The organism is Pseudomonas sp. BAV 4579 (assembly GCF_009765395.1).
Lineage (GTDB): Bacteria > Pseudomonadota > Gammaproteobacteria > Pseudomonadales > Pseudomonadaceae > Chryseomonas > Chryseomonas aestiva.
Window position 1 is genome coordinate 1 of sequence record NZ_WHOV01000118.1, and the last position, 41840, is coordinate 41840.

General features: G+C 67.2%; 37 protein-coding genes and 1 pseudogene. 11 read left to right on the forward strand and 27 right to left on the reverse strand.

Features of this window, described 5'->3' with window-relative positions:
- Positions 1 to 48: 48 nt before the first annotated feature.
- Positions 49 to 462: pseudogene (locus tag GSQ95_RS20085) on the reverse strand (helix-turn-helix transcriptional regulator); the annotation flags it as partial.
- Positions 463 to 601: 139 nt separating this feature from the next.
- Between GSQ95_RS20085 and GSQ95_RS20090 the strand changes: the two are divergent.
- Positions 602 to 1417 (forward strand): carbon-nitrogen hydrolase family protein, encoded by an 816-nt coding sequence (locus tag GSQ95_RS20090; RefSeq protein ID WP_158895171.1) that lies wholly within the window; start codon positions 602 to 604, stop codon positions 1415 to 1417.
- Between the two features lie 107 nt (positions 1418 to 1524).
- Entirely contained in the window at positions 1525 to 2853 is a 1329-nt protein-coding gene (locus tag GSQ95_RS20095; RefSeq protein ID WP_158895170.1) for an APC family permease, read from the forward strand.
- Positions 2854 to 3144: 291 nt separating this feature from the next.
- Here the strand turns inward: GSQ95_RS20095 and GSQ95_RS20100 are convergent, their stop codons facing one another.
- The 10 genes from GSQ95_RS20100 to dapA all read right to left on the reverse strand — a co-directional run bounded on the left by GSQ95_RS20100 (position 3145) and on the right by dapA (position 13890).
- A complete protein-coding gene (locus GSQ95_RS20100) occupies positions 3145 to 3906 on the reverse strand; it encodes a DeoR/GlpR family DNA-binding transcription regulator (RefSeq protein ID WP_133859595.1) in 762 nt (253 codons plus the stop codon).
- A gap of 55 nt (positions 3907 to 3961) precedes the next feature.
- Positions 3962 to 4645 (reverse strand): SDR family NAD(P)-dependent oxidoreductase, encoded by a 684-nt coding sequence (locus tag GSQ95_RS20105; protein WP_158895168.1) that lies wholly within the window; start codon positions 4643 to 4645, stop codon positions 3962 to 3964.
- A gap of 11 nt (positions 4646 to 4656) precedes the next feature.
- Entirely contained in the window at positions 4657 to 5787 is a 1131-nt protein-coding gene (locus tag GSQ95_RS20110) for an exo-alpha-sialidase (RefSeq protein WP_158895166.1), read from the reverse strand.
- Positions 5774 to 7186 (reverse strand): sodium:solute symporter family protein, encoded by a 1413-nt coding sequence (locus tag GSQ95_RS20115; RefSeq protein ID WP_158895164.1) that lies wholly within the window; start codon positions 7184 to 7186, stop codon positions 5774 to 5776. The genes GSQ95_RS20110 and GSQ95_RS20115 overlap by 14 nt, the downstream gene beginning before the upstream one ends.
- Before the next feature lie 78 nt (positions 7187 to 7264).
- Positions 7265 to 8590, reverse strand: a complete 1326-nt coding sequence (locus GSQ95_RS20120; RefSeq protein ID WP_158895162.1) for an MFS transporter — start codon at positions 8588 to 8590, stop codon at positions 7265 to 7267.
- 27 nt (positions 8591 to 8617) lie between these two features.
- Positions 8618 to 9568: a phosphoglycerate dehydrogenase gene (locus GSQ95_RS20125; protein WP_158895160.1), complete on the reverse strand. Its 951-nt coding sequence runs from the start codon at positions 9566 to 9568 to the stop codon at positions 8618 to 8620.
- A gap of 11 nt (positions 9569 to 9579) precedes the next feature.
- The gene (gene pdxA, locus GSQ95_RS20130; RefSeq protein WP_158895158.1) at positions 9580 to 10593 is read right to left on the reverse strand and encodes a 4-hydroxythreonine-4-phosphate dehydrogenase PdxA; all 1014 of its coding nucleotides are present in this window, start codon (positions 10591 to 10593) and stop codon (positions 9580 to 9582) included.
- Positions 10586 to 11839: a four-carbon acid sugar kinase family protein gene (locus tag GSQ95_RS20135; RefSeq protein WP_158895156.1), complete on the reverse strand. Its 1254-nt coding sequence runs from the start codon at positions 11837 to 11839 to the stop codon at positions 10586 to 10588. The genes pdxA and GSQ95_RS20135 overlap by 8 nt, the downstream gene beginning before the upstream one ends.
- A complete protein-coding gene (locus tag GSQ95_RS20140) occupies positions 11836 to 13002 on the reverse strand; it encodes an iron-containing alcohol dehydrogenase (RefSeq protein ID WP_158895154.1) in 1167 nt (388 codons plus the stop codon). The genes GSQ95_RS20135 and GSQ95_RS20140 overlap by 4 nt, the downstream gene beginning before the upstream one ends.
- Positions 13003 to 13014: 12 nt before the next feature.
- Positions 13015 to 13890 (reverse strand): 4-hydroxy-tetrahydrodipicolinate synthase, encoded by an 876-nt coding sequence (gene dapA, locus GSQ95_RS20145; protein WP_158895177.1) that lies wholly within the window; start codon positions 13888 to 13890, stop codon positions 13015 to 13017.
- A 363-nt stretch (positions 13891 to 14253) separates the two neighbouring features.
- Here dapA and GSQ95_RS20150 point away from each other — a divergent pair, with 363 nt between their 5' ends.
- From GSQ95_RS20150 to GSQ95_RS20160, 3 genes are all read left to right on the forward strand, one after another.
- Positions 14254 to 14730 (forward strand): heme-binding protein, encoded by a 477-nt coding sequence (locus tag GSQ95_RS20150; RefSeq protein WP_158895152.1) that lies wholly within the window; start codon positions 14254 to 14256, stop codon positions 14728 to 14730.
- Positions 14731 to 14741: 11 nt separating this feature from the next.
- Positions 14742 to 15140, forward strand: coding sequence for a hydroxyisourate hydrolase (uraH, locus tag GSQ95_RS20155; RefSeq protein WP_158895150.1), 399 nt, complete (start codon positions 14742 to 14744; stop codon positions 15138 to 15140).
- 307 nt (positions 15141 to 15447) lie between these two features.
- Positions 15448 to 16230 (forward strand): lipopolysaccharide biosynthesis protein, encoded by a 783-nt coding sequence (locus GSQ95_RS20160; protein WP_158895148.1) that lies wholly within the window; start codon positions 15448 to 15450, stop codon positions 16228 to 16230.
- A gap of 20 nt (positions 16231 to 16250) precedes the next feature.
- Here the strand turns inward: GSQ95_RS20160 and GSQ95_RS20165 are convergent, their stop codons facing one another.
- The 3 genes from GSQ95_RS20165 to GSQ95_RS20175 all read right to left on the reverse strand — a co-directional run bounded on the left by GSQ95_RS20165 (position 16251) and on the right by GSQ95_RS20175 (position 18470).
- Positions 16251 to 16688, reverse strand: a complete 438-nt coding sequence (locus GSQ95_RS20165; protein WP_158895175.1) for a YqaA family protein — start codon at positions 16686 to 16688, stop codon at positions 16251 to 16253.
- A gap of 113 nt (positions 16689 to 16801) precedes the next feature.
- Positions 16802 to 17341 (reverse strand): thioredoxin domain-containing protein, encoded by a 540-nt coding sequence (locus tag GSQ95_RS20170; RefSeq protein WP_158895146.1) that lies wholly within the window; start codon positions 17339 to 17341, stop codon positions 16802 to 16804.
- Between the two features lie 85 nt (positions 17342 to 17426).
- Positions 17427 to 18470: an SDR family oxidoreductase gene (locus GSQ95_RS20175; protein WP_158895144.1), complete on the reverse strand. Its 1044-nt coding sequence runs from the start codon at positions 18468 to 18470 to the stop codon at positions 17427 to 17429.
- 162 nt (positions 18471 to 18632) lie between these two features.
- On the opposite strand from GSQ95_RS20175, the gene GSQ95_RS20180 reads away from it, so the two are divergent.
- Positions 18633 to 20030, forward strand: a complete 1398-nt coding sequence (locus tag GSQ95_RS20180; protein WP_158895142.1) for a CoA transferase — start codon at positions 18633 to 18635, stop codon at positions 20028 to 20030.
- Between the two features lie 5 nt (positions 20031 to 20035).
- Here the strand turns inward: GSQ95_RS20180 and GSQ95_RS20185 are convergent, their stop codons facing one another.
- The 9 genes from GSQ95_RS20185 to GSQ95_RS20225 form a co-directional block, all read right to left on the reverse strand.
- On the reverse strand, positions 20036 to 20707 hold the full coding sequence (locus GSQ95_RS20185; protein WP_158895140.1) for a response regulator: 672 nt from the start codon (positions 20705 to 20707) through the stop codon (positions 20036 to 20038).
- The gene (locus GSQ95_RS20190) at positions 20704 to 22113 is read right to left on the reverse strand and encodes an ATP-binding protein (protein WP_158895173.1); all 1410 of its coding nucleotides are present in this window, start codon (positions 22111 to 22113) and stop codon (positions 20704 to 20706) included. Before GSQ95_RS20190 ends, GSQ95_RS20185 begins: the two co-directional genes overlap by 4 nt.
- Positions 22114 to 22166: 53 nt before the next feature.
- Positions 22167 to 23609 (reverse strand): efflux transporter outer membrane subunit, encoded by a 1443-nt coding sequence (locus tag GSQ95_RS20195; RefSeq protein WP_158895138.1) that lies wholly within the window; start codon positions 23607 to 23609, stop codon positions 22167 to 22169.
- A gap of 11 nt (positions 23610 to 23620) precedes the next feature.
- The gene (locus GSQ95_RS20200) at positions 23621 to 26722 is read right to left on the reverse strand and encodes an efflux RND transporter permease subunit (protein WP_158895136.1); all 3102 of its coding nucleotides are present in this window, start codon (positions 26720 to 26722) and stop codon (positions 23621 to 23623) included.
- Entirely contained in the window at positions 26719 to 29877 is a 3159-nt protein-coding gene (locus GSQ95_RS20205; protein WP_158895134.1) for an efflux RND transporter permease subunit, read from the reverse strand. Before GSQ95_RS20205 ends, GSQ95_RS20200 begins: the two co-directional genes overlap by 4 nt.
- Positions 29874 to 31058 carry an MdtA/MuxA family multidrug efflux RND transporter periplasmic adaptor subunit gene (locus GSQ95_RS20210; protein WP_158895132.1) on the reverse strand — a complete coding sequence of 395 codons (1185 nt, stop codon included), beginning with the start codon at positions 31056 to 31058 and terminating at the stop codon, positions 29874 to 29876. Before GSQ95_RS20210 ends, GSQ95_RS20205 begins: the two co-directional genes overlap by 4 nt.
- Before the next feature lie 137 nt (positions 31059 to 31195).
- The gene (gene yghU, locus GSQ95_RS20215; protein ID WP_158895130.1) at positions 31196 to 32029 is read right to left on the reverse strand and encodes a glutathione-dependent disulfide-bond oxidoreductase; all 834 of its coding nucleotides are present in this window, start codon (positions 32027 to 32029) and stop codon (positions 31196 to 31198) included.
- Positions 32030 to 32141: 112 nt separating this feature from the next.
- Positions 32142 to 33044, reverse strand: a complete 903-nt coding sequence (locus GSQ95_RS20220) for an AraC family transcriptional regulator (RefSeq protein WP_158895128.1) — start codon at positions 33042 to 33044, stop codon at positions 32142 to 32144.
- Between the two features lie 64 nt (positions 33045 to 33108).
- Positions 33109 to 34203 carry a GNAT family N-acetyltransferase/peptidase C39 family protein gene (locus GSQ95_RS20225; RefSeq protein WP_158895126.1) on the reverse strand — a complete coding sequence of 365 codons (1095 nt, stop codon included), beginning with the start codon at positions 34201 to 34203 and terminating at the stop codon, positions 33109 to 33111.
- A gap of 139 nt (positions 34204 to 34342) precedes the next feature.
- Here GSQ95_RS20225 and GSQ95_RS20230 point away from each other — a divergent pair, with 139 nt between their 5' ends.
- A complete protein-coding gene (locus GSQ95_RS20230; RefSeq protein WP_133859570.1) occupies positions 34343 to 35836 on the forward strand; it encodes a RimK family protein in 1494 nt (497 codons plus the stop codon).
- A gap of 121 nt (positions 35837 to 35957) precedes the next feature.
- Here the strand turns inward: GSQ95_RS20230 and GSQ95_RS20235 are convergent, their stop codons facing one another.
- Together GSQ95_RS20235 and GSQ95_RS20240 are read right to left on the reverse strand one after the other, a co-directional pair.
- Positions 35958 to 36155, reverse strand: a complete 198-nt coding sequence (locus tag GSQ95_RS20235) for an SEC-C metal-binding domain-containing protein (RefSeq protein WP_007159125.1) — start codon at positions 36153 to 36155, stop codon at positions 35958 to 35960.
- 1 nt (position 36156) lies between these two features.
- Entirely contained in the window at positions 36157 to 36639 is a 483-nt protein-coding gene (locus tag GSQ95_RS20240; protein ID WP_158895124.1) for an LEA type 2 family protein, read from the reverse strand.
- 169 nt (positions 36640 to 36808) lie between these two features.
- On the opposite strand from GSQ95_RS20240, the gene GSQ95_RS20245 reads away from it, so the two are divergent.
- Entirely contained in the window at positions 36809 to 37369 is a 561-nt protein-coding gene (locus GSQ95_RS20245; RefSeq protein WP_158895122.1) for a hypothetical protein, read from the forward strand.
- 12 nt (positions 37370 to 37381) lie between these two features.
- Here the strand turns inward: GSQ95_RS20245 and GSQ95_RS20250 are convergent, their stop codons facing one another.
- On the reverse strand, positions 37382 to 37855 hold the full coding sequence (locus GSQ95_RS20250) for a YchJ family protein (protein WP_158895120.1): 474 nt from the start codon (positions 37853 to 37855) through the stop codon (positions 37382 to 37384).
- Between the two features lies 1 nt (position 37856).
- Positions 37857 to 38354, reverse strand: a complete 498-nt coding sequence (locus GSQ95_RS20255; RefSeq protein ID WP_158895118.1) for a DUF6231 family protein — start codon at positions 38352 to 38354, stop codon at positions 37857 to 37859.
- Positions 38355 to 38489: 135 nt separating this feature from the next.
- Between GSQ95_RS20255 and GSQ95_RS20260 the strand changes: the two genes are divergently transcribed.
- From GSQ95_RS20260 to dinG, 3 genes are all read left to right on the forward strand, one after another.
- A complete protein-coding gene (locus tag GSQ95_RS20260; RefSeq protein WP_158895116.1) occupies positions 38490 to 39149 on the forward strand; it encodes an OmpA family protein in 660 nt (219 codons plus the stop codon).
- Positions 39150 to 39239: 90 nt separating this feature from the next.
- The gene (locus tag GSQ95_RS20265) at positions 39240 to 39500 is read left to right on the forward strand and encodes a DUF1145 domain-containing protein (protein WP_133859564.1); all 261 of its coding nucleotides are present in this window, start codon (positions 39240 to 39242) and stop codon (positions 39498 to 39500) included.
- Between the two features lie 135 nt (positions 39501 to 39635).
- Positions 39636 to 41780, forward strand: coding sequence for an ATP-dependent DNA helicase DinG (dinG, locus tag GSQ95_RS20270; RefSeq protein WP_158895114.1), 2145 nt, complete (start codon positions 39636 to 39638; stop codon positions 41778 to 41780).
- The last annotated feature ends 60 nt before the right edge of the window (positions 41781 to 41840 follow it).

A 41840-nucleotide genomic window follows, 5' to 3' on the forward strand; every position in this document is an offset into this window, starting at 1 on the left:
CGATGGTCACTCTGGCCTGCATCGATCGCTGTTGGCGCGTCGACTTTTCAGACAGAGCCTAGCACCGGGGAGGGCGACATTGAACTGCACCTCGTCAGCGACCACGTTGAGGCTGAAGTAGCGCTGGTAGTAGTCCGTTTGCTCGAAACAGTCAGGCGCGATTTCGCTCAAGCGTACGAGACCTTCACGCTGGCTCTCCCGACTGGCGATGTAGAAGGGATCGAGCAGGTAAAGGCCATGCAGGTAGTCCTGAAAGAGCCGGTCGGGTGCACCGTCGTCGCCGGGACTTTCGGCCAGCACCTGCGGGCGCCCCTCGCTAAAGATCAGTGCCACCCAACTGTCATGGTGTACGTACTGCTCCAGCGTGCGGGCCATGGCACGCCAGAAATGCGGGCGATCAAGCGCTTCGATGAGTTCGGCCACGGTGTGATGGAAGGCGATGTCGTGCAAGGTCATGGTCATCTGTCTACCCCTATGGGGTTACCCCGCGTGCGTAATTCCGCCTGTGTGACTCCGCCGCCATACTCGACTCCGGACGGTGGGGTGTCCGCATTCTGTGTTTGCCCCCCACCTGATGCAACAACAAGAACGGAGCCCCATCATGCAAGTTGAACTCGCTCAGCTCACCGGTCGTGATGGTGATACGGCCTACAATCTCGCCCAGGCCCTGCAGGCCATCGCGGCGTGCAGGGCGGGCACTCGCCTGTTGGTGTTCCCGGAGACCTACCTAACGGGTTTTCCGACGCCAGAAAACGTTGCCGTCCTGGCTGAGCCTTTGAATGGCCCGAGTCTGACCGCTATCGGCAAGGCAGCGGCTGCGCGTGGGGTGGCGGTTGCCATCGGCTTTGCCGAGAACGACGACGGTACGTTCTATAACACCACTGTGTTGATGGACGGGCGGGACATCGTGCTGACCTACCGCAAGACGCACCTGTGGGCGTCGGATCGCGGTGTGTTCGCGCCGGGCGATCGCTACGCCACCGCGCTGCTCGACGGCGTGCGGGTCGGGCTGCTGGTGTGTTTCGACATCGAATTTCCCGAGAGCGCCCGTGCCCTGGGTGAGCTCGGCGCTGAACTGCTGATCGTTACCAACGGCAACATGGATCCCTACGGACCGACTCACCGAATCGCGATCATGGCACGGGCGATGGAGAACCAGGCCTATGCGGTCATGGCCAACCGCGTCGGAGCAGGGGACGACGGCCTGATATTCGCCGGTGGTAGCGCGGCGGTCGACCCCAACGGCAGCCTGCTGCTGGAAGCCGGTCGCGAGCCTTGCACACAAATCATCGACCTGGACTTTCATCGTCTGACGGAGGCCCGCCGCGACTACCGCTACCTGGAAGAGCGCCGCCTAACGCTGCCAGGTAAGCGTATCGACCATGCCAACGGTGTGCGTGAGCTACTGATCCCCTGACATTTTCCTTCTGAAGGGCGCCACAGACGCGCCCGTTGCGGCCTTGCCGCGCACTTTTGCCGACTTCGGTCCTGCCATAAAAACTTATAAAGTGGGAGAAACAAGTTATGGCTCGTCTGCAACGATCCCTGTCTCTAGGCGCGGTGGTGCTGTTCGGCATCGCCTACATGACCCCGATTATCGTGCTCGGCACGTTCGGCATCCTTGCCGAGATCACCCACGGCGCCGTATCGGCGGCCTACCTGGCCGCTGCAGTGGCGATGTTCTTCACCGCGCTGAGCTACGCCCGCATGGCCAAGCTGTTTCCGGTAGCCGGATCGGCCTACAGCTATGTGCGTCACAGCATCAGCGATCACCTCGGATTCATTGCCGGCTGGGCGGTGTTGCTCGACTACCTCTTCCTGCCGATGGCGATCTGGCTGATCGGCGCGGCCTACCTTCATTCGGCATTCCCGCAACTGCCCCAGGCGCTCTGGGTACTAACGTTCATCCTGGTCACCAGCGTGATCAACATCGTGGGCCTGCACCTGGCCAAGGGCATCAACAGCGTACTGATGCTGGTGCAGTTTCTGGTACTGCTGGCTTTCGTGGCGCTATGCGTGCATTACGTGCTGGGCGACGCCAGCAAGCCGCTGTTGTCGTTGCAACCGTTTCTGGGCGAGGGCGTAAACCTGTCCCTGGTGATGGCCGGCGCGGCGGTAGCCTGCTACTCCTTCCTGGGCTTTGATGCGGTCAGCACCCTGATTGAGGAAACCCGCTACCCTCAGCGCACCATTCCCAGGGCAATCCTGCTGATCACCCTGATCGGTGGACTGATCTTCGTGGTCACGGCCTATTTCGTTCAGCTGGCCCATCCGTCCACCCTATTTGAAAGCAGCGATGCGGCCGCTTACGAGATCGCGCGCAATATCGGGGGTGACCTGTTTGTGTCGGTCTTCCTGATCGGGTTGATCGTGGGCCAGCTCACCTCGGGCTTGTCGGCGCAGGCCAGCGCCTCGCGCCTGATGTTCGCAATGGGCCGTGATGGCGTGCTACCCCGGGCGCTACTGGGCACCCTGAGCCCGCGCTTCGGTACGCCGGTAGGCGCTATCCTGGTCTGCGCGGTAGTGGCGCTGCTAGCACTGAGGCTCGATGTCACCACCTCGACCTCATTCATCAACTTCGGCGCCTTTCTAGCGTTCAGCCTCGTGAACCTCTCAGTGATCGTTCACTTCGCACGCCAGCCGCAGAAGCGTGGCCCCCTACAACTAGTGCTCTACCTACTGTGTCCGCTCATCGGTATGTTGGCGACGCTCTGGCTGATGATCAGCCTTGATCGCTTGGCGATCATGCTTGGCTGCAGCTGGCTGCTGCTCGGTGGACTCTATCTGGCTTGGCTGACGGGAGGTTTTCGCAGTCGCCCGCCCGCACTTAGTTTCGAAGCTGAGCAAGGGTAAGTAACACGCTTTTCGCTGCACGGGGCAGGTACCCAACCAAGCCGACGAAGGCGTGTGAGTACATCAGCTTCGCCGGTGGCCACATACCTAACCAGTGCCGTGTCGGCTGCAGGTAGCCCCTATGCACTCAGCTCACGCCGGCCAAGGTTTGGCGTCAGGAGCTGGCGACAGGGTTTAGGGGTGGCACCCAAAGCACGCCTGGAATGAAGCTGGTGTGTGGATCACAGCCGCCTACCGCGTTTAACGACTGACCCTTACGCCAAGGCCCTGCGTAGATCAGCGCGTTAGCGCTCAGGACACCACTTCGACGCGAACCAGCCCCTGCTGTCTGAAGGGGGTCAGGACCTCGCTCGCCGTCGCATCGGTGATCAGCGTCCAGTCCGTCTTGAGCGGCGTCCAGTGTTGCTGGCGATCACGGCCGAGCTTGGTCGAATCGGCGAGCACGAAGACCTCCGCGGCCTGCTGGATCATCAATTCCTTGAGGTAGGCCTGCTCGGTGCTGGCCTCGCAGAGGCCGCGGCCGGCGACCACACCATCGGCGCTGAGAAAGACCTTGTCGGCCGACAGTCGCTCCAGCATGGTGAAGGCTGCCGGGCCGAAGGTGGACATGCTGCCGGGGCGGAGGTCGCCGCCGAGCAGGGTGACGTGGCCTTCGGGCAGGTCGCGCAGCAGCGGCACCGCCAGCAGGTTGTTGGTGATGACGTGCAGGCCGCGTCTTTCGTTGAGCAGCTTGGCCAGGGCGGCGGTGGTGGTGCCGCCGTCCAGCACCAGGGTGTCGTGGTCGTTGATATGAGCCAGGGCGGCGCGGGCGAGCAGGGCCTTTTCCGGACCGGACTGGTTGCTGCGTTGCTCCAGCGACGGCTCCGGCTCGCGGGTGCCGATATGGGTCGCCCCACCGTAGGTGCGCAGGATCTGGCCTTCTTCCGCGAGGGCAGTCAGGTCGCGGCGGACCGTGGCTTCCGACACCTCCAGATGCCGGCACAGGGTTTCGACATTGGTGTGACCGGCTAGAACCAGTTCGAGGATGGCCTGGCGACGTTTGGCGACCTTCATGGGGAATCCATCGGGAAAGACCGCGCTACTCTAGCGCAGTCGTGCTTCCCCCACATCACAGCGAGGCGCCGCCGCAGACCGTCAGCGTCTGGCCGGTAAGGGCGCCGGCATCGGGGCCGAGCAGGAAGGCGGTCAGGCCCGCGACCTCTTCAGGCTGCACGTAACGGCCCAGCGGGGGCAGCCGCGGTGGCGTGCCGGCGCGGCCCGGATCGCGCAGCATGGGCGTCTCGGTCGCCCCGGGCGCCACCAGATTTACGGTGATGCCACGCGAAGCCAATTCCAGCGCCCAAGAACGCACCAGGCCCACCAGGGCTGCCTTGGTGGCGGCGTACTGGCTGCGTCCAGCCGCGCCTTGCATGGTGCGGCTGCCGATCAGCACGATGCGCCCGCCCGCGGCGAGGCGCTCGATCAGGCGATCCACCAGCCGGCTGGCCACGGCGACGTGCAGGTGCCACATGGCGGCGCCATCGGCCGGGTCCAGGGCGCCCAGCGGCGCGGTACGCATGAAGCCGGCCGCATGGATGATGGCATCCAGCGGACCGCTGTCGGCCAGCACGGCGTCCAGTGCCTGGTCATCGGCCAGGTCGACGCCAATCCAGGTCAGCGCCGGATGTTTGTGCTCGGGCGGGCGGCGGCTGAGGCCGGTCACCTGCCAGCCCTCGGCGAGCAGGCGCTGGGCGATGGCGGCGCCGATGCCGGAGCTGACGCCGGTAATCAGGGAATGAGGCTGAGTTGTCATCGCCGTCTCCTCTAACGCAGCGCGGCCAGCGGCAGGCGGACGTGCTTGATGCGCTGACGAAAGTAGGTGAAAGCCAGGTGGAGATCACCGTCGGGCGCCTGCACCAGGCTCGGATAGGAGTACTCGCGATTGAGCTTCTCGGTGGAGTTGTTGGTCAGGCAGTAGCCATCGCCGGCCTCGACGTCCAGGCGCCGCCAGCTCTGACCCTCGTCCGTGGACACGGCCAGGCTCATGGGGCCGCGCGGCACGCCCCAGACAGCGCTGCGTTCACCGTCCTTCGCCACCGGATCGACGCGGCTGTCGCCATCGTCGATCTCGTCATAGAGCGAGGCGCGGCGCTCGCTGTAGTCGGCGGCGCTGGTGGGGTTGTAGGCCACCACCAGTTCGCCGCTGGTGAGGCGAACGAACTGGATGGAGGAGTTGTTGTTAGGCAGGACCGTTGGAGTCGGTGCGCTCCACGTGCGACCGCCGTCCTGGGAGCGGCTGGTGTGGATGAAGTCGGCCCAGCGACTGCGGAACAGCGCCAGCAGGCTGCCGTCACCTAGCCGCTGGATATTCATGTGCACGCAGCCGGTACTTTCGGGCACGGCATGCTCGATCCAGCTGCGGCCCTGATCGCCTGAAATCAGCACGGCGCTGGTGTCATGGCTGCCCACCCACTTCTCGCCGGGGCGGGCGATGCAGTGGAAGATCGGCAGCAGCCAGTCGCCGTTGGCCAGCACCACCGGCGGCTGGCGGACAAAGGTCCCGGGGGTGTCGATCAGGGTCTCGATGGCGCCCCAGCTGTGGCCGCCATCGGTGGACAGCCGACGCCGGACGATGGCGGTGTCCTGGTTGCCGGCCACCTGGGCCGTCCACAGCAGCCACAGCGGACCGTTCGGCGCCTGGAACAGGATGGGATTCTGCTCGGAGCGAGTCGGGTTGTCCGACAGCTGCACGGGCTCGCTCCAGGTCCCGCTCGATGGATCGCGGCGGCTCAGCAGGACCGAGATGTCGGCCTTGCCTTCCTGGGTGCCGGCGAACCAGGTGCATAGCAGGATGCCGTCAGGCTGAGCCAGCAGGTTGGCGGCGTGGTTCTGTGGATAGGGTGTCGGCAGGAAGCTGTCCTGACGGCCGGCGATGGCGATTTCAGTGGTGGACATGGGGGACCTCGGCAGGGGCGGCTTTGGCGGCGGACTGGGGGAAGAGCCGTTCGATGAACACGACGATAGCGGGCGTCGCCAGGGCAACGTACATGTTGTCGATGCCATAGGGGTTGCCCAGCAGATACCAGACGCTGGTGGTGATGGTCGAGGCCAGCAGGCCCAGGGTCGCGCCGCGATTGGTGGCGAACAGCGGCAGGTAGATGGCGATCATGGCGATCACCGCGATGGACAGGCGCAGCGCCCGGGTAAAGAACGACAGGTTGAGGATCTCGGGCACGAAGAACACGAAGAACAGCGGCACGAAGCCGATGATCAGCGAGATCACCCGGGTGGCCTTGAATTCACGCTCGGGCGTCGGCTTGCGCAGCGGCACGTAGAAGTCGCGGACCACCAGCGAGGCGATGGCCAGGGCCACGGTGCTGACGCTGACGAAGATGGAGGCGACCAGGGAAATGGTCACCACGCCGGCCAGCACCGGGTGCATCGACTGCAGGAAGACCGGCAGGGCGTAGAGGCTGCTCATTTCCGGATGCAGGTACCTGGACGCGACCCCGATGAAACCCAGCGCCAGGGAGATGGGAATGCACAGCAGCGAGGCATGGAAGGTGGAGCGTTGCGCGGCGCGGGCATCCTTGGTCGAGGAGATCGCCTGGATAATGAACTGGGTGGAGAAGATCGCGCCGACGGTACCGATGATCCAGGCGAAGATCTTGCTGCCGCCAATGGCGCCGTCCCAGGTGAAGTAGTGCTCCGGCATGTTCTGCATGACCGGGGTGAAGCCGCCGGTCATGTGCAGGGCCACGCCCGTGACGATGAGCACGCCCACGTATTTGACCGCGGTGTGCAGGATGCTGACGTAGGCCACGCTCTTCAGCCCGCCGAACGCGTAGTACAGGGTACTGACGATGGCGGTGATGAAGGCCGCGGTGGGCAGGTTGATCTTGAGTACCGTGGCGATGGCCGCGGCGCCGCTGACGTAGTTGCCCACGTTCACCAGCAGGAGGGCGTAGATCATGATGATCGACACCATCAGCTTGGTGGACAGGCCGTATTTCTGGGCGATGAAACCGGAGATGGTGAATTCGCCGGAGGCGTAGAGCTTGCGCGCCATCAGCAGGCCGAACAGTGGAAAGCCGATGGCCGCGGCGATCACCGACCAGGAGGCGGCGAAACCACTCTCGAAGGCGGCCTGGGCGGTGCCCACCGTGGACTTGGCGCCGATGAATTCCGACATCATCAGGATGCCCACCACGAAGGCCGGCATGCTGCGCGCGGCCACCATGAATTCGCCGCTGGTGCGGCTGCGCAGGCGGATGCTGAGCCAGGTGGTGAAGAGAATGTAGACCACCACCATCCCGATGATGATGGCGGTGCTTTGCACGTCGAACGTCTGCATGGAAATCGCTCCGTGTTGTTGTTGTACGAGCTTTTTCACAGGGCGCCGGCAGGCCGCCGACGCCCTGGGCGAGGAACGTCAGTGGCTGGGTTGGCCGGCGCCCAGCAGGTCCGCCTCCGGGGCATCGTCGGTGACGATGGGTTCCACCCGGCCGAGCAGGAACAGGTAGTTGAGGATGGCTGCCACGATCAGCGCCGCCGAGAACAGCAGGGCGATGTTGAAGGAGCCGGTGGTGGCGACGATGAAGCCGGTGACGATGGGGCCGACCACGCCGCCCATGTTGGAAACCGAGTTCTGCAGGCCGGCCAGCATCGAAGTCATGCCGCGCGGGGCGATATCGCCGGGCATGGCCCACACCTGGGTGGCAGCCACGGTGGTGCCGGACTTGGCGATGCACAGCAGCACGATGGCGATCCAGGCCGACTCGGCGAAGGCGGCCAGGCCGATGCAGGAGGCCATCAGCAGGCCGACGATGAGGAAGGTCTTGCGGATCGTGGTCAGCGAATAGCGGCCACTGCGGTAGATGCGGTCCGACAGCCAGCCGGCGAAGACTTCCACCACCATGGCGATCAGCAGCGGCAGCGCCGCCATGAAGCCCATGGAGATGAGGTCCATGCCCTTTTCCTTGACCAGGTAGGTGGGCAGCCAGGTGATGAAGAAGTAGGAGTTGTAGTTGATGAAGAAGAAGCCCAGGCACATGGCCCAGACGTTGCGGTAGCGCAGCAGCTCGTACCAGCGCATGGCCGGCTTCTCGCCATTGCCTTCGCGGCGCCGCTGGCCTTCGCGGATGTAGCGCAGCTCGGCCTCGTTGATGCGCGGGTGGTCTTCCGGATCGTTGCGGTAGAAGGCGAACCAGGCCAGGGCCCAGAGGATGCCGAGGGCGCCGCTGATGACGAAGGTCAGCTTCCAGCCGAACACCGCGATCAGGCCGACGATCAGTGGCATGGCCACCGCGCCGCCGAACTTGGAACCGCTGTCGAAGATGCCCGAGACGGTGGCGCGCTCCTTGTCGGGAAACCAGCGCGAGGTGATGCCGGCGTTGCTCGGGTAGGCCGCCGCCTCGCCGATGCCCAGGCCGATGCGCAAGGCGAACAGCGACTTGAAGCCCGTAGCGAGGCCGGTCAGGGCAGTCGCCAGCGACCACCAGAGCACCGCGCCGCCCAGCGTGGCCTTCTGACCGAAGCGGTCGGCCAGCCAGCCCGCGGGCAACTGCAGCAGGGCGTACGACCAGAAGAAGGCCGACATGATCAGCCCCATCTCGGTCGCGTTGAGGGCGAATTCCTTGCTGATGAAGGGGGCGGCGGCGGAGAGCACCACCCGGTCGATGTAGTTGATGGCGATCGCTGTCCACATCAGTCCGGCGATGATCCAGCGAATCCTGGTGGCCTTGTTGTTGTTATCCATGATCAGGTTCCGAAAGGGGTAGGGGGGTCAGGGGGCGACGACGACGGACTCCAGGGTGGTGCTGCCGGTAAGGGCGGCCACCACGTTGCGGGCGCAGGTGAGGCTGAGGATGTCCAGCGCGCCCGGGGTGTAGCCGGCGATGTGCGGTGACACCACCACGGTGGGCAGCCCGTACAGCGGGTGCTGGTTGGCCGGCTCGTCCTCGAACACGTCCAGGGCTGCGCCGCCCAGGTGGCCACTGTGCAGTGCCTGGTAGAGCGCCTCTTCATCGACGATGCCGCCGCGGGCGGCGTTGATCAGGTGGGCGCCCGGCTTCATCAGGCCCAGTCGCCGTGCGTCCAGCAGGTGGCGAGTGGCGTCGGACAGGCCGATGTGCAGGGTGACGAAATCGGCTTCGGCGAGGAGCTCGTCGAGGGCGTGAAACTCGATGCGTTCGCGGTCGGCGAAGGCCTGATCGGGATAGGGGTCATGGGCGATGACGCGCATGGCGAAGCCGCTGGCGCGCCGCGCGACTTCCTTGCCGATGCTGCCCAGGCCGACGATGCCCAGGGTCTTGCCGTGGACATCCGCGCCAAACAGCCGCGGCCACTCGCCGGCGCGGGTCTCCCGATCGGCGCGGGCGACCTGGCGGGCCGAGGCCAGCAGCAGGGCGAAGGTGTAGTCGGCCACCGCGTGGCGGTTGGAGTTGGGCACGTTGCACACGGTCACGCCGCTGGCGCGGGCCGCGTCGAGGTCGATGTTGTCGACCCCGACGCCGTGCTTGCACACCAGGCGCAGCTGCGGCAGGGCCGCGAAGGTGGCGGCGTCGAAGACATTGAAGGCGGTGATGGCCGCCTGGCACTCGGCGGCCGCGGCGATGAAACCCTCGGCATCGATGTCGGCGGGCAAGGTCACCACGTCGATGCCGTGGCGGGCCAGCAACTCCAGCGGTTCCCGGGAGTACTTGGCGAAGGAGGGCGAGGTGCAGACGACTTTCATGGTCAGGCTCCTCAGGCGGCCTGGCTGGCGCGATGCCGGCTGGCGAGTTCGGTGGCCTGGCGCAACGCCTCGATGAGGCTGCGCTCGTCGGCGATGCCCTTGCCGGCGATGTCGAAGGCGGTGCCGTGGTCCACCGAGGTGCGGATCACCGGCAGGCCGACGGTGACATTGACGCCCGCCTCCAGGCCCATGACCTTGACCGGCCCGTGGCCCTGGTCGTGGTACATGGCCACCACGCAGTCGAAATCGCCACGACCGGCGCGAAAGAACAGGGTGTCCGCAGGCAGCGGGCCTTCCACGCGCCAGCCACGGGCGCGCAGTTCGTCGATGGCCGGCTGGATCTTGGTTTCTTCCTCCCCGTAGCCGAACAGGCCGTTCTCGCCGGCATGCGGGTTGATGCCGCAGACGGCGATCAAGGGGTCCTGGATGCCGGCCCGCTGCAGGGTGGCGTGGGCGCGTTCGATGGTGCGCTTGACCAGGCCCGGCTCGATGCGCGCGATGGCATCGATGATGCCGATGTGGGTGGTGACGTGGATGACCTTGAGGATCGGCGTCATCAGCATCATCGACACCTCCTCGGTGCCGGTGAGGTGCGCCAGCAGTTCGGTGTGCCCGGGGAAGATATGACCGCCGGCGTGCAGGGCTTCCTTGTTCAGCGGGGCGGTGCAGATGGCATCGAGTTCACCGGCGGAGGTGAGCTGCACGGTGCGTTCGATGTAGCGATAGGCGGCGTCGCCGGCCAGGGCGGACAGCCTGCCGTAGGGCAGGTCGGCGGGAATCAGCCCGAGGTCGATGCAATCCACCACGCCGGGCTGGAAGCGCGCCTGATCGGGACGCTCGATGGCGTTGATCTGCAGGCGACCGCCGACGATGCGATTGGCATCCTCCAGGCGACCCGCGTCGCCGATGACCAGCGGGCGACAGCTGTCGTAGACCGAGGCGTGGGCCAGGGACTTCATGATGATCTCGGGACCGACGCCGGTGGCGTCACCCATGGTGATGCCGATGACGGGACGTTCAGACATGGTGGACTTCCTTCTGCAGGGAGGCCGTGGCGGCCTGTGCGGGTAGGCTGGCGCGCAGGTGGCGCCAGGCATCGAGGAGGGTGTCGGGTTGGCCGAAGCCGCCGGCCTTGGTCACTATCCGCAGGGCGCGACCGCGCCAGCGGGTGCTGGCCAGGGCCACGCCCGGGGCGAGGGCGCCGTGCAGGTCCAGCGCCGTGATGCCAGCCTGGGCGAGCAGGGCGCGTGCGGTCTCGCCACCGGTGGCCATGAGGGCGGCGGCCTCCTGCAGGGCGGGCTGCAGCAGTTCGGCCAGGGCCTGGCTCAGGGCCACGGCCTGGCGCGGGTCGCGGGCCTGCTGGTCAAGGCTCACCAGGACGTCTTCGCCGCAGGCGAGCTGCCGAGCGAGGGCTGCGGCCAGCGCGGTACGCTCGGCGGCGCGCTGCGGCTCCAGCAGCCAGGCAGGGGCCAGCCGCTGCCAGTGTTGGCCGCTCCCCGCCACCAGCCGCTCGGCCTGGGCCTGGGAGTGTCGTGACATGCTGCCCACCACCGTGAGGATCGGGCCGTCGCCATGAGGGCGGAGGGCGGTGTGGCCGGTCAGGCCCAGGGCAGCGGGCAGCGCCTCGGCCAGGCCTGCGGAGCCGACCCAGAACAGCTGCTGCGCCACGGGCGCGGAAGCCCGGGCCAGTGCCTCCAGGTCCGTTTGCCGCTCGGCGTCGCAGACCAGCGCGGGCAGACCACTGTCCAGCGCGCGGCGCAGGGCGGCGGCCAGGGCCACCGGCTGACGGAGGGTCGCGAGATCCAGCCGCGCACAGCTGACGCCGTGATCAGTCAGTTGAGCGACCAGATCGGCACTGCCGGTCAGTCCCTCGTTGCGCCAGACATCGGTCTGGTCGACCGGTACGCCGTCCAGGTACTGGATACCCCCCAGGGTGGTGCGGCCCAGTGCCGGGTAGGCGGGCGCGACCAGGGCCAGGCCGCGCGGGGCGAGGGCCGCCACCTCGGCGGCGACATTGCCACGCAGGGTGGAGTCGATCTTCTTGTAGAGCGCGGCGCCAGCCAACGCCGGGTGCCCAAGCAGCGCGGCGTGGCGTGCGGCCGCCGCACGCGCATCCAGTCGCCGGCTGTCCAGGTCCAGTGCCGTTACCGGCGCCTGGGCGTCCAGGGCCTCGGCGTCGAGCAGCACCCGGGTCGCCTGCGCCTTGGCAAAGCCCAGGGCGCAGTCGGCGGCGCCGCTGAGGTCGTCGGCCAGGATCAGCAGGCGGGTCATGGCAGCAGGCGCCGGTACAGCGCCTGGATGTCGTCCAGGCTCAGCGGCTTGGGATTGTTGACCATCAGCCGGGTGACCTTGGAGGCCGCCACGGCCATCTCCGGCAGGTGCTCCTCGCGCACGCCAAAGGCGGCCAGGTCCTGGGGGATTTCCAGGATGGCGGTCCAGGCGGCGATCTGCTCGATCAGCTGGTGCGCGGCGGCTTCGTCGCTGTCTTCCGCGCGGGCCAGGCCGCAGACCATGGCGGCGCGCTTCAGGCGCGGCGCGCAGCTGTCCAGGTTGAAGGCCATGACATGGGGCAGCAGCATGGCGTTGGCCACCCCGTGGGTGACGTGGAACTTGCCGCCGAGGGGATAGGCCAGCGCATGGACCGCCGCCGTACCGGCTGCGGTCAGGGCCACGCCGCCGTAGGTGGAGCCGAGCAGCATGTCGCTGCGGGCGCGCACCGAGTCCGGCTGCTGATAGGCCTCGACGATACTGCCGGCGATCAGGCGCATGGACTCCAGGGCAAAGGTATCGCTGACCGGGTTGGCCTTGTTGGAGATGAAGGACTCCAGGGAATGGGTGAAGGCGTCCATCCCGGTCGCCGCGGTAATGGCCTTGGGCAGGCTCAAGGTCAGCAGCGGATCGAGCAGCACGAGGGCGGGCAGCAGGTGGCGGCTGACCACGCCTACTTTCAGCTCTTCGTCGGGCAGGGTGACGATGGCATTGGGCGTCACTTCCGAGCCGGTGCCGGCAGTAGTCGGGACCAGCACGGTGGGCAGCCCGGCGCGGGCCACCTGGTCGATGCCGAGCATGGATCTGAGCGACTGCTCGTTGGTGAGCATGACCGCGAACAGCTTGGCGGCATCCAGTACCGAGCCGCCGCCGATGGCGAGCAGGGCGTCCGGTTGGCGCGGCGAGACCTGTTCGCGAAAGACCTGCTCGATGTTCTCAAGGGTCGGCTCGATCTCGACGTTGTCGATCACGGCCACGTCGATGTCGCGGGCGGCCAGTTGCGCCTTGACGCGCTCGGTCACGCCCAGGCCATGCATGGCGTTCTGGGTGACCAGCACCACGCGGCGCAGCGGGACATCGAGGAGGGCGAGCTTGTCGCCGAGCTGATCCAGGGCGCCGGTGCCATGGATCAGGTGTTTGACGGTCTGGAAATGATAGAGGGACATGGGCGCTCCGGGTCAGTCGCGATAGATGGCCAGTAGGCCTTCGAGCTTGTGCACCGTGGCTTCGTCCAGCGGCGCGACCGGGGCCCGGCAGGGGCCGACCGGGACGTTGAGCAGGTCGGCGGCCTTCTTCAGTACCGACGGCATGGTGCCCAGGGCGAAGGCATCGCGCAGCGGGCGCAGCTTTTCCTGGGCGGCGCGGGCGGTGGCGTGGTCGCCGGCCTGGAAGGCGTTCCAGATGGCCATGACGACCTGGGGTACCGCGTTGGCCGTGGCGGCCACCGCGCCATCGCCGCCGGCCAGCAGGTTCCAGTAGATGAGGGAGTCGGTACCGGCGAAGACGGCGAAGTCATCGCTGCGGTACTTCATCATCTGCACCAAGGAGTCGAAGTTGCCGGCGCTGTCCTTGATGCCCTTGATCTGCGGATGCTGGCTCAGGGCGGCCACGGCGCCGATGCCGATCGACATGCCGGTCTTGGCCGGAATGTTGTAGAGCATAAGCGGCAGTGGGGAGGCGTCGCCAATGGCTTCGTAATGGGTGATCAGCTCTTTCTGGCTGACGGCATTGAAGTAGGGCGTGATCACCGACAGGGCATCGACGCCGCGATCCGCCATTTTTTTGTTCAGTTCAATCACTTCATGCGTCGCGAAGGCGCCGGTACCGGCTACGACCGGGACCCGGCCGCCCGCGGCGTCCACCGTGAGCTCGGCGATACGCAACTTTTCGGCTTCGGAGAGGGCGAAGAACTCGCCGTTGGTGCCCAGTACGAACAGGCCGTGGACGCCGGCGCCAATCAGGTTTTCGATCAAACCGCGCAAAGCGTTTTCATCGACACGTTGTTGGGCGTCAAAGGGGGTAACGAGGGCGGGAACGATGCCGCGGAATTTCATGGTCATGCCTACCTTGTGATTGTTTTGATCACAATAAAGCATGTTTTGATCTAATCGATCAATAGCGGCCCGATGGTTTTGCGTGCTCGATGGGCCTGTGCACTTCAGGAAAGCAACCGGCTATTCCAGAGGTAACTGTCGACTCGGGTTGCTCGGCAATAGAGACGGGTAAGGCAACGGGAGCCTCGGCGCGTTACCCACGCGCCGCGAGGCGGGAATGTTAACGCTGCGTGCGAGGGGTAGCGCTGTCGGCTCGGGACAGCTATCTTGCTGATCCTTATGACAAAATTGTCATTCTGCAGTACCCGTTCCTGACCGAACGATCAGGATAGGTTGGCGGGGTCATCTCCCGGACCTCGAATCATGTCGCGCTTTCTTTCCTCTCTCACCCTCACGCTGCTGGGCGCTGCCTTGCTCGGCCAGGCGCAGGCGGCGCTGCCGCAGCACCCCGATCTCGACCTTGATGCCGCGCATCGTCTGGCGCAGGCCGCGCCCTGCAGCGCCGCGCTCGCGGTACTCGACCGCAGCGGTCAACCGATCCTCCTGCAACGCAATACCCGCGTCGGACCGCACAACGCCGAGGCGGCGAGGCGCAAGGCCTTTACCGCCCTGTCCACCCGCACCCCGTCGCAGGCGCTGGCCGAGCGCGCCCGGCAGAACCCGGATGCGGCCAATCTCGTCACCCTGCCCGAATTGCTGCTGCTCGGCGGTGGCATCCCCCTCTACGAAGGCGACCAGTTGGTCGGCGCCCTGGGCATCGCCGGCGCCGGCGGTGGCGGGGCGGACGAGCGCTGTGCGCTGGCGGCGGCTGAACACCTCAACCTCACCTCTCATCCTTGAAGGAGATCTCCATGAAGACGTTCGTACTGTTGTCGGGCCTGGCCCTGTCGGGCTTCGCGGTAGCCGCGCCCAATCCCCTGAGTGTCCATGTGCTCAACCTGGAGGACGGCAAGCCGTCGGCGGGGGTGCACGTGACCCTGGAACGCCAGGTAGGGCAGGGCTGGCAGCCGCTGGCGGAGGAGGTCACCAACGAACAGGGCCGGGTGCCGGCGCTGTTCCCCAAGGAAAGGACCTTCGAGAAGGGCGAATACCGGGTGGTCTTCAAGACCGGCGACTACTATCGCCAGCGGGGCCGTAGCGCCTTCTTCCCCGAGATCCCGGTGGTGTTCGACGTCACCCAGCCGGAGCAGCACTACCATATCCCGCTGTTGCTCAGCCCCTACGGCTTCAGCACCTACCGCGGCTCCTAGCGGCAGGGCCTCCCAGGCTGGCCAGAGTATCCAGCCTGGGAGGCGCCAGGGCAGCAGCGGTCATGACTCAAGGCCGGACTTTGTAAGGATCCGGATACAAGGTGGCGACGGACTTTTACCTGGGGTAGAAATCCAGCAGCGGCAGGTTCACGCACAATGGGCGACGGGGCCGCAGCGCTGTCCGGTGCTGGGCCCTGTCACGTGGCGCGTTCGCTAGTGGTCGATCGGCACGCCAGGTCTGGTCATCGTCACTCCGAGGAGTCGTACCTTGTACCTTTCACCCCTCTCGTTCCGCCCGACCGAAGCTGTGAGTTCGAGCGCTGGCGCCTTCGCCGCCTGGCGCAATGCCTACCGCGGCCCCGTGCTGCTGCTGGCCTCGGGGCCGTCGGCGGGCAGGCTCAATCTGCCGGTCTGGCGGGACATTCCGGTCATCACCATGAATGGCGCCATCGCCAAGTTGCTGGGCAGTCCCCTGAGTCCGCTGTTCTACGTCTGCAGCGATCTCAGCTTCGCGCAGCAGCAACCCGAGCTCTATCGGCAGGGACTGGAGCGGGCCACCCGGCTGGCGCTCTGGCCGGAAGCCATCCAGGCCCTGCCCGCGGAACTGGCCGCCAAGGCACATCCGCTGCACCGCGCGCCAGCCACACGCCTGGAGCACCACCTGGGTGCCGAGCAGGAACAGGCGCAACGGCTGCCCGCCTGGGTCAGCCGCCGCGCCCGGGATATCGGCTTCAGCTGCAACCTGGATTACGGCATCTTCGATGTCCGCACGGTGGCCTTCATCGCCCTGCAACTGGCCTATCACGTGGGGTTCACCGAGATCTATCTCGCCGGCGTCGATCTCGACAGCGACCGTCCGCGGTTCTACGAGGATGGGCGCTCGCCGGTGTCGCCCTGCGGCCTCGACGAGCACCTGCACAGTCGCATCCTGCCCGGCCTGCAGGTCATGCAGACCGCGATGCGCGCCGCGGGTCGCCAGGTGTTCAATCTGTCGAACTGCAGTCGTATCCCCGCTGACCTGATTCCGCTTGCCGATCTCGCCACCGTGGAAACGCGCTGGTTGTGGCGCCGCCGGCGTCAGCTTGGTTAGCGAACGATAGCCAGGCCGACTCAGCGCCAACCCAGGGTAAGACCCCAGACCACGGTGTAGCGCGTGGCCTTGGCCAGGGTTACCACCAGTAGAAAGCGCCACAGCGGTTCGCGCATCACCCCGGCCACCAGGGTCAGGGGATCGCCGATCACCGGCGTCCAGCTGAGCAGCAGTGACCACCAGCCCCAGCGCTGGTAGGCCGCCTGGATACGGGCAAGGCGTTGCGGCGACAGCGGAAACCAGCGGCGTTGGCGAAAGCGTTCGAGGTGGGTGCCCAGCCACCAGTTCAGCGTCGAGCCGGCGACATTGCCCAGCGTCGCGGCCAGCAGCAGGAGCGCCGTGGCATAGCGCTCGGTGAGCAGCAGCCCGGCCAGGGCCGCTTCCGATTGCAGGGGCAGCAGGGTGGCCGCGCCGAAGGCGAGGGCGGCCAGGCCCAGGTAGACGCTCAGGGCTTCCAGGATGAGGCTCCAGCGGGGAGGGCCATCTAGGGGCTGTCTCGGGTCGGGACGAAGCCGCCGGGCATAGCGCGAGTGGCCGGGCTACGCCGCCTCTCGACCCTGAGCCCTGGGGCTCAACCCAGCCGAGCGAGCCAGTCCGCGACCGAGTCCCCGCTGCTGATGTCGGGTTGCACCAGGCCGTCGATCATGAAGGTCGGCGAGACATGGATACCGTTCTGCCGGGCGTACTTGCAGTGCCACTTGATGGCGTGCTGCAGGTCCGGATTGGCGAAGGCGTCGGCCAGGGCCAGGCCGCTGTAGCCTTCCAGGCGCGCGATGATGTCGTTGGGCGTGGCGTCGCGGTTGGGGCCGGTGGCGTGATCCTTGAACTCGAATTCCTCGCGATGGGCTGCCACCGCGGCCAGCACCGCCTTGGCGCTCTCCCTGCCGCCGTCAAGGGTGGCGGCGGCCAGCACGCAGCGCACCACCACGCCGGAGAACAGGTGCCAGGGTTGGGATTGCAGGCGGATCTTCAGGGTGATCCGCTCAGGGCCGGCCTGGGCCAGCAGATCGTCGAGCTTGTTGAAGGCCTTGACCGAAAAGGGGCAGGTGGGCTCGAGAAAGACTTCGAAGGTGCGGGGGCCATGGCCCCAGGTGAGGGTGTCGGCGTACAAGGTAGGACTCCAATGGCGAGATGTTGGGGTTGAGACCGCATGTCGTCCCGGGCGTTTTGCCCCAATCGGGACGGCGCGGGATGCCTCAGGGAATCAGTCGCCGCCGCCGCATGTCCTCCAGGTGCGCGAGCAGGACCTCGTCCGATCTCAGGACCATCTGCCCGAAGCCGGCCTGCCGCGCCTTGGTCACATCGAAGATGGCGTCCTTCTCGACATGGAAGATGAAGTCGCCGAAGGCCCCAGGTGCGATCCGCTCGGGATCGGCCTCGGCCAGTCCTTCGTGTTGCGCCAGCGTCTGCCAGAGCGGCTTCAGCGCGGTCAGGCGCTGGGCCAGGGAGATGGGTTGCGGCTCGCCCACGTCCAGCCCGAACCAGTCGGCCAGCTGTGGCCAGACGTGACTCCAGCGAAAGACATCGCCGTTGGTGAGGTTGAAGGCGCCATCGCGCTGCTCTTCGGCGGCCCAGACCGCGGCTTCGCCCAGCAGCGGCGCGGCGGTGACGTTGACCAGGGCGCCGCGATAGGCCTGCTCGGTTCCGGGGAATTGCATGGCGGTGCCGGTCGCCTTGCACAAGGCGCCGTAGAGACCGATCAGGTTGCCCAGGTTCATGGCCGAACCCAGTGAGTGACCGATGACGATGTCGGGGCGCAGGGCGGTCCACCGGATGCCGTCGGCCTCCAGGCTGCGCACGAAGTCTTCATGGCGGAAATAGAGGTTGGGCGGGAAGTGGCGGCTGTCATCCTCGCGGGCTGGGGTCTTGTACACCCCCAGGTGGGCGCCGTAGATCTTGCCGCCCTGGACGAAGGTGATGCGGGCCAGAGGCGCGCCAGCGCTACGCAATGCGGCGATCAGGTTCTCCAGCATGGCGGCGTTTTCGTCCGCTTCGACGCCCGGGTCGGGGTTGGGCTTGAGGGCGCTGTAGAAGAGATGGGTCACGCCGGCGAGATCGACCTTGGCCGCGGCCAGGCTGGCCGGGTCCAGCAGGTCAGCGGTCAGATGAGGAAAGCGACTGGGTGCCTGTCGCGAGCGGCCGACGGTGATGATGGACCAGCCGGCCTTGGCGAAGGCTTCTAGCACGGCCTGGCCGATGATGCCGCTGGCGCCGGCGATGAGGAGTTGTCGTGCGGTCATGGGGTCTCCCGATAGCGTGGGTGGGCTGATGAAGGGGAGACCCAGGCAGAGGGCGATTTGTCCCCGTGTCGGGCTGGACGGTAGACAGACGAATGCCGGTGTCCTGCCCGCGCAAGCAGGGCTACTGTGAGAGCACTGCCTGCTGCCGCGGAGGACCTTGCCTTGACCCACCCGTCCCGTACGCCTGCCGTCCTTCAATCCTTGCTCGGCGAACTGGTCACTGCCCTGGATCTGTCTACCGCCCAGGCGGCAAACCTGCAGGTCCAGGGCAGCGACAGCCTGGACTCGTGCTTTCCGGTCAGCGAACTGGCCACGGCGGCGATCGGGGTCGCCGGCCTGGCCGCCGCCGACCTGCTGGCCGAGGGGGCACCCGCAGGTCCGGTGCAGGTGGACCGGCACCTTGCCGCGGCCTGGTTCAAGACCTCCCTGCGTCCCCTGGGCTGGGAATTGCCCGCTGTGTGGGATCCCGTCACCGGCGATTACCGTACCCGCGACGGCTGGCTAAGGTTGCACGCCAATGCGCCTCATCAACGGGAGCGCGCCCTCGCCGTGCTGGGCTGTGCCAACAACCAGGCCGACGTCGCCGAGGCCATGGCCCACTGGACTGGCGAAGCCTTGGAGACGGCCATCGTCGCGGCAGGCGGCTGCGCGGCGAGGCTGCGTACCCAGGTGGAATGGCAGGCGCATCCCCAGGGGCAAGCGGTGCGCGCCGAACCCCTGATCGCCCAGGAATGGACAGCCATTGCCACCGCGCGCGACTGGCGCCCCGATCCGCAACGTCCCTTGCGGGGCATTCGCGTCCTCGACCTGACCCGCATCCTCGCCGGACCCATCGCCACCCGCCTGCTGGCCGGGCTGGGCGCCGAGGTGCTGCGGATCGATCCACCCGACTGGGACGAACCGGCCCAGGGGCCCGAGGTGACCCTGGGCAAGCGCTGCGCGCGCTTGGACCTGCGCCGGCCGGCCGACCGGCGGGTGTTCGAAGCCTTGCTGGAGGAGGCGGATGTCCTGGTCCACGGCTATCGCGCCGACGCTCTAGAGCGGCTCGGCTATGGTGCCGCCGAGCGCCGGGCATTGAATCCGGCGCTGATCGACGTGTCCCTGTGCGCCTACGGCTGGAGCGGGCCCTGGGCCCTGCGGCGTGGCTACGACAGCCTGGTGCAGCTGTCCTGCGGCATCGCCGCGGCCGGGCGCGACTGGCAGCAGGCGCAGCAGCCGGTGCCGCTGCCGGTCCAGGCCCTCGACCATGCCACCGGCTACCTGATGGCGGCCGCCGTCATCCGGGGACTCACCGGCCGCCTGCGTGAGGGTTGTACGCTGAGTGCGCGCCTGTCGCTGGCGCGTACCGCCTGCCTGCTGACCGAGCATCCCGCCGTGGCCAGCGCACCCCTTTATACCGGCGTGCAGGACGCCGACTACGATGCCACCCCCGAGCCCACCGCCTGGGGGCCGGCGCTGCGGTTGCGCCCGCCGCTGCAGATCGGTGACCTGCGCCTGCACTGGCCGCGGCCGGCTACGCGACTGGGATCCGCGAGTGCGGCCTGGTCGACCGCAGGCTGAGCGGGTCAAGTCTCCAGGCAATAACCCACCCCATAGATCGACCGAATCAGCTCGCAGTCCGGGTCGAGGCGGTGCAGCTTGCGGCGGACGTTGCGCACGTGGCTGTCGACGGTGCGGTCGGTGAGGATGCGGTAGTCGGTGTGCAGGTGGTTGAGCAGCTGGTCGCGCGAGAGCACCTTGCCGGGGTGCTGGGCCAGGGTCGCCAGCAGGCGGAATTCCACCGGGGTCAGCTCCAGCGGCCGCCCGTTGAAGCTGGCCTGGTAGGTCTCGGTGTCCAGCTGCAGGCCGCTGGGTGCGGGCCGGCCGTCCGGCACGCTGCTGCGGCGCAGCACGGCCTTGACCCGGGCCACCACCTCGCGCGGGCTGAAGGGTTTGCAGATGTAGTCGTCGGCGCCCAGTTCCAGGCCGAGCAGGCGGTCGATCTCGTCGACCCGGGCGGTGACCATGATGATCGGCAGGACGCTGAAGGTGCGTACCGCGCGGCAGATTTCCAGGCCGTCGAGGCCGGGCAGCATCAGGTCGAGCAGCAGCAGGTCGGGTGGCGTGGCGCGGAGGGCGACCAGGGCCTGTTCGCCGTCGGCGTGCCAGTCGCAACTGAAGCCGGCGGCCTTGAGGTAGTCACCCAGCAGGGCGGCGAGCTTGGGTTCGTCTTCCACCAGCAGGATGGTCTGGCTCATGCCGGGCTCCGGTCAGCGAGGGCGGGCAACCGCAGTTCGAGCCAGAGGCCGCCAAGCGGTGATTCCCTGGCCTGCAGCTGACCGCCATGCACCTCGGCGATGCCGCGACAGATGGCCAGGCCCAGGCCGGCGCCGCCGCTGCGGCGGCTGCGCGAGCCTTCGACGCGGTAGAAACGCTCGAACAGCCGTTCGCGGTCGGTCGCGGGAACGCCGGGCGCGGAGTCCTGCAGATCGACCTGCAGCCGGTTGCCGACCGGGCGCGCGGCAAGGTGCACCTGACCAGGGGCTTCGGTGTACCTCAGGCTGTTCTCCAGCAGGTTGTAGAACAGCTGGCCTAGGCGCGCCTCGTCGCCGCGGATCAGCAGCGGGGCGTCCGGCAGCTCCAGCCGCAGTTCCAGGCCGGCCTGGCGATAGCGCGGGCGCCAGGCATCGGCGGTCAGCGCCAGCAGGGTCGCCAGGTCCAGCGGTTCGTGGCGGTAGGTGGGGCCGCCGACTTCGGCCAGCGACAATTCGAAGAGATCGTCCACCAGCTTGTTCAGCGAGCCGACCTCGGTCTGCAGCGACTTCAGCCCGCTGACATCCAGCGGGCGGATCCCGTCCTCCATGGCTTCCAGTTCACCCCTGAGCACCGCCAGGGGCGTCCGCAACTCGTGGGAGATGTCGGCCATGAAGGCGCGGCGCTGCAGCTCGTTGCTGGCCAGGACGCGGGCCAGGCGGTTGAAGTCCTGGGCCAGCTGGCCGGCCTCGTCGGCGGAGCGGATGGGTAGCTGGATGCCGTAGTCGCCGGCCGCCAGGCGATGGGTGGCGGCGGCCACGGTGCGGATCGGGCGCAGCAGGGTGCGGGCGATCCACCAGGCCAGGGCGGCGGCCAGCAGCAGGCAGACGAAGGCGATCACCAGGCTGGAGCGGATCTGGCTCTGCTGGAAGCGGCGGTCGCCGTCGCTGATGACGGCCTCGAAGGGCGTCAGCGCCAGCCAGCCGACCACCCGGCCCTGCCAGTGGATGGCCCGCAACAGCGGGACGGGCGGCAGGTCGCGAAAGCCGATCAAGTAGCGATGCTCGGCATCCAGCAGCGAGAAGCGCAGAAAGGCGCCGGTGAGATCCGACACCGGCGGGGAGGGGCGGACGCTGGTATTGGCGGGCAATTCCGGGCGCAGCAGCTGGATCCAGGCCTCGGGCGGGTGCTGGTTGAGCAGGAAATTCCAGTCGCCATGCTCGGCGTAGGCATGCTCGAAGCGCGGCACCAGGGCATCCAGCCGCTGTTCGGCCTGGCCGTTGAGATAGCCAAGGAAATCCCGCGAGAAACTTAAGTAAGAGGCCAAGGCCATGCCCAGCACGGCGAAGGCGCAGAGCGCCAGGGCGGCGAGGAAGACCTTGGCTGAGAGGGACAGGCGAAGCAGGCCCATGCGGATCTCGACGGCGGAAGGTAGGGGCACGCTAGCAGCTCCACGGGTGGCTGTCAGGGGGCGTCGGCCAGGCGCGCGGCCTGCCAGTCGCCACCCAGCGCCATCTGCAGCTGGACACTGGTTACCAGCTGGCTGGATTCCAGTTGCAGCAGGCTCTGCTCCTGGCTCAGCTGGGTCGCCTGGGTGGTGGCCACGTCCAGGTAGTCGATGATGCCGGCCTCGTACTGGTCGCGGGTCACGCTGGCCGAATCGCGGGCGGCGGCCACGGCGCGGCGCTGGGCGGCGAGTTCGGGGCCGAGCACGTGCAGCGCCACCAGGTCGTCCTCCACCTCGCCCAGGGCGGTGAGCACCGTCTGGCGGTAGCTCGCCACCTTGGCGTCATAGGCAGCGCGGGCCTGGTCGACGCCGGCGCGGGTGGCGCCGAAGTCGAACAGGGTGCCGGAGAGGGTCGGTCCCAGTGACCAGAAGCGGCTCGGCGTCTTGAGCAACTCGCCGAGCAGGCTGCTCTGGTAGCCGCCGCTGGCGCTCAGGGTCAGGTCGGGGTAGTAGGCGGCGGTGGCCACGCCGATGGCGGCATTGGCGGCGGCCACCTGGCGCTCGGCCTGGGCGATGTCCGGACGGCGCTCCAGCAGGGCGGTGGGCAGGCCGGCGGGAATGTCCGGCAGCCGGGCCTGCCACCGGGGATCGGCGGCCAGGGCGAAGTCCGCGGGCGGCTTGCCCAGCAGCAGGGCGATGGCGTGTTCCAGCTGGGCGCGCTGGGTGGTCAGGGCCAGCCGATTGGCGTCGGCGCTCTCCAGCTGGGTCCGTGCCTGGGCGAGATCGGCACGGGAGGCGAGCTGTTCGTCGTACTTGTTCTGGATCACCGCGAGATAGCGCCGGTAATCGGCCAGGGTCTGCTCATAGAGCGCCAGGCGCCGATCCAGCACGCGCAGCTGGAAGTAGTCCTGGGCCAGTTCCGCCTGGGCGCTGAGGGTGGCGTTGGCCAGCTCGGCGGCGCTGGCCTGGGCACTGGCGCGGTCTTCTTCCAGGGTGCGGCGCAGCCGGCCCCAGAGGTCCAGGTCCCAGCTCAGGCCGAGACTCAGGCTGTCGGCGTTCCTGACCGTGGCGCCGCCGGCACTGGTACTGCCGCTGTCGCTGTCGCTGCTGCTGGAGTTTTCGCTGCGGGTGGTCTTGGCGTCCAGGGTGGCGCTGGGCAGGGTCTCGGCGCGGCTTTCGCGGACCAGGGCGCGTGCCTGGCGATAGAGCGCCTGGTACTGGGCGACGTTCTGGTTGGAGACCGCCACCTGGGTCAGCAGGGCGCTGAGCTGGGGATCGTCGTAGCGTTGCCACCAGGCGCCCTTGGCCTGGTCGTCGCGCGGATGGGCGGCCTTCCAGCCGGCCGCCTCCTTGAATTGCGTCGACAGCGGGGCGCTGGGCCTTTGGTAGTCGGGCCCCACGGTGCAGCCGGCAAGCAGGGTCAGCAGGAGCAGCGGGGGCAGGAGGCGCAGGAGCGGCATGGTCGTTACCTTCAGGCCGCGGCGCGGCGCAGATGCTGGCGCCAGAACCGGCGGCTGGCGCGGCTCAGGCGGTCGAGACAGAGGAACACCACCGGGGTGGTGAAGAGGGTCAGCACCTGGCTCAGGGCCAGGCCGCCAGCGATGGCCAGCCCCAGGGGCTGGCGCAGGGCGTCGTCGCCGCCGCTGCCCAGCGCCAGCGGCAGGGCGCCGAAGAAGGCTGCCAGGGTGGTCATCAGGATCGGCCGGAATCTCAGCCGGCAGGCCTCGCGGATGGCGGCCTCGGGCGAGAGGCCGCGGTCGCGCTCGGCGACCAGGGCGAAGTCCACCAGCAGGATGGCGTTCTTCTTGACGATGCCGATCAGCAGCAGGATGCCGATCAGGGCGATGAGGGTCAGCTGGGTGCCGGTGGCTAGCAGCAGCAACAGGGCGCCGACCCCGGCCGAGGGCAGGGTGGAGAGAATGGTCAGCGGATGGATGTAGCTCTCGTAGAGCATGCCCAGCACCAGGTAGATGGCCGCCAGGGCCGCGGCCACCAGCCAGGGAATCTGCGCGACCAGGGTGGCGAAGGCCTGGGCGGTGCCCTGGAAGCCGGACTGGATCTCTCGCGGCAGGCCGACCTTGACCAGCGCCGCCTGGATCGCCCGCTGCGCCTGTTCCAGGGATACCCCGTCGGCCAGGTTGAAGGCCAGGGTGCTGGTCGCCATCTGGCCCTGGTGCGCCACCGCCAGGGGGGCATTGCCGCCGGCGAAGCGGGCGAAGGCGGCCAGCGGGACCTGGGCGCCGCTGCCGGTCACCACGTACAGCTGCTTGAGCACCTCGGGGTCCTGGGTGTAGGCCGGCGCCAGCCCCAGCACCACGTGGTACTGGTTGAGGGTGCGATAGAGGGTGGCCACCTGGCGCTGGCTGAAGGCGTTGTCCAGCAGGGTGTCGAGGTCCTTGACGCTCACCCCCAGGCGACTGGCCGCGGCGCGGTCGATCTCCAGGCGCACCTCCTGGCCGCCGTTCTGCGCATCGGAATCCACCCCGGTGAGTTCCGGTAGGGTCTTGAAGGCGGCTTCCACCTTGGGTGTCCAGCGGCGCAGTTCGTCGAGGTCGTCGGCCTGCAGGCTGAATTGATAGGTGGCGTTGGCGCTGCGCCCGCCGACCCGCAGATCCTGGGCCGGCATGAGGAACAGCTGGATGCCGGCATGGCGGCTGCCAAGCTGGCTGAGGCGATTGGCGATCCGCTGGGCGCTGTCCTTGCGCTCGCTGTAGTCCTTGAGGCGGATGAAGAATTGCGCCGAGTTGCGCGAGCCGAACATGCCGCCGCCCGTGGAGGCCATCACCGCCGCTACGTCGGGATCGTCACGCAGGCGGGCGGCGATCTCCTTCACATGGGGCGCCAGGGCCTGGTAGGAGATGCTCTGGTCGGCGCGGATGGCGCCGAGCACCACCCCGGTATCCTGGTCCGGAAAGAAGCCCTTGGGCACCACCACATAGAGGTAGACGTTGAGCCCCACGGTCAGCGCCAGGCTCGCCAGGGTCAGCAGCGGGTGCCGCAGCACCCCGTCCAGGCCGCGCAGGTAGCCGCCTTGCAGGCGCGCCAGGCCGTTCTCGATCCACCGATAGAGCGCCGGCACCGGTGCTGCGGGTGAGCGCTCGCGCAGTACCCGCGCGCAGAGCATGGGGGTGAGGGTCAGCGACAGCAGCATGGAGATGACCAGGGCCACGCTGAGGGTCACGGCGAATTCGCGGAACAGCCGGCCGACGATGCCGCCCATGAGCAGCAGCGGGATGAAGACGGCGATCAGCGACAGCGTCATGGACAGCACGGTGAAGGCCACCTCGCGGCCGCCGATCAGTGCCGCGCGCAGCGGACCGCGACCTAGCTCGCGGTGGCGGGTGACGTTCTCCAGCACCACGATGGCGTCGTCCACCACGAAGCCGGTGGCGATGATCAGCGCCATCAGCGACAGGTTGTCCAGGCTGTAGTCCAGCAGGTACATGACCGCGCAGGTGCCGATCAGCGACAGCGGCAGGGCCACGGCGGGTACCAGGGTGGCCCGCAGGTCGCGCAGGAAGACGAACACCACCGCGATCACCAGCAGCATCGCCACCAGCAGGGTCTCCTCGGTGGAGTGCAGCGAGGCGCGGATGCTGGCGGAGCGGTCGATCACCGGCACCAGGTCCACGTCACCCGGCATTAAGGCCTGCAGGACCGGCAGCTGGGCCTTGATGGCGTCCAGGGTCTGCAGCATGTTGGCGCCGGCCTGGCGGGTGACGCCGAGGGTCACCGAGGGCTGGCCGTTCAGCGAGCCGCTGACGTAGATATCCTCGACCGTGGCGTAGACCCGCGCCACGTCGCTCAGCCGCAGCGCGGCGCCTTGCTGGTAGCCGACGATCAACTGCGCATAGTCCGCCGCCTGCTCCAGCTGGCCGTTGCTCTCAATGGACCAGGTCTGGCCCTCGGCATGCAGCACGCCCTTGGCGCCATGGGTGGTGGCGTTGGCGATGGCCGCGCGCACGCTGTCCAGGGCGATGCCGGCATGGGCCAGTTGCTGGGGCTGCAGGTCGATGCGGATCGCCGGCAACGAACTGCCGCGGATCGATACCTGGCCGACGCCCTGCACCTGGGCGATTTTCTGCTGCAGGATGCTCGACGCCAGGTCATAGAGTTCACCCGGGCTGCGCGTCTTGGAGGTGAGCGCCAGCATCAGGATCGGCGATTCCGTGGGATTGGCCTTGCGATAGGTGGGCAGGCTGGGCATGCCGCTGGGCAGCAGGCTGCGGGCGGCGTTGATGCCGGCCTGGACGTCGCGGGCGGCGCCGTCGATGTTGCGCGACAGGTCGAATTGCAGGATCAGGGTGGTGGCGCCCTGGCTGCTGCTGGAGGTCAGCTCGGTGATTCCGGCGATCTGGCCGAGGCTGCGCTCCAGCGGCGTGGCCACGGTGGCGGCCATGGTCTCGGGGCTGGCGCCCGGCAGGCTGGCGGTGACCACGATGGTGGGGAAGTCCACCTTGGGCAGCGGCGCCACCGGCAAGCGGGCGTAGCCGAGCAGGCCGAGCAACAGCACCGCCAGACTCAGCAACAGGGTGGCGACCGGCTTGAGCACGAACAGGCGGATGGGATTCATCGTCCGCCGCTCCGCTGCCAGCGCCGCCCCAGACGTTCGCCGAGGCTATCGAAGACCAGGTAGATCACCGGCGTGGTGTAGAGGGTGAGCACCTGGCTGACCAGCAGCCCGCCGACGATCACCAGCCCCAGCGGCCGGCGCAGTTCGGCGCCGGAGCCACTGGCGAACATCAGCGGCAGGGCGCCGAGCAGGGCGGCCAGGGTGGTCATCAGGATGGGTCTCAGGCGCAGCAGGCAGGCGCGGTGAATGGCCTCCCGCGGCGCCAGGTGCAGTTGCTGGCGTCCCTCCAGGGCGAAGTCCACCATCATGATGGCGTTCTTCTTGACGATGCCGATCAGCAGCACCACGCCGATCAGGGCGATCAGGGAGAACTCGGTGCCGGTCAGCAACAGCAGCAGCAGGGCGCCGATCGCCGCTGAGGGCAGGGTGGAAAGGATGGTCACCGGGTGGATGAAGCTCTCGTAGAGCACCCCCAGCACGATGTACATCACCACCACCGCGGCCAGGATCAGCCACAGGGTATTGCCGGCCGCCTGCTGGAAGGCCTGGGCCGCGCCCTGGTATCTCAGGGTGACGCTGCTCGGCGCCTGGGCCTCGCTCAGGCACTCGGCGATGGCCTGTTGCGCCTGCTCCAGGGAGTAGCCGTCGGCCAGGTTGAAGGACAGCGTCACCGCCGGGAATTGTCCCAGGCGCGTCAGTGCCAGGGCGCCGGGGCGCTGCTCGATGCGGGCGATGTCGGTGAGGCGCACCAGGCCCTTGGGACTGCTGCTGGTGGTTGCCGTACTGGTGCTGGTGCTGGTGCTGGTGCCGCTGGTGTTGGCGGTAGTCGCGGGCGCCAGATAGATGTCGCCAAAGGCCGCCGGGGTCTGCCGGAAGGCACCGGGCACCTGCAGCACCACCCGGTACTGGTTGGCCTGGGTGAAGATGGTGGAGATCAGCCGTTGGCCGAAGGCGTTGTAGAGCGCGGTGTCCACGTCGGCGGCGGTGATGCCGAAGCGCGCGGCGGCGGCGCGGTCCAGCTCCACCTGGGCGGTCAGGCCCTGGTCTTCCAGGTCGTCGAGCACGTCGCGCAGTTCCGGCCGTGCCTGCAGGCGCGGCATCAGCCGCGGCAGCAGGGCAGCCAGCCGGGTGCCGTCGGCATCGTCCAGGGTGAACTGGTACTGGCTGGGCGTGAGCTGGTCGTCCACCGTCAGCTCCTGGTTGGCTACCAGGTCCAGGCGAATGCCGGCCACGCCTGCGGCGGCCCGCTTGAGGCGCTGGATGATGGCCGGCGCCCGCTCGCTGCGCTCGTCGAAGGGCTTGAGCTGGATCTGCAGGCGGCTCTGGTTGAGGGTGGCGTTGCTGCCGTCGACGCCGATGGTCGAGGTGACCGTGGCCACCGCGGGATCGGCCAGCACCTGTTGCACCAGCTCCTGTTGGCGGCGCGCCATGGCGTCGAAGGAGACATCCTGGGAGGCGCGGGTGAAACCGACGATCAGCCCGGTGTCTTCGCCGGGAAAGAAGCCCTTGGGCACCAGCAGATAGAGCAGGGCGGTCAGCGCCACGGTGGCCACGGCCACCAGCAGGGTCAGCCGCTGGTGATCCAGCACCACGCTCAGGGTGCGGTCGTAACCCGCTACCAGGCGTTCGAATTGCCGCTCGCCCCAGCGCGCGAAGCGGCTCTGGCGCTCCGGCGGCACGTGCTGCAGCAGCCGGCCGCAGAGCATCGGCGTGAGCGTCAGGGAGACGAACATGGAGACGAGGATGGCCACCGCCAGGGTGATGGCGAATTCGCGGAACAGCCTACCCACGACATCGCCCATGAACAGCAGCGGGATCAGCACGGCGATCAGCGAGAAGGTCAGGGAAATGATGGTGAAGCCGATCTCGCGAGAACCGCGCAGCGCTGCCTGCAGCGGCGGCTCGCCGTCTTCCAGGTGGCGGGCGATGTTCTCCACCACCACGATGGCGTCGTCGATGACAAAACCGGTGGCGATGGTCAGGGCCATCAAGGTCAGGTTGTTCAGCGAAAAGCCAGCGAGATACATGATCCCGAAGGTGCCCACCAGCGACAGTGGCACCGCCAGGCTCGGGATCAGGGTGGCGGTGACGTTGCGCAGGAACAGGAAGGTCACCATCACCACCAGGGCGATGGACAGCAGCAACTCGAATTGCACGTCGGCAAGCGAGGCGCGGATGGTCTGGGTGCGGTCGGCCAGCACCGTCAGCTGCACGTTGTCGGGCAGGGCGGCACGGAGCTTGGGTAACTGTTTCTGGATGGCGTCGACCACGCCGATGACATTGGCCCCCGGTTGGCGCTGGATGTTGATGACTATGGCCGGTCGGCCGTTGGCCGTGGCCGCCAGGTAGGCGTTTTCCGGCGCCTCCTCGACGGTAGCCACGTCCTTGAGGCGCAGGGCGGCGCCCTGCGCGTAGCTGAGCACCAGCTCGCCGTACTCGGCGGCGCTGCGCAACTGGTCGTTGGCGTCGATGGTGATGGAGTGGTCGGGGCCGTCGAAGCCGCCCTTGGAGCCGTTGACGTTGGCGGCGTTGACCACCGTGTAGACGTCTTCCAGGGTCAGGCCGTGGGCGGCCAGGGCCTTGGGGTCGACATCGATGCGCACCGCCGGCTGCTGGCCGCCGGCCAGGCTCACCAGGCCGACCCCGGAGATCTGCGACAGCTTCAGCGCCAGGCGGGTGTTGACCAGGTCCTGCACCTGGGTCAGCGGCAGGCTGTCGGAGGTGGCGGCCAGGGTCAGCACCGGGGCGTCGGCGGGATTGACCTTCTTGTAGGTGGGCGGATTGGGCAGATCGTCCGGCAGATAGCTGTTGGCGGCGTTGATCGCGGCCTGCACCTCCTGCTCGGCGACGTCCAGCGACAGGCTGAGATCGCATTTCAGGGTAATGACCGAGGCGCCGGCCGAGCTGGTGGAGTACTGCTGCGCCAGGCCGGCCATCTGTCCCAGCTGGCGTTCCAGCGGCGCGGTCACCGCGGTGGCCAGCACCTTGGCGCTGGCGCCGGGGTAGAGAGTGGTCACCTGGATGATGGGATAGTCCACCTCCGGCAGCGCCGAGATGGGCAGCAGGCGATAGCCGAGCAGGCCGGCGAACAGCACCGCCACCATCAGCAGCACCGTGGCCACCGGTCGCTGGATGAACAGCCGTGACGGATTCATCGGCGAGCAGCCGCCGCCGGCGCGCCTTCCACGCGGACCTGGGCGCCGTCGCGCAGGTGGTCGATGCCACGGATGACCACCCGTTCATCGCCCGCGAGTCCCTGGGTGATGGCCAGCCGCTCGCCCAGCGTTGGTCCGGTGGTCACGCTGCGTCTTTGCACCCTGTCATCGGCGCCCACCACATAGACGAAGCTGCCGTCGCTGCCCAGCTGCACCGCGGCGGCGGGGACCACCACGGCGTTCTTCAGGGTGTCGGTCTGCAGGCGCACGTTGACGAACTGGTTGGGATAGAGCTTCTCGTCCGGGTTGGCGAACACTGCCTTGAGCTTGAGGCTGCCGGTGCTGGTGTCGATCTCGTTGCTGATGAACTTCAGCGCGCCCTTGGCCAGCGTCGCACTGTCCAGCTGGCCGAGCGCGGTGACCGGCAGCGCCTGGCCCTGGCGGACCTTGGGCAGCAGGCTGGCAAGCGTCGCCTGGGGCAGGCTGAAGGTCACGGCGATGGGATCGGTCTGGGTGATGCTGACGAGGCCGGTGGTGTCGCCGGCCGCGAGGTAGTTGCCCGGGTCCACCAGGCGCAGGCCGACATAGCCCTCCAGCGGCGCCGTGATGCGGGCGTACTGCAGATTCAACTGGGCGGCGGCGATCTGCGCCTGGTCCGCCTGCACTGCGCCCTGGTACTGGCCCACGGTGGCGACCTGGGTATCCAGCTCCTGTTTGGCCAGGGAATCCTTGGCCACCAGCCGGCGATAGCGCTCCAGGGTCAGCTGAGCACTCTTGAGCTGCGCCTGGTTCTGTGCCAGGTCACCGCGATATTGATCCAGGGTGGCCTGGTAGGGCCGCGGATCGATCTGCGCCAGGAGCTGGCCCTTCTTCACCCGCTGCCCTTCGGTGAAGAACACCCGCTCCAGCTGACCGGCCACCCGGGTGGTCACCGTGACGCTGGCGTTGGCCACCACGGTGCCCAGGGCGGTGAGGGTGACCGGCACATCGGCATGCCCGGCCTGGCCCACCGCCACGGTGATCGGCTGGCCTTGCCCGGTGGCCGCGCCCCAGGCCCGACCGCCATGGCTGCCATGCGCAGCGCTGCCGGCATCGGTCGAACGCCCGTGCAGCACCAGCCCCAGCGCCACGGCGGCACCGACCAAGACCACGACGACGAGAATGCGGGATTTCCTGCTCATGCCTGCCAGACCTGACTGATATAGCGGTCAGGCTGCTGGGCAAATGTGCAGGAAATATGGAAAGGGCGCTCAGCCGCCCAGGTAGGTGGCGGCCGAGCGCAGCGAAGCCCAAGGGCTCCGCTGACGTCTATCCCGCGTCAATCCAGATCGGCCGCCGAATGCCGTTCGGCCAGTTGCTCGCCCGGCTCGCCCCAGGTGCGATTGACCCGCCGACCGCGCTGCACTGCCGGCCGTGCGGCGATGGCCTGGGCCCAGCGCTGCACGTGGCTGTAGTCCTGCACGGAAAGGAATTCCGCGGCGTTGTACAGCTGGCCCAGCACCAGGTTGCCGTACCAGCTCCAGATGGCGATGTCGGCGATGCCGTAGTCCTCGCCGGCCACGTAGCTGCGCTCGGCCAGCAGGCGGTCGAGCACATCGAGTTGGCGCTTGGCTTCCATGGCGTAGCGGTTGATGGGGTATTCGAGCTTTTCCGGGGCGTAGGCGTAGAAATGCCCGAAGCCGCCGCCGAGGAAGGGCGCCGAGCCCATCTGCCAGAACAACCAGTTCAGCGTCTCGGTGCGACCGGCGTGATCCTTCGGGATGAAGGCGCCAAAGCTGTCGGCGAGATAGAGCAGGATGGCGCCGGACTCGAAGACCCGTAGCGGCTCGGCGCCGCGGCGATCCACCAGGGCCGGGATCTTGGAATTCGGATTGATCTCGACGAAGCCGCTGGAAAATTGCTCGCCCTCGCTGATGCGGATCAGCCAGGCGTCGTATTCGGCGTCGCCATGTCCGGCCGCCAGCAACTCTTCCAGCAGGATGGTCACCTTCATGCCGTTAGGCGTGCCCAGCGAATACAGCTGGAAGGGATGCTCGCCGACCGGCAGCTCCTTGTCGTGGGTCGACCCGGCGATGGGGCGGTTGATGCTGGCGAAGTTGCCGCCGGAGGTGGTGGGGGTCCAGACGCGTGGGGGCGTGTAGGGTTCTCTCATGATGGCTCTGTCCTCGGTCGGCACGGATGGGTAGTTCGATCATAACCGAACTTTGCGCCAGGTCTGCTCAATGGCTCTCAAGCTGGCAACAAACCGGACCCAGGAAAGCCGCTCAGGCGTTCTGTTCGGTCAGGCGCTGCACCGTCAGGCTGCGGTACTGGCGCGGGGTCATGCCCTTGAGCTGGTGGAAGCGTCGATTGAAGTTGGAGATGTTGTTGAAGCCGGCCTCGAAGCAGATGTCGGTGACCGGCATGCTGCTGTGGGAGAGCATCTCGCAGGCCTTGCTGATGCGCAGGCTGTTGACGAATTCGATGAAGGTGCGCCCGGTGGCCTGGCGGAAGAAACGCGAGAAATAGGTGGGCGTCATGCCCAGGTGCTCAGCCACTTCTTCCTGGGTGAAATCGCGCTGGTAGTGATCGAAAATGAAATTCAGCGCCCGGTTGGTGCGATCCACCGCCTGTTCGCTGGCCGTGGCCGGCTCGACGCTGCCCGACAGCAGCTGATAGCGCTCCGAGGTGGCCAGTGCCTCCATCAGCACCAGGAAATGACCGAGTCGGGTGGCGCCGCCGCTCTCCGAAATCTGTTGCAGCAGTGCCTCGGCGCGGGCGATCAGCTGCGGATCCTGGAATTCGATGCCGTAGCGGGCGCGCTCCAGCAACGGCGCGAGGCCGCTGAGTTCGGGAAACACTGCGGTGGCGTTGTCCACCGTCTCGTTGGTGAAGTTGACCAGCATGTCGCGCTTGGCCACCACCTCGCCCTCGGCGACGCGGCTGATCCAGTTGTGCGGCAGGTGCGGCCCGGTGAGAAACAGGCTGCCCGGATAGAAGTTGCCGATGTAGTCGCCGATGAAGGCGGTCCCCGAACTGGCCACGATCAGGTGCAGCTCGTATTCCTTGTGGAAATGCCAGCGCACCAGCGGGCAGGGAAAGCCATGCTCCCGATAGATCACCGAGTGACCGCTCAGGTCTTCCATCAACTCATAGGAAGGATTGCGCTTGCGCAGGGACTGACTCATGGGCGACCCGCCAATCGAGGTGGTCCTGATCCTGGCCCTGTTCGCCCTGGCGCGCAACCCCGCATCAGCCCACCCGCAGGATAACCGCCGCGCGCAGCTTGCCGCGGCCGAAGCGACTCATCTTGTCGAACTCGGCGTGGGACACGGGGATGTGCTGGCAATCCAGTTCGCGGCGGTGCTGGCTGTGGTCGACATCGGGATCGTGCAGGTAGACGAAGTCCTCGTCGCAGTCGGTGACCAGCACCCAGTGCGGTCCCTTGGCCTTGGTCAGCCGGAAGGAGCTGATCAGCACCAGCGGGAAGGCGCCCTGGTTGACCCAGTGGGCGATGTCCAGGCGCGTCCGGTAGAGGCGCTCGATGGGCGACTGCTTGATCTCGGCGCTGAAGTCCTCGTGAACCAGGCGCATGACCTCCTTCTTCTCCTCGCTGCGCACGCCGTCGAGGAACAGGGGCCCCCGGGTATTGACCTGCAACGTGACCTTGAAGCCCCGGTGCAGTGCGGCCAGGGCCAGGCCATGGGGCCCGCAGCCGCCGTGGCCGGCGGTCATGTAGATGGTGGTGGCTTCGCGCCACAGCCGCAGTTCCTCGCGCCGTTCCAGCGGCCGGCCGGGCTGCAAGGCGCCCATGGCCATCAGCAGGCTGGCGGGACCGCAGGTGAAGTCGGTGGTCTGGCGATAGAAGGGCACCGGACGGGCCTGGCCTTCACGCGGCTGGCGGATGCGCTTCTCGAAGCGCAGGGCCTGGCTGTGATCTTCGTAGTAGTCCTCCACCGTGGCGAAGGGCAGATAGCCGTTGCGTTCATAGAGGGCGATGGCGGTTGCATTGTCCGGCCGGACTTCCAGGCGCAGGTAGGCGCAATCGCGCTCCACCGCTTCGGCTTCGGCAGCCTCCAGCAGGCGCTGGCCCAGGCGATGGCCGCGTGCCTCGGGATCGACGGCGATCGAATAGAGACGCGCCAGCGAGGTGTTCTGGTGGAACAGCACCAGGGCGTAGCCCGCCACCTGGCGATCGTTCTCCGCCAGGATCAGCACGGCGTTCGCCCGGGTGAGCATGTAGTGGAAATTGCGCCGGGAAAGGCGGTCATAGCTGAAGCAGCGCGCTTCCAGATCGACCAGCGCCGCCAGATCGTCCAGCCCGGCGGACCTGAGTGTGAAACTCATCGCGAAGGATTCTCCTGGAGCAGAGCGGGCAGCCTGGCATGGTTAAGCAACGGTTAATAGCACCCGCGTTACAACAGTTGGAGTGGTCCGGCGGCATCCGGGTTTCCGCCGGGACCACGCCCCGCAATCAGGAGGTCCAGTGAGCAAGCTGTATATCGTCGTGGAACGCAAGGAAGACTGGTCGTCCTACTATCCCAGCGAAGACGTCATCACCGCCCAGGAATACCTGGAGCAATCCAACGAACAGGACAATGGCAAACGCGTGCAGGTGATCAACCTCTGCCGCAGCCAGAAGTACCTCGGCCACGGCTACTACTGCTCGCTGCTCGCCGAAGCCCGGGGGCACAAGGTCATCCCCTCGGTGCGTACCATCAGCGAACTGGCGCGCAAGTCGCTCTATGGCCTGGCGCTGGAGGACCTGGACAAGCTGCTGACCAAGGCGCTGGCCGGCCATCCCTACGCCAGCGCCGACGGCTTCACCCTCACGCTCTATTTCGGCAATACCGACATCGCGCCCCTGCAGGATCTGGCGCGCCAGGTGTTCGAGGCCTTTCCCTGTCCACTGCTGCTGGTGGAATTCCGCCGCGACCGCGCGGGCTGGCACATCGGCGGCCTCAAGCTGGGCAGCATCCACAAGCTGCACGAACAGCAGGAAGATCAATTCGCCAACGCCCTCGACGGCTTCAGTCGCCGCGTCTGGCTCAAGCCGGGGCGGCGCGAAAAATACCGTTTCGACCTGGCCATCCTGCACGACCCCAAGGAAGCCTTTCCGCCGTCAGATGCCAAGGCGCTGAAGAATTTCGTGCGCGTCGGCAAGCACCTGGGGCTGGACGTGGAGCTGATCGAAAAGAAGGATTACGCACGGCTGGGTGAATTCGACGCCCTGTTCATCCGCGAGACCACCGCCATCGACCACCACACCTATCGCTTCGCCAAGAAGGCCGAAAGCGAGGGTCTGGTGGTGATGGACGATCCACGCTCCATCCTCAGATGCACCAACAAGGTCTACCTGGCCGACCTCCTGCGCGGCCACAAGCTGGACATGCCGGCGACCGAGATCCTCTACAAGGACAATCCCGGTCAACTCGAAGGCCTCGGCGAGCGCCTGGGCTTTCCGCTGGTGCTGAAGATCCCCGACGGCTCCTTTTCCCGCGGCGTCATCAAGGTCGAGGACGCGGCGCAGCTGCGCAAGGCCAGCGCCGAGCTGTTCGAGCGCTCGGTGCTGCTGCTGGCCCAGGAGTTCTTCTACACCGAATACGACTGGCGCATCGGCGTGCTCAACCAGGAGCCGATCTTCGCCTGCCAGTACTTCATGTCCAAGGGGCACTGGCAGATCTACGACCACAGCGCCAGCGCCACCGAGGTCAGCGGCGATTTCCGTACCCTGGCGGTGCAGGACGCGCCCCATGCGGTGGTCGAGCTGGCGGTGCGCACCGCCAACCTGATCGGCGATGGTCTCTATGGCGTCGATCTCAAGCAGGCGGGCGACAAGCTGGCGGTGATCGAGGTCAACGACAATCCCAACATCGATTGCGGGGTCGAGGACCTGGTGCTCAAGGACGATCTCTACGCCTTGGTGCTGGAGGAATTCATCCGGCGGCTGGAGTCGCAGCGCGGCGGACAGCCCTGGTAACGCGCCAGGGTCGCGGAGGGGTAGGTTGGGTTGAGCGGAGCGAAGCCCAACAGTCCAGGCTGACTCCGCTAGGTTGGGCTTCGACGGTAGAGCCGCCTCAGCCCAACCTACGGAAACGGGCTCAGGCGCCGTGGCACTTCTTGAATTTCTTCTCGCTGCCGCAGGGGCAGGGATCGTTGCGACCCACTTCCTTCAGCGGATTGCGCACCGGCTCCTGGGCCGGGCCATGATTGCAGTGCGGTCCATGCACATGATGCGCATGGCCATGATCGTGGTCATGGTCGTGATTGCAATCGGGACCGTGAACGTGTTGGTTCATCTCATAACTCCGGGATGTAGGCGCCAGGCACGAACTGCCCCTGGCGAGAAAAATGGACACTCCGTCCGAACAGCCAGCCGGTCTTCACCCGACCGCGCAGCCGATAGTTGATCGGCTGGTTGGGGTCTTCCAGCATGCGACCGACGTCCTTCACGTAGCGCCACAGATTGGTCTGCACCGGCACCGAGAAGCTGCGCTGACCATTGGCCGGGACCGACGAATGCAGGTTGGCGGTGCCCTGGGACAGCAGCAGATCGTTCAGGTAGACCGTATAGGCCAGGTTGCGCACGGGCAGGGTGCTGTTGTTGGGATTCTGGACGCGGAAGTGCAGCACGAAGTCCTGGCTCCACAGCCGTGCGCGGATCAGCTCCACGCCGGTCAGTTCGACCTGGGGCTCCTCATAGTTGCGCCCGAAGTAGGTACAACCGCCAAGGCTGCTCAGCAGGACGCCGAGCAGGGTGATGAACAAGGCCTGGCGAAGCATGCGGCACTCCCGTTTTCTGCGCAGTTTAACAAGCACCGATTGCTGCACAAGTCGGGGCCGCTTCGGCACAGGCTAACAAAAAAACGCCCGGGCCAGGCGACCGTGCGGGCTGGACCACTCCGGCGCGACGTTGCATCCTGCAGCTCTTGCCATGACCGAGGAGGTCGTCATGTCCGCCGTGCTCTATGAAATCGCCTTCCAGGGCGAGCTGGTCGCTGGCGCCGATGCGCAGCAGACCCGACAGAATCTGATGCGGCTGTTTCAGGCGGATGAACAGCGCATCGCCGTGCTCTTCTCCGGTCGCCGCATGATCATCAAGAATCGCCTCGACGCCACCACCGCCGAGCGCTATCGCGCCACCCTGGCCCAGGCCGGAGCGCGGGTCGAGGTGGCGCCCATGGCCGAGACGGGCGAGCCGACTGCGGCACCCGTCGAGGCGCGGGAGCCAGCCGCCACCGCGACCACCGTGGCGTCCGCCGCCGAGCGCGGGTCGCTGTCGGTCGCGCCCCGGGATGCCGTGATGGCGGCCTTCGTCGATGTCCAGGCACCGGATTTCGGCCTGGCACCGGTCGGCGCCGATCTGCAGGATGAGGCCGCGCCGGTGGCGCCGCCGCGGGTCGATCTGTCGTACCTGAGCCTGGCCCCGGTGGGCAGCGATCTGGGGCCGGCGTCCGAGGCGCTACCTGTGGCGGTGCCGGATACCGATCACCTGACGCTGGTCAGGGAATAAGCGTAGCCGGCGTTACAGGAAGCCGGCGCAGCACTTCTTGAACTTGGCGCCGCTGCCGCACAGGCAGGCGTCGTTGCGACCCGGCAACGGCCTGGCGGTCGGATCGAGAAAGTACCAGCGCCCCTCGCGCTGGACGAAACCCGAGCGCTCTTCATGGCGATGAGCGCCGCGCCCATCCTCCCAGCGCGCCACGAAGCTGACCCGCGCATGGTCAGGGTCGCCGGGCTCGGGGTGATGCTCAAGTACCTGCAACCCCTGCCAGCGACTGCCCAGACTCCAGGCCGTCAAGGCTTCCTTGTCCAGCAGCGCCTGCTGCGTGGGGGCCGTGGTGGCTACCAGATAGTCGATCAGCCCCAGCACATAGGCGCTGTAGCGCGAGCGCATCAGGCGCTCGGCATCGGGCGCCGGCGTGCCGGCATGAAAGGCGCCGCAACAGTCGCCGAGCGAGAGGTCCGAGCCACAGGGGCAGGGAGCCATGGAGTGCATTTCACCACCAGTACTTGCCGAAATTCTGCGGATTGGCCCAGAACCGGGCGTTGAGCCAGTCCGGGACCTGCTTGTAGTCGTGCAGATCATAGCTGAACAGGGTGACCACCTGACCGTCCCGGGCGAAGCGCTCGCTGGCCTGCAGGGCCAGGGCGTAGAAATCCGTCAGTTGCCATTCGCTGGCGGCCAGGTCCACCAGCACGGCCAGGTGCGAGGTATTGAGGTTGCGCAGGCCGCCGAGCAGTTCGCGGCCCGTTCGCAGCGGCAGATGCTCCAGGCAATCGGCGAGGATCACCAGATCGTAGCGTTCGGCCAGTAGGCTCGGCTCATCCAGGGGTACCGCGGCCTGCACCAGCTGGCAGTGGGGATGGGCCTCGGCATAGGCCTGCAGCGCCGGTAGCGGCTCGCGCGCCACGCAGAGCAGCCGTGCCGGTCGATGATGTTCGAGCAGGCCGGCCAGAGCCTGTTGCGGGGTACGGGACGAGAATATGTTTGCCATTAAGGGAACCCTAATCAAATCGCGATTGACTAAGCAACCAGCGTTGTCAAGACGTGTACGCCACCATTAGTCTGACAGCGCCATAAAACGAAAGACGAGCCTAACTCGCGGTACCTGGTCTATAGGAGACCCTTCATGAGCAAGAGCATCGCAAGGACAGCTTTACCCCTCATCCTGGCAAGCACCGTGCTGGCCGGTTGCGCGGGCGGCGTACAGAAATCCGATTGGCCGGTGTGCGCTGCGGTCGGCGCCCTGGTCGGCGGTGCGGCCGGCGCTACCCAGAGCGGTAATGTCGCCGGCATGGCGGCCCTGGGCATAGGTACCACCGCTGGCGCCTATTGCTGGGTGCACGGCAAGGGCAACGAGCAGGTCGCCCGCATGGAGCCCGCTCCGGCCCCGGCTCCGGCGCCCGCACCGGCTCCCGCGCCGGCACCGCTGCCCAAGCAGGAAGTGATCACCGCGCGTGATCTGCACTTCGCCTTCGATTCCGCCGCAGTCAGTCCGCAGGATCGTGCTCAGCTCGACGGTATCGCCGGTCGTCTGCGTGGCGAAGCCGCCAGCACTCGCCTGTCGATCACCGGCCACACCGACAGCAAGGGTACCGACGCCTACAACCAGCGTCTCTCCGAGCGTCGCGCCAAGTCGGTCAGCAACTACCTGGTCCAGGCCGGTGTGCCGGCAGCCAGCATCGTCTCCGTGAAAGGCATGGGCGAGCGCCAGCCGATCGCCACCAACGAGACCGCTGAAGGCCGTGCCACCAACCGCCGCGTCGAAATCCAGATCGACCGCGAGTGATGCATCGGCGGCGGACCCTGGTCCGCCGCCTTTACTTTTTCCGGCTCCAGGCGTTATGGTCCGATCCATCTCGTCCTCCTGCTGGAATCCATGAAAACCCTGTCCCTCACCGGCAAAGTCCTCCTCCTGCTGTTCTGGCTCGCCGCAGCCGCCGCTGTCGCCCTGCCTCTCGCTCGCCCGTTTCCCCAATTGCTTGCCCTGGTCGCCCTGGCCCTGCTACTGCTGCACCTGGGTGAGGTCTTCGCCAGCCGTCGTGCCCTGCGCCTGCGCCGCCATCCCTGGCTTGATCGTCTGAGCCTGCTGATCTTCGGCGCCTTTCATCGGCTGCCGCCCCAACTGCCGGGCGCCTGAGCGGCCTGCGACCTCAACGTCGGGCGCATCCTGACGACAGGCGCGTTATCATAGCGCCCAAGATCCATTACTGTAGATGCATACAGCGCTCGTCCGCCGGACGGGGCGCTGCTTTGCCATCGCCCGGAACCAGGCATGCTCAGCACCGAACTCAAGACCCAGATCCAGGGCGCCTACACGCGTTTCCTCGAAGCCAAGTCGCTCAAGCCACGCTATGGCCAGCGGCTGATGATCGCGGAGACCGCCAAGGGCCTGGGTGGCATCGCCCAGGACGAGGAGGGCCACCGCGAAGGCGAGCCCGCCGTGGTGGCGGTGGAGGCGGGTACCGGTACCGGCAAGACCGTGGCCTATGCCCTCGCCGCCATTCCCGTGGCCAAGGCGGCCGGCAAGCGGCTGGTGATCGCCACGGCGACGGTGGCGCTGCAGGAGCAGATCGTGCACAAGGACCTGCCGGACATCCTGCGCAACAGCGGGCTGTCCTTCAGCTTCGCCCTGGCCAAGGGCCGGGGGCGCTACCTGTGCCTGTCCAAGCTGGACATGCTGCTGCAGGAGGGCCAGGCGCAGAACGCCACCGCCCAGCTGTTTGCCGAGGATGGCTTCAAGATCGATGTGGACGAGGCGTCCAACGAACTGTTCGGCAAGATGATCGAGCGCCTGGCCGGCAATCGCTGGGACGGCGATCGTGACAGCTGGCGGGAAGCCATCGAGGACGTCCAGTGGTCGCGCATCACCACCGACCATAGCCAGTGCACCAATCGTCACTGCCCGAATTTCCAGCAGTGCGCCTTCTACCGGGCGCGCGAAGGCATGACCAAGGTCGATGTCATCGTCACCAACCATGACCTGGTGCTGGCCGACCTGGCCCTGGGTGGCGGCGCCATCCTGCCCGATCCCCGCGACACCCTCTATGTGTTCGACGAAGGCCACCACCTGCCGGACAAGGCCATCGGCCACTTTGCCCATTTCACCCGGCTGAGATCCACCGCCGAGTGGCTGGAGCAGATCGCCAAGAATCTCACCAAGCTGCTGGCCCAGCATCCGTTGCCGGGTGATCTCGGTCGCCTGGTCGAGCAGGTGCCGGAGCTGGCGCGGGAGATCCGCACCCAGCAGCAGTTCATGTTCACCGCCTGCGAAGCCCTGGCGGATTTTCGCGCGGGCGAGGACATGGAAGGCCGCGAGCGGCCGCGGCACAGATTCGTTGGCGGGGTGATCCCCGAAGACCTGCGCGAGATGGGCATCGAGCTCAAGAAAGGCTTCGCTAAGCTCACCGACCGGTTCACCCGCCTGACCGAGATGCTCAAGCAGGCCATGGACGGCGAGTCTAGCATTGGCCTCGCCAGCTACCAGGCCGAGGAGTGGTATCCGCTGTTCGGCAGTCTGCTGGCGCGCGCCCAGGGCAACTGGGAGTTGTGGACGGCCTTTACCTGCGAAGACCCGGAAGACAGCCCGCCCATGGCGCGCTGGATGACCCTTGCCGAAACGGGTTCGCTGTACGACATCGAGGTCAACGCCAGCCCCATCCTCGCCGCCGAGATGCTGCGCCGTCACCTGTGGAATGTCGCCTTCGGCGCCCTGGTGACTTCGGCGACCCTGACCGCCCTGGGCACCTTCGACCGCTTTCGCATGAGATCCGGCCTGCCGCGCTCGGCGGCCACCGCCGTGGTGCCCAGTCCGTTCCGTCACGCCGAGGCCGGGGTGCTGCGGGTACCGGATCTCAAGGCCGATCCGCGCAACGCCGCCGAGCACACCGCAGCCATCGTCCGCGAATTGCCGGCGATGCTCGAAGGCGCGCGTGGCGCCCTGGTGCTGTTTTCCTCGCGGCGGCAGATGCAGGACGTCTTCGACGGCCTGGAACGGGACTGGCGCAAGCGGGTGCTGATCCAGGGCAACCTGTCCAAGCAGGAGACCCTGAACAAGCACAAGAAGCGTGTCGACGATGGCGAGGCCAGCGTGCTGTTCGGCCTGGCCAGCTTCGCCGAGGGGGTCGACCTGCCCGGCGCCTACTGCGAGCATGTGGTCATCGCCAAGATTCCCTTCGCCGTACCCGACGATCCGGTGGAAGCCGCCCTGGCCGAGTGGATCGAGGCACGCGGCGGCAATCCCTTCATGGAAATCGCCGTGCCCGACGCCTCCTTGCGGCTGATCCAGGCCTGCGGTCGGCTGCTGCGCACCGAGCAGGACAGCGGCACCATCTCGCTGCTGGATCGCCGTCTGGTGACCCAGCGCTATGGCAAGGCCATCCTCAATGCGCTGCCGCCGTTCCGGCGGGAGATCCAGTAAGAGATTGCGGCCATGGCGGTCCGCCGAAGCGGCCGCTCCTACAGACACATCGGACCTTGT

What these genes read in the sequence shown, in the direction of transcription:
- GSQ95_RS20240 (WP_158895124.1), bottom strand. Translation starts at nt 36,639, where the DNA reads ATGCTTCGCCAGGCCTTGTTCATCACCCTGCTCGGCGTCCTGCTGAGC.
- GSQ95_RS20135 (WP_158895156.1), bottom strand. Translation starts at nt 11,839, where the DNA reads ATGACCCGCCTGCTGATCCTGGCCGACGACCTCAGCGGCGCCGCCGAC.
- GSQ95_RS20195 (WP_158895138.1), bottom strand. Translation starts at nt 23,609, where the DNA reads ATGCCGCTCCTGCGCCTCCTGCCCCCGCTGCTCCTGCTGACCCTGCTT.
- GSQ95_RS20250 (WP_158895120.1), bottom strand. Translation starts at nt 37,855, where the DNA reads ATGCACTCCATGGCTCCCTGCCCCTGTGGCTCGGACCTCTCGCTCGGC.
- GSQ95_RS20090 (WP_158895171.1), top strand. Translation starts at nt 602, where the DNA reads ATGCAAGTTGAACTCGCTCAGCTCACCGGTCGTGATGGTGATACGGCC.
- GSQ95_RS20235 (WP_007159125.1), bottom strand. Translation starts at nt 36,155, where the DNA reads ATGAACCAACACGTTCACGGTCCCGATTGCAATCACGACCATGACCAC.
- GSQ95_RS20185 (WP_158895140.1), bottom strand. Translation starts at nt 20,707, where the DNA reads ATGAGCCAGACCATCCTGCTGGTGGAAGACGAACCCAAGCTCGCCGCC.
- GSQ95_RS20150 (WP_158895152.1), top strand. Translation starts at nt 14,254, where the DNA reads ATGTCGCGCTTTCTTTCCTCTCTCACCCTCACGCTGCTGGGCGCTGCC.
- dapA (WP_158895177.1), bottom strand. Translation starts at nt 13,890, where the DNA reads ATGAAATTCCGCGGCATCGTTCCCGCCCTCGTTACCCCCTTTGACGCC.
- GSQ95_RS20105 (WP_158895168.1), bottom strand. Translation starts at nt 4,645, where the DNA reads ATGACAACTCAGCCTCATTCCCTGATTACCGGCGTCAGCTCCGGCATC.
- GSQ95_RS20095 (WP_158895170.1), top strand. Translation starts at nt 1,525, where the DNA reads ATGGCTCGTCTGCAACGATCCCTGTCTCTAGGCGCGGTGGTGCTGTTC.
- GSQ95_RS20200 (WP_158895136.1), bottom strand. Translation starts at nt 26,722, where the DNA reads ATGAATCCCATCCGCCTGTTCGTGCTCAAGCCGGTCGCCACCCTGTTG.
- GSQ95_RS20120 (WP_158895162.1), bottom strand. Translation starts at nt 8,590, where the DNA reads ATGGATAACAACAACAAGGCCACCAGGATTCGCTGGATCATCGCCGGA.
- GSQ95_RS20225 (WP_158895126.1), bottom strand. Translation starts at nt 34,203, where the DNA reads ATGAGTTTCACACTCAGGTCCGCCGGGCTGGACGATCTGGCGGCGCTG.
- GSQ95_RS20115 (WP_158895164.1), bottom strand. Translation starts at nt 7,186, where the DNA reads ATGCAGACGTTCGACGTGCAAAGCACCGCCATCATCATCGGGATGGTG.
- GSQ95_RS20100 (WP_133859595.1), bottom strand. Translation starts at nt 3,906, where the DNA reads ATGAAGGTCGCCAAACGTCGCCAGGCCATCCTCGAACTGGTTCTAGCC.
- GSQ95_RS20175 (WP_158895144.1), bottom strand. Translation starts at nt 18,470, where the DNA reads ATGACCGCACGACAACTCCTCATCGCCGGCGCCAGCGGCATCATCGGC.
- GSQ95_RS20190 (WP_158895173.1), bottom strand. Translation starts at nt 22,113, where the DNA reads ATGGGCCTGCTTCGCCTGTCCCTCTCAGCCAAGGTCTTCCTCGCCGCC.
- uraH (WP_158895150.1), top strand. Translation starts at nt 14,742, where the DNA reads ATGAAGACGTTCGTACTGTTGTCGGGCCTGGCCCTGTCGGGCTTCGCG.
- GSQ95_RS20265 (WP_133859564.1), top strand. Translation starts at nt 39,240, where the DNA reads ATGAAAACCCTGTCCCTCACCGGCAAAGTCCTCCTCCTGCTGTTCTGG.
- GSQ95_RS20245 (WP_158895122.1), top strand. Translation starts at nt 36,809, where the DNA reads ATGTCCGCCGTGCTCTATGAAATCGCCTTCCAGGGCGAGCTGGTCGCT.
- GSQ95_RS20205 (WP_158895134.1), bottom strand. Translation starts at nt 29,877, where the DNA reads ATGAATCCGTCACGGCTGTTCATCCAGCGACCGGTGGCCACGGTGCTG.
- yghU (WP_158895130.1), bottom strand. Translation starts at nt 32,029, where the DNA reads ATGAGAGAACCCTACACGCCCCCACGCGTCTGGACCCCCACCACCTCC.
- GSQ95_RS20220 (WP_158895128.1), bottom strand. Translation starts at nt 33,044, where the DNA reads ATGAGTCAGTCCCTGCGCAAGCGCAATCCTTCCTATGAGTTGATGGAA.
- GSQ95_RS20255 (WP_158895118.1), bottom strand. Translation starts at nt 38,354, where the DNA reads ATGGCAAACATATTCTCGTCCCGTACCCCGCAACAGGCTCTGGCCGGC.
- GSQ95_RS20125 (WP_158895160.1), bottom strand. Translation starts at nt 9,568, where the DNA reads ATGAAAGTCGTCTGCACCTCGCCCTCCTTCGCCAAGTACTCCCGGGAA.
- GSQ95_RS20210 (WP_158895132.1), bottom strand. Translation starts at nt 31,058, where the DNA reads ATGAGCAGGAAATCCCGCATTCTCGTCGTCGTGGTCTTGGTCGGTGCC.
- GSQ95_RS20110 (WP_158895166.1), bottom strand. Translation starts at nt 5,787, where the DNA reads ATGTCCACCACTGAAATCGCCATCGCCGGCCGTCAGGACAGCTTCCTG.
- GSQ95_RS20260 (WP_158895116.1), top strand. Translation starts at nt 38,490, where the DNA reads ATGAGCAAGAGCATCGCAAGGACAGCTTTACCCCTCATCCTGGCAAGC.
- GSQ95_RS20140 (WP_158895154.1), bottom strand. Translation starts at nt 13,002, where the DNA reads ATGTCCCTCTATCATTTCCAGACCGTCAAACACCTGATCCATGGCACC.
- dinG (WP_158895114.1), top strand. Translation starts at nt 39,636, where the DNA reads ATGCTCAGCACCGAACTCAAGACCCAGATCCAGGGCGCCTACACGCGT.
- pdxA (WP_158895158.1), bottom strand. Translation starts at nt 10,593, where the DNA reads ATGTCTGAACGTCCCGTCATCGGCATCACCATGGGTGACGCCACCGGC.